This is a genomic window from Enterobacter chengduensis, assembly GCF_001984825.2.
In the GTDB taxonomy this organism is placed as follows: domain Bacteria; phylum Pseudomonadota; class Gammaproteobacteria; order Enterobacterales; family Enterobacteriaceae; genus Enterobacter; species Enterobacter chengduensis.
Genome location: NZ_CP043318.1, coordinates 2,679,397 through 2,736,446 on the forward strand (window position 1 = coordinate 2,679,397; position 57,050 = coordinate 2,736,446).

Here is a 57,050-nt window from a genome sequence, read left to right on the forward strand (position 1 = left end):
CATGGCCGTACTGGCCTTTGCCGCCGGACTGACGGACAAATTTGCCTTCGATATCCTTCACCGCCTTACGCAGGGTTTCTCGGTAGGTCACCTGCGGACGACCGATATTTGCCTCCACGCCAAACTCACGCTTCATGCGGTCGACGATAATCTCCAGATGCAGCTCACCCATCCCGGAAATAATGGTCTGACCGGACTCTTCGTCAGTATGCAGGCGGAACGACGGATCTTCCGCCGCCAGGCGCTGTAGCGCGATGCCCATTTTCTCCTGATCGCCTTTGGTTTTCGGCTCGATTGCCAGCGAGATCACCGGGTCCGGGAACTCCATTCGTTCAAGCGTAATCACCGCGTTCGGATCGGTGAGCGTGTCACCGGTGGTCACGTCTTTCAGCCCCACGCAGGCCGCGATATCGCCCGCACGCAGTTCATCCACCTCGTGACGATCGTTGGCATGCATCAGCACGATACGCCCGATACGCTCTTTTTTGCCTTTCACCGGGTTATACACCGCGTCGCCTTTGCGCAGCACGCCGGAGTAGACGCGGATAAAGGTCAGCTGCCCGACGTACGGGTCGCTCATCAGCTTGAACGCCAGGGCGGAGAACGGCTCATCGTCGCTCGGATGACGCTCCGCGTGCTGCCCTTTTTCATCCACACCGTCAATGGCCGGCACGTCCAGCGGCGACGGCATCAGCTCAATCACCGCATCCAGCATCCGCTGCACGCCCTTGTTTTTGAACGCGCTGCCGCACAGCATCGGCTGGATTTCGCCCGAGATGGTGCGGATACGCAGGCCTTTAATAATGTCCGCTTCCGTCAGGTCGCCCGTTTCGAGGTACTTATCCATCAGCTCGTCGCTGGCTTCCGCCGCGGCAGAGACCATTTTTTCCCGCCATTCCCGGGCGGTACTGACGAGATCATCCGGCACGGGCGCATAGGTAAACACCATGCCCTGAGTCGCATCGTCCCACAAAATGGTGCGCATCTTGATGAGATCCACCACGCCGGTGAAGTGCTCCTCTGCACCAACCGGGATAACAATCGGCACCGGATTGGCCTTCAGGCGCTCCTGCATCATCCGCACCACGCGGAAGAAATCGGCCCCCGGACGGTCCATTTTGTTGACGAAGGCCAGCCGCGGAACGTGGTATTTATTGGCCTGACGCCAGACGGTCTCCGACTGCGGCTGCACGCCGCCCACGGAGTCATATACCATCACGGCACCGTCGAGAACGCGCATGGAACGTTCAACCTCAATGGTGAAGTCAACGTGCCCCGGGGTGTCGATGATGTTGATCCGATGCGGTTCGAACCCTCTGTCCATACCTGGCCAGAAGCAGCTCACCGCCGCGGAGGTAATCGTGATCCCGCGCTCTTGCTCCTGCGCCATCCAGTCAGTGGTTGCCGCGCCATCGTGTACTTCACCCAGCTTGTGGCTCATCCCGGTATAAAACAGGATGCGCTCGGTGGTGGTGGTTTTACCGGCATCGATATGCGCGGAGATACCGATGTTGCGATAACGTTCGAGAGGGATGGGTCGGGGCATGATATTTCCTTAAGTCATATGACTTGTCTGTGACGACCAGGATGGTCGTGCATTCGTTCGTTTGCTATAATAGTCCTATTGTACGAGTATTATCGAACTATTTTTTAACGGTTGACCTATTGTTGATATAGCTCAATCTGACGCCAAACGCAGGAAAACGATGATCCCAAACCACCCTGAAACTGAACAAATACTGCTGGAAAATGTGCTGTTTGCCCTCGGCAACCCGCTCCGGCTGTCGATCGTTCGACGGCTGGCCGATGGCAGCGAACTCAGCTGCAACGCGCTGCGCCCGGAAGATGTGGTGAAGTCCACGATGACCCATCACTGGCGCGTACTGCGCGACAGCGGCGTGATCTGGCAGCGTCCACAGGGACGAGAAAACATGATTTCATTGCGAAGAGAGGATCTGGATGCCCGCTTTCCGGGGCTGATGGCAATCCTGCTTCAGGTTAAGTAATGTCCATTCCTTCCAGACGATAGACAGGGATTTGCCGGGTTGTTTTGGTCAGCGTATCGAACACCTCGGTGTTGGAGGTCACAATCCGCATCCCTGTTTTACGTAGCCTTTGCACATCCGCCGCGATGCGCTGAATGCCAAACCAGAAAAGCCCGTCGAGTGCCGTCACGGACAGCCCGCTTTCCAGAGCCAGCTTGAGGCGTTCCTTTGGCGCTTTTACCTGCTGGGCAATTTGCCTGTAAGGGAGTTCATTACATCCCGTTGCGTCACTGCGCTGGATACGCGTTTTCAGCTGGTAGGTAAACTCGTCAGGTATTCCGGCCAGATCCTGTTTAAGGCTATAGACGCAGCCAAAGCGCTTGCCGTTAAACAGAACGTTTTTCTGGCCGAGCGGCAGCTCTTTCCTGACAACGTCAATCAGCTGCGGCGCACGGGTGAGGAGCAGCCTGAAGGGCAGCTCGAAGCTGGTGACATAATCCACATTAAGCAACGCGAGACGCAGCCGCTCCTCTGCGCCGGATTGTTGCTCACGACACTCCTCCATCACCTCTGCCCACTGGCGCGTCAGGCGCGCCGGTTCGGCGGCTTCGGTAAGGAGGTATTTTTCAATCTGATAATCAACTCTCGCGGTCATCGTGTGGTATCCCGTCGCTGTGGATGCGGCAATTCTATACAGCGCGGTGAGTTTTATAAAGCACTGAACCACAGCGACATCCTGAAAATGTCGTTGCGATTCAGTATCCTTACGTTTCGGATCGGTGCGCCATCAGCCAGCCCACCAGCGGCGCGGCGAAACTGAGGTTTAGTGCTGTATGCCTGAGCGGTCAGAAAAATCGCTGGCGGAAAGAATGTCATCCCGTGTTGCCGTCTGTTTCGGACGGGCATATCGGTCAGGTACGCCTTCAGGACGCGTTTTGAAGCGCCGGTGCAGCCACATATACTGTTCTGGCGCCATCCGTATCGCTTGCTCAATCGCCCTGTTCATCTGCGTCGCAACGGTTTCTTTATCTCCTCCCTGCAGCGCCTCGCTGATATCCTCCAGAATAATCAGCTCGTAACCGGTGCCGTCCGCCCTGCGGCGCGGCACAAAGGGGATCACGGCAGGCTTAGCGCTTTTGACCAGCATATAGCTTCCCGCGGTCGTGGCCGCATTTGGCACCGCAAAAAACGGCACAAAGACGCTATTGGTTTTGCCGTAGTCATGGTCCGGGGCGTACCACAGAATCTCATTCTGCTTCAGCGCGCGGATCATGCCCTTTAAATCATGACGATCGAGCATGGTTTTATTGGAGCGCAGGCGCCCGCGCGTCTGCAGCCAGTCCAACAGCGCGTTATTGTTAGGGCGATACACCCCAATGCCGGGGTTCAGCATGCCAAAGATCCGCGCGCCCAGCTCAAGGGTGAGAAAGTGCATACCCACGAGCACCACGCCATTGCCTTTCGCCCGCGCCTTTTCCATGTGCTCATAACCCGTCACGGTAAAGCATTTCCGCACCCGCCATGCAGGCCAGAACCATGCCATTCCGGTTTCGATCACCCCCATTCCTACCGATTCAAAATTACGCTGCAGCAACGCCTCACGCTCGTTGGCATCCATCTCGGGAAAGCATAGCTCGAGGTTGCGGCGGGCAATCGCGACGCGGCGGGGAAGCAGGCGCATCGCCAGCCGTCCAAGCCCGTGGCCGATTCGGAACAGCAGCGGATATGGCAGGAGCATAATCAGCCACAGCGCGGCAATGCCGACCCAGCTGAGCCAGTAACGCGGGTGAAGAAAGGCGGGTGAAAAACGGGGTAATTTTGTCATCAGAAAATTATCCTTTAACGTATCTGTCCTTAACTGATTCTGTTGAACATCTTTCCTAAAGAGGTAGGAAATATAGCCATAAACGTAAAGTGTAGCGGATAAAATAAAATATTTTTTTATCGATTTTTGCGAAAAGCGGGAAAACAAGAAGGGAAAAACCGGGGAGAGGCGATCGCCCCGGCATACGCGCTTACATTGAATAGCCTGGTTTTTTAATTAACTCTTCCAGCTTCGGTCCTATTTCGGTGTCCCAGACCTGGGCTTTCCACTCCTCAGGATCCACCTGATTCAGCGCAACGGATATTGAGCTGTCTTTACTGTTGAGATGACGAATAATGACCCCGGCAATATCCGCCGCCAGGGCCGTTTTTTGTTCATCGTTCAAATCACGGGGAAAACATTTAATATCGACGTGTGGCATGTGCAGGCTTCCGTTTGTGAATAAGAGTTCCACGTTATCAGATAATAGCGTTGGCCTTTAACACCTTGTGCAGTTCCGGCAGCTGACAGACGGTGTCCGCAACAGCCGTAAACCTCGGCGTATTTGTCGCAAACCAGTCATGGCGCGGCCCCCAGGTGCGCGCCACCGCAATATACACATCCAGCAGCGTCAGCCGTTCTCCCAGCGCAAACGGGGCTGCCCTGAGCTGACTGTCGAACCATAGATAGAGCGATTTTCGGTATTCGATGCAGTTTTTCTGCAGCTGGTCCGGCGCATCCGGCACCCAGCGTTCGGGATAGTCCGCATAGGTAAACGTGGGATAGACGTTGGCTACAAACCAGATCAGCAAACGCTGAAACTGCTGGCGTTCAGCCTGCCCCACCGGCGGGGCGAGATCGGGACATCTGTCGAGCACCATCAGGGCAATGGCCGCCGTTTCGGTCATGATGGCGCCATTTTCCAGCTCCAGCGTGGGGACCTGACGCAGCGGGTTAAGCTTTTGCAGCAGCTCACGCTGCGGACCGGGCTGGTCAAACCCGTCCACGTTGATGAATTGATAAGGGATATCGGCCAGGACTAGCATCACTTCACCGATCGCCGAGCCCCAGCCGGGTACGCCATAGAGTTTAATCATGTTGCCCCCTCAGGAGTGAAAATCCTAAGTTTAGAGCACCCTCAGTAGGTTATTCCAGGCGGGTTGACCACCGACTGTTCCACCCCTTCCTCCTGTTCACCCCAGCGCGCCAGCACCTTCTGGTACTCTCCCCGCGCAATCGCACCGTTCAGCGCGGCCTGCAGCGCGTAGACCAGCTCATTGCCTTTTTTGGTGGTGGTTGCGACCCAGGCTTTTTTCGGCCCTAATCCGACCACGCGGGTCGTGCCGGTGAGCGCCGCCTTGTAGGCTGAAACCGACTGAGGGCCAAAGAACACGTCAGCCCTGCCGGACTGGATATAGAGATTGCCCGAGGCATCGTCGTGAAGATAGACGGGCAGCGCTGGCGCCCGCCCCGCCTTTTTATTCTCTTCGTTCCAGCCCAGCAGGATGCGCTCCTGATTGGTCCCCGAGCCGACGATCACCTTTTTCCCGGCCAGATCTTCCGCGCTTTTGATTGACTGGATCTCGCTGGTGGATTTCACCGAAAACGCCAGCGAATCGACGCGGTAGGCCGCAAAATCAAATTTCTCTTTCCGCTGTTCGGTCACCGCAATGTTCACCAGCGCTACGTCGTAGCGCCCGGAAGCGATCCCCAGCGGCCAGTCTTCCCACGCCGTCGGCACCAGCTTGAGCTTCAGCCCCAGGCTGCCCGCCAGCAGGCGGGCGATATCCGGGTCGCTGCCAATCCGCGTGCGGTTATCGCTGGCCAGCAGCGCCAGCGGCGGGGAGTTGAGCATCGAGATGGCGACCGTCAGCGTTCCCGGCTCAACAAATTTGTAACCGGCGGGGATCTTCGCCACGGCCTGGCGATCCACCGTCACCGGCAGCGGCTGCTCGTTGGCTTTCAGATCGATGCTGGCGTGGCCCGCGGTCGTAAAAAGCAGCCCCGCCAGAAGTCCGTATTTCATTTGCGCTCCTTACAGCACTTTTGACAGGAACTGGCGCGTTCGCGCATGAGACGGACGGTTCAGCACCGCGTCGCTGCTGCCCTGCTCCACGATTTTCCCGTCGACCATAAACACCACCTGATCCGCCACCTCCCGGGCAAAGCCGATCTCGTGAGTGACCACCACCAGCGTGGTGCCCGACCGGGCCAGTTTTTTGATGACGTCCAGCACTTCCCCCACCAGCTCCGGATCCAGCGCCGAGGTGGGTTCATCAAACAGCATCACCCGTGGGCGCAGCGCCAGCGCGCGGGCAATGGCAATGCGCTGCTGCTGCCCACCGGAGAGATGGCGAGACCAGGCATCGGCTTTATCCCGCAGCCCGACCACGTCCAGCAGGCTGTACGCCCTTTCGACCGCCTCTTTTTTGCTGAGCTTTTTATGCGCGACGGGCGCCTCAATCAGGTTTTCCAGCACCGTGAGGTGCGGAAAGAGATTGAAGTTCTGAAACACATAGCCCACGTTGACGCGCTGCTTGAGGATCTCTTTCTCCTTCAGCTCGTAGAGCCTGTCGCCCTGACGACGGTAGCCAATGTAGTCTCCGTCGATCTGAATAAAGCCTTCGTCCACGCGCTCCAGATGGTTGATGGTGCGCAGAAGCGTCGATTTGCCCGACCCGGACGGGCCGAGGATCACCGTCACGGATCCCGGCGGGATCTCAAGCGAAACGTTGTCGAGCGCCTTGTGTCGGCCAAAGTACTTGCTGACGCCGGTTATTGAGATGTGTCCTTCAGGAGAGGCTTGCATGGATAGGCTCCTGTGCTGGCGTGGTCGCGACAGAGCGGGTGCGACGGGCGACGCGGTTCTGATTAACGGCAGAGCGGCGTTCGCTGCGGGCAAGCGCGCGTTCAACGCCATATTGAATAGCGGATAAGACGGTGGTGATGACCAGGTACCAGGCAGCCCCCACCATCAGCAGCGGGATCACCTCCTGCGTGCGGTTGTAAATCATCTGGATGGTATAGAACAGCTCCGGCATCGCCAGGACGTACACCATCGCCGTGCCCTTGGCGAGGCTGATGATTTCGTTGAAACCGGAAGGCAGAATGGTGCGCAGCGCCTGCGGTAAAATGATGCGCACCGTGCGGCGCCAGGCCGGCAGGCCGAGCGCGGCGGCGGCCTCATACTGCCCGTGATCGACCCCGAGGAATCCACCGCGAACGATCTCGGCGGTATAGGCGCTCTGCACCAGGGTTAGCCCCACCACGGCGGTAGAGAACTGCCCGAGCACGTTGATGGTTTCAAAGCGGCCCCAGGTGATGCCGGTGAACGGCACGCCGAGCGAGAGGGTGTCGTAGAGATAGGAAAAGTTGTACAGGATAATCAGCACCACGATCAGCGGCAGCGACCGAAACAGCCAGATGTACGCCCACGCCAGGCTGCTCAGCAGCCAGGATGACGAGAGTCTCGCCAGGGCCAGCATGCCGCCAAACACCACGCTCAGCGCGGTGCCGATCAGCGTCAGCAGCAGGGTCTGCCCAACGCCTTCGAGGATCACCGGGTCAAAGAACCAGCGGGCGAACACCGCCCACTCCCAGCGCGGGTTAAAGGCCACGGACTGAATCACGACAGCCAGGACAAACAGCGCCACCGCGGCGCCGACGGCCCGCAGCGGATAACGCGCCGGGACCACCTTAACGGTTTCAACGTTGCTCATCGTCGTTCCTCATGCGGTTTTACTGAACGCTTCGCGTACCAGCGTTTTAGTGAAGCGCAGCCGACCGTCAAACGGCGGCTGGCTGTACTCTTCCGGATCCCGATTGAGATCGAACTGCGGCTGATAGCCCTGGCTAAGATAAAGCCTGACCGCCTCCGGCTGGCGAAAACCGGTTGTCAGGTAGATGTGGCTATACCCTGCCAGCACCGCCCTGCGCTCCAGCTCCTGCACCACGCGTCCGGCAAGCCCCTGCTGAAGCAGGGATTTGTCCGTCCAGATTCGTTTGATTTCCGCGGTGCGTTCGTCGAAAGGCTTGTACGCGCCGGTGGCGATAATCTTTCCGTCCCGCTCTAGGACGATAAACAGCCCCTGCGGCGCTAAATACCACTCGGTGAGTTCAACCTCCGCGTCTTTAGAGAAGTAGTCCCCGTAGCGGGCGGCATATTCCCCGAACAGCCCCTCGATGATGGGCTGAAGCTCGGCGTCTTCCGGGGAAACGTCACGAAATCGTTCGCTCATTACGCCTCCTTAATCGCCCAGGCCCGCCGGGTTCACCTCTGACTGAGGAATGCGCTCCACCCCTTCACCCCAGCGGTTCAGCACTTTGTCGTAATCGCCGTTTTTGATGACGCCGTTCAGCGCGGTTTGCACCGGCTCAACCAGGCCGCTGCCTTTTTTCAGCGTCACCGCGATGTGCGCCGCCTTCGGCCAGCCGCCGTCGACGCTGCCCACCAGCCTGGTTTTCCCGTTCAGCGCCGCTTTCCAGGCGCCAATTACGTTCGGGCCAAAGTAGGCATCCGCGCGCCCGGACTGCAGCGCCAGCGTTTGGGCCGCATCGTCTTTGGTGTAGATCGGGGTAAAGGGCTTCAGCCCCTTCTTCAGGTTCTCGGCGTTCCAGGCCAGCAGGATGGCCTCCTGGTTAGTGCCGGAGCCGACGATAATCCGCAGCCCGGCGATGTCCTCAGCCTTCTCAAGCGACTTGATCGGGCTGCTTGATTTCACGTAGAACCCGAGGGAATCTTTACGGTAAGTGGCAAAGTCAAACTTCTCTTTACGCTCTTTGGTGACGGTGATGTTGCTGATGGCGGCATCATATTTCCCGGACGCCACGCCCAGCGGCCAGTCTTCCCAGGAGGTCGGCACCACGTTCAGCTCCAGCCCCAGGCTGTCCGCCACCAGACGGGCGACGTCAACCTCGCTTCCCAGCAGCGTTTTGTTGTCATCGGAGAAGACCGTCAGCGGCGGCTGATTGAGTCCCGCCACCGCCACGGTAAATTTCCCCGGCACGGCAAAGCGATAGTCTTTCGGCAGCTGCGCCACCGCCTCGCCGTTTTTCGCGGTATTAACCGGCGTTTTATTGGCCTCGATGCTCACGCCGGTGCCGTTAATATTCACATTCTCTGCCCAGACGGCAGGGGTAAAGGCCAGCGCGAGCGCCAGAATAAGCGATGTTTTCTGCATAGCGGTGTTCTCTTTTATTGTTGTGTGAACTGGTTTTTAGGTTGGTCTAAGCCCAGACTTTCGCGCAGCGTGGTGCCCGGATAGTCGGTACGGAACAGTCCGCGGGCCTGTAAAACGGGCACCACCTGGTCAATAAAGCGCGGGAAGGTGTCCGGCGTGCCGCCCTGAATGATGAAGCCGTCTGCGGCATAGCCCTCAAACCACGCCTGCAGGCCGTCCGCAACCTTTTCCGGCGTGCCGGAAAAGCGCGGGCGCGGCGAAGCGGCCTCAAGCGCCACCTGGCGCAGGGTTAAGCCGCGCTCGCGGGCGTTACGCTTAATTTCATCGGTGGTGCTGCGGAAGCTGTTTTTGCCTAAGTCGCCGATATCAGGGAACGGCTCGTCGAGCGGATACTGGCTGAAATCGTGATGTTCGAAATAACGCCCGAGGTAGTTAAGTGCATCGTTAATCGACACCAGCGCCGCCGTGGTTTGATACTGGTTTTCCACGTCGTCGGCGTCTTTCCCCACAATCACGCTGACGCCCTGGAAAATATGGAGATGCGACGCGCGGCGGCCGTTTGTTTCCAGCAGCTGTTTTACGTCGCGGTAAAAGGCTTTTGCCTCGTCGAGGGTATCGTGATGGGTGAAAATGGCGTCGGCATGTTTCGCCGCCAGCTTTTTCCCGTCGTCCGACGCCCCGGCCTGAAAGACAATCGGACGGCCCTGGGGCGTGCGGCCAATATTCAGCGGCCCGGCGACCTGGAAGAAGTCACCGTGGTGATCGAGCGCATGCAGTTTGGCCGGGTCAAAAAACTGGCCGCTCTCCTTGTTGCGGATAAACGCATCGCCTTCCCAGGAATCCCACAGCCCTTTCACCACGTCGAGATACTCATCGGCAATGCGGTAGCGCAGCGCGTGCTCGGGGTGTTTTTCGCGGGAAAAGTTCTTCGCCGATCCTTCCAGCGGCGAGGTCACCACGTTCCAGCCCGCGCGTCCGTTGCTCAGGTGGTCAAGGCTCGCGAACTGGCGCGCCGTGGTAAAGGGCTCGCTGTAGGAGGTGGATAAGGTTCCCACCAGCCCCAGACGCGAGGTGATGGTGGCCAGCGCGGAGAGCACCGTTAGCGGTTCAAAGCGATTTAAAAAATGCGGGATCGATTTCTCGTTAATATAAAGACCGTCGGCCACAAACAGGAAATCGAGTTTGCCCTCTTCCGCCTTTAGCGCCGTCGCCTTGACGAAATCAAAATTGATGCTGGCGTCGGCGACGGCCTCAGGGTGACGCCAGGCGGACATATTCCCGGATGCACCCTGCAAAATGGTCCCCAGCCGCAGTTGACGATGTGCAGACATATTCACCTCTCCTGAATTAAACGTGTTGCAGGGCTTTTTCCGCCAGCTGTGCAAAATAGCGGGCAGCGGGCTCAATTAAGGCTTCATCCGGATTGAAGGCCGGATGATGTAAACCATACGGGCTGTTGCTGCCGATGCTGACAAACGCCCCCGGGATCTGCTGCAGGTAGACCGCGAAATCTTCCCCGCCCATGTGCAGCTCGGCGTGACGGGTTTCATACCCGGCTTCCCGGGCGACCGAGGTCGCGAAGTCGGCCCAGCGCTCGTCGTTCACCAGCGCGGTAGGCCCGGCATACCAGGTAATGTCAATCTGCGCGCTAAAGGCGCTGGCAAACCCCGCCGCGATTTCGCCCACGCGGGCCTTCACGTTCTGCTGCACCTCCGTGCGGTGGGTGCGCAGCGTGCCTTCCAGCTCGACGCTTTCCGGCAGCACGTTCCAGGTGTTACCGCCCGCAATACGCGTCACGCTCAGCACCACCGAATCCAGCGTATTGACGTTGCGGCTGGCGACGCTTTGCAGCGCCGTCACCAGCTGGCTCGCCAGCACGATGGCGTCGTTGCCTTCATGCGGACGTGCGGCGTGCGCCCCCTTGCCGGTAATGCGGATCACAAAGCGGTCGACGTTGGCATAAAACGGCCCGCCGCGCGTGGCGAACTCACCGACCGGCAGGCCGGGCTCGTTGTGCATGCCGAAAATCGCGCTGACGTCACGCAGGGCGCCGGCCCGCACCATGCTCTTCGCGCCGCCAAAGTTCTCTTCGGCAGGCTGAAACAGGATCCGCACCCGACCATTAAGCGAGGCCTCCCGCTCTTTCAGCTTTAGCGCAGCGCCGAGGATCACGCTGGTGTGGATATCGTGTCCGCAGGCGTGCATCACGCCTGCACGCTGCGAGCTAAACGGCACGCCGCTGCGCTCCTCTATCGGCAGAGCGTCGATATCTGCCCGCAGCGCAATCAGCCTGTCGCCCGTCCCGATTTCAGCCACCAGTCCGGTAGACAGATCGTAAGGCTGTGGTGTAATCCCGGCCTTCGTCAGCCACTGGCGCAGGCGCGCGGTGGTTTCGACTTCCTGCCCGGACAGCTCCGGGTTCTGGTGCAGTTCCCGGCGCCAGGCAATCAGCTGTTCGCCAAAACTCATACCGTAACCTCCCTGTTAAGACGCGCCTCGGCAAGCAGACGCAGCGACGCGACGCGCGTTGCCCCCTCCGCGACCGGCGTGTCGATAATAAATTCGTCAATGCCCCACTGCCGGTGCAGCGCGTTGAGCTGCCCCAGGACCGACTCGGCCGTGCCCGCCAGCAGCGACTGGGCGCGGCGCGCAATGCGCACCGGCTCGCTCCCCGCCTGACGCGCAAACGCGTAGGCCTGCTCTTCGCTGGCGACGGTCACGCGCTGGCCGTTTGCCAGCTCAACGCCCCACGCTTCGACCTTCTGCGCCAGGGCTTCCGCTTCGGCCTGCGTCGGCGCAACAATCGCCTGCACCGCCACAATCGCGTCCCGTTCGCTGCTCTTGCGCCAGGTTGATACCACCTCGCGCAGCAGGTCCGGATCGCCGTTCAGGTGCGCGGCAAACACAAAGTCCCAGTCGAGCCTGGCGGCCAGCAGCGCGCTGTCGGTGCTCGCGCCCAGCAGAAAACGTTGTGCTGGCGACGGCGGCAGCGGCGTGGCGCGGACGGCATCCTCGGTTGACGGATGTTCAGGACGGATCCAGCGATCGAGCTGGGCCAGCTGTTCGGCGAAGCTGCCCTTTTCCTCTTGATTTAGCCCCTGCTGCAGCGCGCGGGTTGAGAGCGGCAGGCCGCCGGGGGCTTTCCCGACGCCGAGATCGACGCGACCGGGCGCCAGCGCGGCCAGCACGTTGAAGTTCTCGGCGACTTTATAGGGGCTGTAGTGCTGGAGCATCACGCCGCCAGACCCAACGCGGATGCGCGTGGTCTGCCCGAGGATCCAGGCAATCAGCAGCTCCGGCGAAGGGCTGGCAAGGTGCGGGGTGTTGTGGTGCTCGGCAATCCAGAAGCGGTGATAGCCCAGATTTTCCGCCTGCTGCGCCAGAGCAAGGGTTCGCGCAAGTGCATCGGCAGCCGTTTCGTTTTCAGCGATGGGGCTTTTATCCAGAATGCTGATTCGCCATGACATGTTGCGTTCTCGTTTGACTTAACATGTCGACATTATTAAAGGCGCATTTCACCACTGAGAAACAATTAATTTACATTTGGTTTGCCGGAAATCAGATATATAAAACCATGCTAAGAATAAGACTTTAAGGAGGCAATCAGCGTTTGTGCCTGCTCCCGGCGGGTGATACGCGCAAAGCGAATATGGCCATATTGCGGGTTTTGCAGATCGGCTGCGTAACGCGAGCGGTTGTTTCGCCAGGTCTTAATCGTCCAGATGATAATAGATTCTCTGCTGAAGAACGCGCGACGGAAACTCTCTCTGTTCCCCGTTCCCGGCCAAAGCTCGTGCTTATGCCAGGCCCGCTTCATTGCCCGCGTGACGGCCTGCCAGAGGGTGCGGGTAAATCCGTAATCCACCCACACCACCACATCTACATCGCGCCATTTGACAGGCCGCGTGCGGTTGTAGTTACCGTCCAGCACCCAGTCTGGCGACGCCTGTAGCGCCTGCGCCAGCTTTGCCTGAAACTCGTCGTCCGGCGTCCCCTGCCAGTCAGGTTGCCAGTAGAGCCTGTCCATCTCGATATAGGGAATGACCAGTTCGGCTGCAATCTGCTTCGCCAGCGTGCTTTTTCCGCTCCCGCTGGTTCCGATGACGTTAATTTTCACCCTATTCCCACTGTGTTAACGAAAACTGACCAAATCATAGCGTTTTCATCCTGTTAACGAAACGCTATTTCGGCTCGGCAATTTTTATCGGGAGACGATCTCCCCCTTTCAATTTGGCTTATGTCATTTATTTGCAGCGCCGTTCATAAACGGCCATGCAAATATTTTCATTTTTATTACACCGCATAATCCTCATGTATTAAAAATAATTAACGCCGGGTATTTCAGGCAATCATCATTTCAGGGAGAATAAGAAACGGACAGTTATAAAAATAATCACATTAATCTTACCGGAGCATTTTCCGGAGTTTATTTTATTTTTGCACATCATCATGGAGTTACTCATGAGGCGTAACACACCTGTTACACAAAACGAATATTTGCTTAACGATGGTTCGACGTTAATGTCGACCACCGATACAAAAAGCCATATTACCTATGCTAATTCCGCTTTTATTGAAGCCAGCGGATATAAGGAAGAACATCTTCTTGGCGAGCCGCATAACCTCATTCGCCATCCCGATATGCCTGCCGCCGCGTTTGCCGACATGTGGTATACCCTTCAGCAGGGCGATACATGGACCGGGCTGGTGAAGAACCGTCGTCATAATGGCGATCACTACTGGGTTCGGGCTAACGTGACGCCGGTCTGGCAGGGTGGATCCCTGACGGGGTATATTTCCGTGCGAAATATACCCGCCCGGGACGAGATCGCGGCCAGTGAAAAACTGTATGAAAAGGTGCGTAATCACCAGTTAAAACATTACCGCTTTTATAAAGGATTACTGGTGCGGCGCGGACTATTTTCGTTTTTGTCGCTCTTTAAATGTCTCAGCACCGCTAAACGAATCCATCTTGGTATTGCTGCGACGGCGCTACTCTCCTGCCTGACGGTGTATTTATTCCCGGATAAACCTGTTCTGACGGGTACTCTCGCGCTGCTGTTTATTGCCCTGGCCTTTTATCTTCATGCGCAGATCGCCCGGCCGGTAAAATCGATTGTGCAACAGATGCAGCGCGTGGTTTCAGGGCGTAAAACGGCCTATTACCATTTTGACAGGATCGACGATATTGGGCTGATGATGCGCCTGGTGAATCAGTCTGGCTTAAACCTGAATTCGCTGGTCGACGATGTCGGGGCGCAAATCAGCGGTATTGGCGCCATCAGCCAGCAGGTCGCGAAAGAAGGTGCGGCGCTGCAAACGCGCTCTGAAGAGACCGCAGATTTTCTGCAGCAAACCGCGTCGGCGGTGGAAGAGATCGCCAGCGCGGTGAAGCAGACGGCAGAAACCGCGAACGAGGCGATCCAGATGGCGGACCGCACCCGCGACAGCGCCCATCGCGGTGAAGCGATGATGAATGAGACCATCGGTATGATGCAGTCCGTGTCGCAGGATAACGGCCAGATCGTCGATATTATCAGCGTTATCGATCGTATTGCCTTCCAGACCAATATCCTGGCGCTGAATGCGGCCGTGGAAGCGGCGCGCGCGGGTGAAGCCGGGCGCGGGTTCGCCGTGGTGGCGGCTGAGGTACGCAACCTGGCGCAGCACTCCGCGACGGCGGCGAAAGAGATCAAAGCGCTGATTGAGAAAAACGTCGCCAGCGTTAACGCTGGCGTGGAGAAAGTAGAGCAGACCGAAACGCAGCTGGCGGTCATGATCGCCAATGTGCTGCAGGTCTCCTCCCTGATTAAGGAGATCGGCCACGCCACGCAGGAGCAAACCCAGGCGCTGACGCTCATCAACGCATCCCTCTCCCGAATTGGTGCAATGACCCACAACAATACGGGGATGGTGGATAACGTCACTCACGCCGCCAATCACCTGACGCAGCGCACGACGCGACTGCAGCAGGCGATTGCCGTTTTTGGCGGTTAACCGTTCGGGTACTGCTCGTCGGTGACCTTTTCCAGCCATGTTACCGGGCTGCCGTTAACGGATTCGGCGATGGCAATATGCGTCATCGCCGTTTGCGCACAGGCGCCGTGCCAGTGTTTTACGCCGGGTGGGATCCAGGCGATATCGCCCTGATTCAATATTTCCGCCGCCTTGCCCCACTCCTGTAACCAGCCGCGACCCTGCGTCACAATCAGCGTTTGTCCCAGGGGATGCGTATGCCACGCCGTGCGCGCGCCGGGCTCGAAGGTGACGGTGGCGCCGCCGACGCTGGCAGGTTCACTCGCCTGGAATGGCGCATCAATACGGACGGTGCCGGTGAACCAGGCTTCCGGCCCCTTTGCTGAAGGTAATGAACCGCTGCGGATAATTTTCATCGTATGCTCCTCTTTTGCTGTTGCGTAAACAGTAGCGCAAAGCACTCCGGAGCATTAGAGTGCATAATCAGATTGAACCCATGACTGAAATTCATTAATAGAATCGCGATGCTTAAAGATAGCGTCAACGACCTGCTCTCATTATCCGAGCCGTCGCCAACACACTACCGCCTTCAGGTTACTGTTAGATGCACTTCAGCATTCCACATCTATACCACCTGGTAATTATTAAGCGAATCTGATGATTAAATCATCAACCGGCCGACCGTTTTGTCTAAAAACTCACCACGATTCAGCGTGTTGTGATCCCCGTCTGCTCTGACCACACGATTTCCTTCGACGTGCATCACTTTCGGCACGGTTATATTTTGCGTCGCTTATGAATTGCAGGTAGGATGCCTCGCCATGTTTCGCCTTATCCATACGCAGAATGACTGGGAAGGCGACATGTGTTTGCGCAGAAGCAATCGTTTGTATTGCGCTCTGCCAGGCAGGACTATCACGATAATGGTTCAGACAGGCAAACAGGTAACTCAATGAAAACAAGCAATAAAAGCGCAGCCGATCATCATGCTGCTAAACGTCGCTGGTTGAACTCCCACGAAGAGGGCTACCACAAGGCGATGGGCAACCGTCAGGTTCAAATGATCGCCATCGGCGGCGCTATCGGAACGGGTCTGTTTTTAGGTGCAGGTGCACGCCTGCAGATGGCGGGCCCGGCTCTCGCCCTGGTCTATCTGGTGTGCGGGATCTTCTCTTTCTTCATTCTTCGTGCGCTGGGCGAACTTGTACTGCATCGCCCTTCCAGCGGCAGCTTCGTCTCTTACGCCCGTGAATTCCTCGGTGAAAAGGCCGCTTACGTGGCGGGCTGGATGTACTTCGTTAACTGGGCGATGACCGGTATCGTCGATATCACCGCCGTGGCGCTGTACATGCACTACTGGGGCGCGTTCGGTGACGTGCCGCAGTGGGTCTTTGCGCTTGGCGCGCTGGCGATTGTCGGCACCATGAACATGATCGGCGTGAAGTGGTTCGCGGAGATGGAGTTCTGGTTTGCGCTGGTAAAAGTGCTGGCCATCGTGATCTTCCTGGTCGTGGGTACCGTCTTCCTCGGCAGCGGCAAGCCGCTGGACGGCAACGCCACCGGCTTCCATCTGATAACCGATAACGGCGGATTCTTCCCGCACGGCCTGCTGCCTGCGCTGGTGCTGGTTCAGGGCGTGGTGTTCGCCTTCGCCTCTATCGAGCTGGTGGGTACCGCCGCGGGTGAATGTAAAGATCCGCAGACCATGGTGCCAAAAGCCATCAACAGCGTGATCTGGCGTATCGGTCTGTTCTACGTCGGTTCCGTGGTGCTGCTGGTTCTGCTTCTGCCGTGGAACGCCTATCAGGCGGGCCAGAGCCCGTTTGTAACCTTCTTCTCTAAGCTGGGCGTGCCTTACGTGGGCAGCATCATGAACATCGTGGTGCTGACGGCGGCGCTTTCCAGCCTCAACTCCGGCCTTTACTCTACCGGTCGTATCCTGCGCTCCATGTCGATGGGCGGCTCTGCGCCGAAGTTCATGTCGAAGATGAGCAAGCAGCACGTACCGTATGCGGGTATTCTGGCGACCCTGGTGGTGTATGTCTTCGGCGTATTCCTGAACTACCTGGTACCGTCTCAGGTGTTCGAGATCGTACTGAACGTGGCTGCACTCGGGATTATCGCCTCCTGGGGCTTTATCGTGGTCTGCCAGATGCGTCTGCGCAAGGCGATTAAGGAAGGCAAAGCCGCTGACGTCAGCTTTAAGCTGCCCGGCGCGCCGGTAACCTCCTGGCTCACCCTGCTCTTCCTGTTCAGCGTGCTGGTGCTGATGGCGTTCGACTACCCGAACGGTACCTACACCATCGCGACCATTCCGCTGCTGGCCGTGCTGCTGATTGCGGGCTGGTTTGGCGTGCGTAAGCGCGTTCACGAAATTCACAGCACCGCGCCGGTTCATCCTGATGATGAAAAACACGACGCCCCGCTGGTTGAAGAAACCTCGCGTTAATCAAAAAGCCGGGCGGCGGCTTCGCCTTGCCCGGCCTACGTTTCAGGTTTTGTAGGCCCGGTAAGCGCAGCGCCACCGGGCAATCCCTTACTAGAGCGCGATACGAATCACGTCGTCAGGCTGGGTGGCTTCCTGCTGGCGGGTAGATTTCTGTTTCACCGTCACGTACAGCGTTTTGCCATCGGCAGACAGCGCCAGGCTGTTCGGGTGGACCGGCGTATCGAACGTTTTGGTCACCCTGTACGTTTTCCCGTCAATCACGCTCACCTTACCGGCTTCACGGTGCGTCACGTACGCTTCATTACGGGCCGGGTTAAACAGGACGGCCAGTGACTCCGGCGCGGCGATTTTCTCGATCACGCTGCCGTCCTTCAGGCTCACTACCAGCACTTCCGGCTGCTTTGAATCGGTCAGGAACGCGCGCTGACCGGCGGCGTCGAGGCTCAGGTTCAGGTAGAAGTGCTCTTTCCCGTCGTCCTGCACTTTTTTACGGCTCAGGATCCTGTTGGTGGCCGTGTCAATCGTTATCAGCTCGCCGTCCGCATTCGTGGTGTATAGACGTTTCGCCTGCGCATCCAGCGCCAGGCCGGTGCTGTAGGTACCGGTATTGGCAATGGTCTCTTTCAGCTTCAGCGTGGCGCCATCGACCACCCAAATCACGCTCTCTTTGCCGACGCCGGTGATGTAAATCGTGTTGCTTGCGTCATCCGCCACCAGCTGGCGCGGCTGCAGCGGTTTGACGGTTTCGCTGCGCTGACGGCCGTCCAGCACCAGGCGCCCTTTCACGTCGCCCGTTTTTGCATCAATAGCCGTTACCGCGCCGCTGATCGTATTGCCGAACCACAGCGTTTGGGTCGCGTTGTCAACGGTGGCACCAAAGGGTTTGAGATCGCTATGGATTGCCTGCGTCACGTCCAGCGTGACCGGATCAAGACGGTAGACAACCCCGCCCTTGTCGGTTTTACGACTTTGTGACGTCGCCACCCACAGCGCATTTTCCTGCTGGCTGACCGCCATTTCATACGCCCCTTTGCCCACCGCTTTGCGCAGCACCTCTTCGGCGGCATGCGCCTGGAACGTCCCGGCAAGCAGTAAGGTGGCAGACAGCAGCGACAGGCTCAGACGCGGCGAGCGCAGATGACGTAAAGACATAACAATTCCTTTTCTGAAAAGTGGGGTTTGGGCTGACATCACTTCCGGCAGACAACGTCATGGCATTGCCTTTTGATAATGAGAATAGTAATCATTAATCAGTTGAATGTGGAGTTTTTCTTTACCCTCTCGCCTTTCATTAACGCAATGTGCGGTTATAGTTTTCAAAACATTTACAAAACCTTTAACATGTATGGACATGTTCCATTTGGTTCGTTTATACACCACAACCGGTTTTATTCATGAAAATCATTTCTGCCCGTAAGGCTTCTCTCCCGCTGCTGCTGGTTCCCGTTGTTTTCGCGCCGCTGACCGCAATGAGCGCGGAGGAACAGACCATGATCGTCAGCGCCACGCCGCAAACCGTATCGGAACTGGATACCCCTGCCGCCATCAGCGTCGTGAATGGCGATGATATGCGCCAGGCCGCGCCCCGCATCAACCTGTCAGAATCGCTTGGCAGCGTACCCGGGCTGCAAATTCAGAACCGTCAGAACTATGCCCAGGATCTCCAGCTTTCGATGCGTGGATTTGGTGCCCGCTCAACCTTTGGCGTGCGCGGGATCCGTATGTACGTCGACGGGATCCCTGCCACCATGCCGGACGGACAGGGCCAGACCTCCAATATCGATCTCTCCAGCGTGGAGAGCGTTGAAGTGCTGCGCGGCCCCTTCTCCGCCCTGTACGGCAACGCCTCCGGCGGCGTGATTAACATCAATACCCAGACCGGACAGCAGCCGCCGACCATTGAAGCCAGCAGCTATTACGGCAGCTACGGGACCTGGCGCTACGGCATGAAGGCCACCGGCGCGATGGGAGATGGCACCCACGCGGGAGACGTGGATTACACCGTTTCCACTACCCGCTTCACCACCACGGGATACCGCGACCACAGCGGCGCGCGGAAGAATCTGGCCAATGCCAAACTTGGCGTGCGTATTGATGACGTCAGCAAGCTGACGCTGATTTTCAACAGCGTGGACATGAAGGCCAACGATCCGGGCGGCCTGAGCTATCAGGAGTGGCAGAGTAACCCGCGCCAGTCTCCGCGCGGCGATCAGTACAACACCCGCAAGACCATCAAGCAGACCCAGGCCGGTCTGCGCTACGATCGCCAGCTCAGCACCCGGGACGACCTCAGCGTAATGATGTACGCCGGCGAGCGTGAAATGACGCAGTACCAGTCGATTCCCTGGCAGCCGCAGCTGAAACCCTCCCACTCCGGCGGGGTGATTGATATGCAGCGTCATTATCAGGGCATTGATACCCGCTGGACGCACCGTGGCGAACTGCTCGTGCCGGTGACCTTTACCACCGGTCTGAACTACGAAAACCTGAGCGAAGATCGTCGCGGCTACGAAAACTTCGTGATGAACAACGGCGTGCCGGACTACGGCGTGAAGGGTGACAAGCGTCGGGACGAACGCAACCTGATGTGGAACGTCGATCCTTATCTGCAAACGAGCTGGCAGCTGACGCAGAAGCTGTCCGTCGATGCGGGGGTGCGCTACAGCTCGGTCTGGTTTGATTCCAACGATCACTACGTTACGCCGGGCAACGGCGATGACAGCGGTGACGCGAGCTACCACAAGTGGCTCCCGGCGGGCTCCGTGAAGTATGCGGTGACGGACGCGTGGAACCTCTATGCGGCCGCAGGACGTGGATTCGAAACGCCGACCATCAACGAACTTTCTTATCGCGCCGATAGCCAGGGCGGCCTGAACATCGGCCTGAAGCCGTCCACGAACAACACGTACGAAGTGGGCAGCAAAACCCGCATCGGCAATGGCCTGCTGACGGCAGCGCTGTTCCGCACCGATACGGATGATGAGATCGTGGTGGATGCCAGCGCGGGCGGACGTACCAGCTATAAAAACGCCGGTAAAACCCGCCGTCAGGGGGCAGAGCTCTCCCTCGACCAGCAGTTTGCCGAGAACTGGAAGCTGAAGCTGGCCTGGACATACCTGGACGCTACCTACCGCACCAACGTCTGCGGCGACGCAGACTGCAACGGTAACCGTATGCCGGGTATCGCCCGCAACATGGGCTACGCCTCGTTTGGCTGGCAGCCGGAGGAAGGCTGGTACGCGGGCTCTGACGTGCGCTACATGAGCGATATCATGGCCGACGACGAGAACACGGCGAAAGCGCCGTCGTATACGGTGGTCGGACTGAACACCGGGTATAAATTCAACTATGGCAACTGGGGCATGGACGTGTTTGGCCGCGTCGATAACCTGTTTGACAAAGAATATGTTGGCTCGGTTATTGTCAACGAGTCCAACGGGCGTTATTACGAGCCTGCGCCAGGCCGTAACTACGGGGTCGGGCTGTCGGTCTCTTATCGCTTCGAGTAAGCAAAAAGAAACGTTTATTATATTTATGAAATAACCCTCCCGAGGGCTTATTGCCCTCGAGAGATATTCACCAGATAAATAATTAGCTGCAGTATATAGTCGCTCTGTTAAATAATCGCTCAGTTAAAATATTGTCGCTGTAAAAGCACATTTGCTTCATCAATCACTTTATCAATCGCCTTCTGACAGGCTATAACATCGCGTCGCTCAAGGGCGGAAAGGAGCTCGTCATAGTGATATGTCGACGCTTTGATGTCGTTAAGCTCCTGATGCAGATAGTTCATACAGGGTCCGATGCGCACCCAGAGCTGCTCAATGAGTGCATTGAGCGTCGGCATTTCCGCATACTGATAAAGCGTAAAGCGGAAGACGCGATTCGCATGAAGCGCCTGCTGAACGTTGCCGTTGCGCATGGCCTCATGGAATGCCTCTGACATGTTGCGCAATATCTCCAGCTTGCCTTCCGACATGTTCTGACAGGCGGCGGCGACCGCCATCGGCTCAAGCTGTTTTCTAATCGCGTTAATCTCGTTATAACGCTCCAGCGTCACCTCCGGAACCAGAAAGGCCTGCGCGGGCGTGGCGTGTAACGCCCCCGATGACACCAGGCGCAAAAGCGCCTCCCGAACCGGGGTAATACTGGTTCCTAATTTATCGGCGATCTCTTTGGTAATCAGTCGCGCCCCAGGTTTGAGCGAGCCTGTAATTAACGCGCCTTTCAAACTGAGTTCAACTTGCATGGTAAGGCTAACCCTTTGGGCTTTTTCTAAGTGATCCAAATCAAGCATGTTCAATTCCTGTAGCTAAAACTTAATGCTATTTTAAGCGTCAGTTAAATAAATGACGCTGTTCCGATATATCCTGTATCGTCATGCCTGGTGGTGGGAAGTACGTAAAAACAGCAAAAAAAAGCAAATTTTGTTTTTTTGGTTTCGGCCCATTCGGTATGCAGGCGCGAAAAACCATGTTCGTTAATTAAAGACAATATATCGTATCTTCACAAATAAATATGGCGGGAAATCCCGCCATAGTGCTTTTTATTTATTGTCAGCCGCGACGCGAATCACGACTTTGCCGAAGTTACGCCCTTCAAGCAGGCCAATCAGCGCCTCGGGAGCGTTCTCAAGCCCGTCCGTCACCTGTTCACGATAGTGAATTTTGCCCTCCTGCACCCAGCGCCCCATCTCTTCCTGGAACTCCTTAATGCGGTGCCCGTAGTCCTGGCCGATGATAAAGCCCTGCATACGAATGCGCTTTTTCAGGATGGTCGCCATCAGGAGCGGCAGGCGGTCCGGCCCCTCGGGCAAACCCGTTGCATTGTAGCCGCTGACCAGGCCACACACGGGCACCCGCGCGGAGGTATTCAGCAAGGGCAGCACGGCGTCAAACACCTTCCCGCCAACGTTTTCATAGTAGACATCAATGCCTTTCGGACAGGCATGCTTTAGCTGCTCGGCAAAATCGGCCGCGTGGTGATCCAGACACTGGTCAAACCCGAGAACCTCAACGGCATGGCGGCATTTTTCAGCCCCACCGGCCACACCGACCACCCGGCAACCTTTGATTTTGCCGATCTGCCCGACGGTTGCGCCCACCGGGCCGGTCGCCGCGGCAACTACCAGCGTTTCACCCGCTTTGGGTTGCCCGATATCCAGTAATCCCATATAGGCGGTAAAGCCCGGCATGCCCAGAATCCCCAGCGCCCAGGAAGGATGCGAGGGATTGTCGCCCAGCTTGACCAGACCGCTGCCGTCGGAAAGTTCATACTCCTGCCAGCCGCTGTAGCCCAGTACCCACTCACCCGGTTTGAAATCGGGATGGTTTGACTGCTCAACGCGGCTAACCGTACCGCCCACCATCACCGCACCAATCTCAACCGGCGGTGAATAGGACGGCGCATCGCTCATGCGCCCGCGCATATAAGGGTCCAGCGACAGCCAGACGGTACGCAGCAAAAGCTGCCCCTCACCCGGTACCGGAACCGACTGCGTTTCCAGACGAAAATTTTCCGCGACCGGCGCCCCCTGAGGACGGGAGGCCAGTACCCAGCGGCGGTTTTGCGAAACAGGTTGATTCATCGGGATCTCCTTCTGGTCAAATGTCATTACAGCCTGGCGCACGTTTGACGTTATCGCATTAGCATTACGAGCCGGACTGGTTGAGCCGTACAACCAGGTAGATACAGGTTTCATTCGTTTCGTTGATGAACCGGCAGTCATTTGGCGGCCCCAGCTCAAGACAGTCTCCGGCGCGCATTTCGTGGCGCGTATCGCCCTCCTGAAACACCAGCTCGCCGGACTGGAGCCAGATAAGCTGACGCGCCAGCGCGTAAGAAGAGGCAGGCATAGGCACATCGCTGCCCGCAGGCAGTTCAACCTGAACAAGGTCGATGGGCAGATCGGTTCGGGGAGAAACATGGCGGCGGAGGTAGTGCGTCTGCGGGTCGCGCCAGACGGGCTGGTTGACGAGGCGCAACAGCTTGCCTTCCTGCATTTCGGCCCGGGCAATCAGCGTGGACATGCTGATGCCAAACGCGCCGGAGAGGCGGGCAAGCAAGGTGGCCGTTGGGCTACTGTCTCCGCGCTCTATCTTGTGGATCATGGCGCGGGAGACGCCTGCCCGGTCAGCAAGCTCGCTCAGGGACCATCCGCGAGACTCGCGCTCCAGGCGAATTCTTGCGCTAATCCGTTGATTCATCGTGTCTGTTATGGTGTTCATGACGTCATACTATAGTGTATGAACGGCATTTCAATCGGCTTTTGATAACAAAAAAATATAGTTTATGCCGTAGCGATCGGGCGATACGGTTGTGTAATATCGTAGCAATAACGTAACACTATAGTGAACAACACACAGAGGGTTAAACATGATCGTTCGTCATGCCTGCAAAGAAGACTGCGCTGCGATAGGCGAAATCTACAACCACGCGGTGCTGCATACCGCCGCGATCTGGAACGATACAACCGTCGATACCGATAATCGCATCGCCTGGTTTGAGGCGCGCACGCTTGCGGGCTATCCGGTTCTGGTGAGTGAAGAAGACGGTGCGGTGACCGGTTACGCCTCGTTCGGCGACTGGCGCGCCTTCGACGGTTTTCGTCATACGGTGGAGCATTCGGTCTACGTGCACCCGGGTCATCAGGGAAAAGGCATTGGCCGCACGCTGATGGTCGCGCTGATTAACGAGGCCCGCGCCATCGGTAAGCACGTGATGGTGGCCGGCATTGAGGCGCAAAACCATGCCTCAATTCACCTCCACGAAACGCTCGGTTTTATCACAACAGGACAAATGCCGCAGGTGGGGACCAAGTTTGGCCGCTGGCTGGACCTAACCTTTATGCAGCTGCAGCTGGACGAGCGCAGCGATCCGGACGCTATCCCATGAATCAGTCACTGACGCTGGCGTTCCTGGTGGCGGCGGGGATCGGCCTGGTGGTGCAAAACACCTTAATGGTGCGTATCACCCAGAGCTCCTCCACCATTATTATCGCGATGCTGCTGAACTCTCTGGTCGGCATTGTGCTGTTTGTCAGCATTCTGCTGCTGAAGCAGGGCGTCGCCGGGTTTAGCGAGCTGGCCGCAACGGTGCGCTGGTGGACGCTTATTCCTGGGCTGCTGGGGTCGTTCTTCGTGTTTGCCAGCATTAGCGGGTATCAGAACGTCGGCGCGGCGACGACCATCGCCGTGCTGGTGGCAAGCCAGCTGATTGGCGGGCTGGTGCTGGACGTGCTGAGAAGCCATGGCGTTCCGCTGCGCGCCCTGATTGGCCCGGCGTGCGGCGCGGTGATGCTGGTGGTGGGAGCCTGGCTGGTGGCGAGACGCCAGTTTTGATCGTTACAGTATGGTGCCGCCTTTGGTCAGCTGTTCCTGACGCGCGTCCATCTCCTCTTTATGCTGCTTGCCGTGGTGCGAAATCGCGGTACGCAGGCGCTGCTGCTGGGCGTAGCGGTCTTCACGGCTAAGCTCTGCATCATCGCTTAATTCAATCAGCAGTTCGTTCATGTGGGCAATGACGCTCTCGTCGATGGCGGCATCGACGCGGGCGGTAACGTCGTTTAAATGTGACATTGTCACTCCTCGTGAATTGCCGGGTGGCGGCTACGCCTTACCCGGCCTACAGGGGGAACCGTAGGCCCGGTAAGCGCAGCGCCACCGGGCACACGATCAGTTCAGCTTCGCTTTAGAGAAATCGCTGCCCATCAGGCTCACGCTGTATCCGGTCACGTTGCTGCGGGTCGCGTAGAACGTTTTGCCGTTAGCCAGCGCGATCCACGGCGCCTGCTGGTAGAAAATCTCCTGCGCCTGACCGTAGAGCTTCGCGCGCTCGGCCTGGCTGCTGGTCAGCTTCGCTTTTTGTACAAGGGCATCATACCCCTTATCACACCAGCGCGCGGCGTTTGATCCGGTTTTAATGCTGCTGCAGCCGAGCAGCACGTCGGCAAAGTTGTCCGGGTCGCCGTTATCGGACATCCAGCCAAACAGCGCGGCGTCATGTTCGCCTTTACGCATTCCGGAGAGATATTCGCCCCACTCGTAGGAGACAATTTTGGCCTTCACGCCGACTTTCGCCCAGTCGCTCTGAATCATCTCCGCGATACGACGCGAGTTCGGGTTATACGGACGCTGAACCGGCATTGACCACAGCGTAACTTCCGCCCCCTTCTCCAGGCCCGCCTGCTTCAGCAGGGCTTTCGCTTTTTCAGGATCGTAGCCGTAGTCCTTCAGGTCTTTATTAAAGCCCAGCATATTTGGCGGGATCGGCGATTTTGCCACCGTACCCGATCCCATAAAGACCGCATTCACGATAGCCTTCTTGTCGGTCGCGTAGTTCAGCGCCTGACGCACCAGCACGTTATCAAACGGTTTTTTCTCGGTGTTAAACGCCAGATAGCCGACGTTCAGGGCATCGACCGAGTGCAGCGTCAGGTCTTTATTGTTCTTGATGACGTCAAACTGAACCGGAGACGGTGCAGGAATAATCTGGCACTCGTTGGTCTGCAGCTTCGCCAGTCGGGTTTCCACGTTCGGCGTAATCGAGAAGATGAGATGCTTCGTCGGCACGTCGCCTTCCCAGTAGTTCGGGTTCGCGACGTAGCGGATCAGCGAATCCACCTTGTACTGCTGCAGCACGTATGGCCCGGTACCGATCGGCCAGGTGTCGACGTTTTCAGGCGTGCCTTTTTTCAGCATCGCGTCGGCGTATTCGGCGGAAAGAATGGAGGCGAAATCCATCCCCCAGTCGGCCAGAAACGCGGCGTTGGGTTCACTGAGGGTGAACTGCACGTGGTAATCATCAACCTTTTTAACGTCCTGGATCAGCTTGTCGAGCCCCACGTCGTTAAAGTATTCGTAGTTGCCCTGCGACACGTTGTGATACGGGTGCTTAGGGTCTTTCTGACGCATAACCGAGAAAATAACGTCATCGGCGTTAAAGTCGCGCGTCGGTTTGAAGTACTTGTTGCTGTTGAACTTCACCCCTTTGCGCAGGGCAAAGGTATAGGTCTTACCGTCCGGTGAGATCGTCCAGGACTCCGCCAGCGACGGAACCGGGGTGTTTTTCACCGGGTCGAAATTGATCAGGCGGTTGTACAGCACCTGAGAGCTGGCCACAAAAGAGGGGCCAGAGCTGGCGATTTGCGGGTTGAAGGATTCGGGGGACGCTTCTGAACAGTAAATAAGCGTATCGTTGTTTGCCGCCCATGCGGCACCGGCTGGTAGCAGCGCGCTCAGCGCAAGGGCGAGCAGTGTTTTCCCTGTAGACATGGTTATAACCCTGACAGTTTTATTATATAAGAGAGTAATAACAGCACAGCCGTTATGACCTGGCAAATAACGAAACACTATCAGGTTATTCTAAAGCCGCGTTTTTTGCTGATTTTACAGCCAGCGCCCAACGCGGTGATTTGCCTTAAGGCCCATTATTCGTCAAGCACAACCGTCACTTTCTATGCCGCAAGAAATCGGCCCTTTTAGCGTCTCTTCTGCCGTTTGGTTGCTTCTTCATTTCGTTAAAGTAACGGTGTGAAGAAGTATATGGGATCAAATCGTGGCAAAAACTCTTTTACGCAGCGGTAACCTGGATGACTTTCAGGCCGTTGGCGGCGGCGGACAAGCCGTTTTTGAATCAGCGTTACAAATCCGGGAAGCGCTCCGGTTACGCAAACAGCAGGCCATCGTCGAATGTCTGGCGATCCCTCAGGTCAACGACAGCGGCGACCGCGTGGACTGGTATTCCCCGGTTGAAGGGAGCGTAACCAGCTGGAAAGCGGCCGATGAAGACGATCGTTACCGCGCCCTGCGTTATCTGGAAAACACGCTGGCCAGCGTCGAGTCGCTCAGCAAAAAATGCCTCCAGTCGCCCAAAACCGCCCAGCAGCTTTTTGGCTCCCTGCTGTCGAAGGCGTTTCAATTCCCGGGGGAAAACTTCCTCTTCCTGGTAGACGGAAAGCCGGTCATCTGCTTCTGGGGGTTTGTAAACCTGAACGAGAACGCGCGCGACGATGTTCTCGACTGCCTGCGTGAGTCCCTGATCCCTGAACCTGCCCCCGTTGTGATTGCCGATCCGGAGCCCGAGCCTGAACCCGAACCGATCGTCACCTTTGAACACGCAGACGAGCCGCTGATCGCCCCTTCCACGGTGGTGCGCATTACCCCGGACGAACTGTATGCGCCCGGGCCCGCCCCGGCTGTTGCGCAACCCGCTCAGGAACCGGCCCCGCCGATCGTCGCGAAAAAGCGCCGCGTTCCCCTGTGGACGCTACCGGCTGCCGTCGCGATCGTCGCCGCCATCACCGCCCCGCTGCTGTGGCCAAAACAGGCCCCTTCCGCTGCGCCCGCACACGCCGCCGCGCCGGAACCGGTGGAGATTGCGCCGAAGCCGATCAAGGCGGTTGAGCCGCTGGCGATGACGTTACCGCTGCATCAGGCAGAGGTGCTGGCAAGCAAGGAAAAAGAACCTGCTCCAGCGCCTGCGCCGCAGCCCGCTCCGGTAGTGATTGTCGCCATCCCGAAAGACGCCATGGTGATGGAGGCGAATCAGGTAAAAGCGGGATCGACGCGCTTCCTGAACGGCACCTGGCGTGCGGTTCTCGACGTGAAAGATCCGGTCACCGGCAAGCCGCCGTCAATGCGCTATCAGATCCAGAACAATAAAGGCTTCGCCCGGGTTGTCCATGGCGATAACGTTGTCTGCCGCGCGGAGGTGTTCTCCGGCCTGCACAGCAACGGCGAGCTGATGATTAAAAGTCGCAGCACCGCCCGCTGCACCGACGGCTCCCGCTACCCGATGCCGGAAATTGCCTGTAAAGCAGGCACCAGCGATATCGCAGAATGTCGCGCCCGTTATGATGCCAACACCGTCGTCCCACTGACGTTTAAGAAAGCAGGTGCCTGATCCTATGCTGGTAAATCTTTGCGACTATAAACAAAGCGTCACGCTTATTGCCAACAGCGGCGTGCAGTTCCTTGATTTCGGCCTGACGCCGCAGGACCTGGCCAGCAACGGACGCTTCGTACGTAAAACCGCGAACGGCCCGCTTTTGCGCCTCGATTTCGACCTGGTCAACGGTCGCTATACCCTGCCGGCCATGAACGGCGGGCAGCCTGAAGTGGTCAAGCCGGAAACCACTATCCCGCTGCATCAGTCTCTGGCGGTGCTGGACGGCGTCTGGCTTCCGGTTCCGTTCCTGCGCTTCAACCCGCCGCGCACCTTTGTTGAGGGGCCGGATAACTGGGCCCGCGTTCAGGTGCGCAGGCTTGACACCCCGGATACGGCAGGCAACACGCACCGCGTCACGCTCGCCCTCGACAGCCAGATTGCCGAACATGCCACGTCCGCACTCTCGCCGGTAGAAAACGATATTCTGAACGGGACCCGCTTCGCGCTGGCCTGGCGAGACAGCGAAGTAGAAAGTTTCCTCGATCAGACCTGGATTGACGGCTGGCTGCGCGAGGCGTTTACCCAGTATGCCGACGGCGTTGAAAGCCGCTCGGAACGCGATCTCCAGCAGGCGATGCGCGGCTTTGAATATCAGGCCCACTGGCTGAACCTGATGACCATGCTCGGTGAACAGCTCACCGTGCCGGAAGTGAAATTTGTCACCCACACGCTCAGCACGCCGGCCATTCCGGTCGACCTGATCCTCGACGTGGGCAATACCCACACATGCGGCGTCATTATTGAAGACCATGGCGATGCCAACGATGGGCTGCGCCAGACCGCCGAGCTGCAGGTCCGCTCGCTCAGCGAGCCGCAGTTCCTGAACGAGCCGCTGTTCACCAGCCGTCTCGAGTTTTCGGAAGCGCGTTTTGGCAAACAGCACTTCTCGGTTGAAAGCGGTCGCGAAGATGCCTTTGTCTGGCCGTCGATTGTTCGCGTTGGCGATGAAGCCCGCAAGCTGGCGATGCAGCGTCTGGGAACCGAGGGCAACAGCGGCATCTCCAGCCCGCGTCGCTACCTGTGGGATGAAACGCCGGTCGTGCAGGACTGGCGCTTTAGCCAGATGAACAGTAAGACCCAGCGTGAACCGCTTGCCACCGCGTTTCCGCTGATGAACCTGATGAACGATGACGGCGAGCCGCTCTTCACGCTGCCGCAGGACGAGCGCCTGCCGGTCTTCTCGCCGCAGTACAGCCGCAGCACCCTGATGACGCACATGCTGTGCGAGCTGCTGGCACAGGCGCTGGGCCAGATCAACAGCGTCGCCACGCGCCTGCGCCTGGGCTTCCCGGCCTCGCCGCGCCAGCTGCGCACCCTGATCCTGACCCTGCCTTCGGCCATGCCAAAGCAGGAGCGCGAGATCTTCCGTCGTCGCATGTTTGAAGCCATCGCCATCGTCTGGAAAGCAATGGGCTGGCATCCGCAGGATGAGGATTTTGTCACCCGTAAACAGCAGGATAAATGCGTGGTGCCGGTACCTGAAATCCAGATGGAGTGGGATGAAGCCAGCTGCGGCCAGCTGGTCTGGCTGTACAACGAAGCCATCTCCCGCTTTGGCGGCCAGACGGAAGCCTTCTTTGCCTCCCTGGCCCGCCCGGACCGTGAGCCTGAACCGGGTAGCCAGCCGGGCCGCGCCCTGCGCGTCGCGTCTATCGACATCGGCGGTGGCACAACGGATATGGCGATCACCCATTACCAGCTGGATGACGGCTCCGGCAATAACGTCAAAATCACGCCGCAACTGCTGTTCCGCGAAGGGTTTAAAGTGGCGGGCGACGATACGCTGCTGGACGTGATTCAGCGCTACGTGCTGCCTGCCCTGCAAACGCAGCTGCAGAAATCCGGTATCGCTGACGCCTCGCTGCTGATGGCCTCGCTGTTCGGCGACTCCGGACGCATCGATACCCAGGCCGTACTGCGCCAGCAGACGGCGCTTCAGCTCTTTATGCCGATTGGCCATGCCATTCTTGCCGCGTGGGAATCCAGCGACGTTGACGATCCGCTGGCCGGTCTGCATGCCACCTTTGGCGATCTCCTGGCGCAAAAGCCGACCCGCAACGTGATGAATTACCTGCAGCAGGCGATCGATCATGCCCTGCCCGCGGGTTCCGACGCGTTTGATCTGTTCGCCGTGCCGCTGCACGTCAATTTCCGCGAAATGCAGGATGCGATGCTGGCCGGGCAGTTTACGCTGGCCTCCCCGCTCCACGCGGTGTGCGAGGCGATATCCCACTACGGCTGCGACATTCTGCTGATCACCGGTCGTCCAGGCTGCCTGCCTGGGGTTCAGGCGCTGATTCGTCATCTGCAGCCGGTGCCGGTCAACCGCATCGTCTGGCTGGATAAATACCAGGTGCACGAATGGTATCCGTTCAGCCAGCAGGGACGCATTGGCAACCCGAAATCAACGGCCGCCGTGGGGGCCATGCTCTGCAGCCTGGCGCTCGACCTGCGTCTGCCGCGCTTCAACTTTAAGGCCGCGGACATTGGCGCGTACTCCACCGTGCGCTATCTCGGCGTGCTGGATAACACCGTTAATACCCTGCGCGAGGAAAACGTCTGGTATCAGGATATCGATCTCGATAAACCCGGCGCGAAGCTCGACGCGCGTCTGCACTTCCCGCTGCGCGGTAACGTGACCCTCGGCTTCCGCCAGCTGGCGAACGCGCGCTGGCCCGCCACGCCGCTCTACACGCTCAGCATTAACTCGGCTGAACTGGCGAAAGCGATTGCCGGTGACGGCGTGCTGAACGTGCGGCTCAAGCTCTGCGGCGGCAGCAAGCAGGAAGGTCCGGAGGCCTTCGAGCTGAGCGACGCCTGGCTGCAGGACGGCACCCCGGTGGCGCCTGACGCATTAACCTTCAAACTGAATACCCTGGCCGACCGCCGACACAGCGGCAGCCACTACTGGATCGACAGCGGGAGCGTATACCTGAAATGACAGCGACGACGACCACCACTCAGGCCTTAATCGGGTGGATTAATGAGACGCGCCTGAACGCCCCTGTGCTGGATAACGATGCCGACGCCCTGCTTGCCCGCATCAACGCGGCGCAGGCGCGGGAGCAGGCCATTGAACGCGCCATGGCCCGCCAGAGCAGCATTGGGCTTTACGGTCATTCGCAGAGCGCGAAAGCGCACCTGCTGTTATCGCTGTGCGGCAGCGGTAATGGACGCCTGAACGTGACGCCCGGCCAGCGCACCTTTGACTATTTTTCGCATATCAATCCGGGGCACGCCCTGACCAACATGGCCGTCCGCTTCACCCGGGAAAACCCGGAGGTGGCTGATGACGCGTTTCCGCTGCGACTGCGTCTGGTCTCCGAGGCCGAGCTGGTACAGCTGTTTATTGCCCGCACGACGCTGCATCCGCAGATGCGCGCGGTGGATAAGGCGGTCATTGAGGCACGTCTGGAGAAATGGCGCGGGCTGCGCCAGCCGCAGGGCGTGCCCGGCATCACGGCGCAGGAGGTGGGTGCCATTGCCCGCTTCTGGCAGAGCACCGTCCCCGCCGCTAAGCAGCAAATTGATGATGCCCTTTGGCACGCGTTTGCCCAGCTGGTGCCATCACTCGATCTCAGCACGCGGGCCAGCGTATGGTCGCTGCTGTGGGGGGAGCAGCAGGAGCTGACCCAGCAGTGGTTAAAACTGGCCCACGTGCTGCATCAGACCAGCCATGCCAGCGAGCTTGCTGCCCCGCTTAGCCTGCTGGTGGACAGCTTTGGGCTGCCGGGTGAAGGGTTCCTGACGCACGACGGCACGTTAGATCTTCAGGACGCGCAGGAGACGCTGCTTCATCCGCTGAACGGCGGTGAGATGCTTAACGCCATCAGCCTCCCGGTCGACGTGCTGGCCTTACTGACCCGCGAGCTGGTACTGCCGGTTGAGAACGGCGCGCTGGACCGCGTCGACATTATTGATATTCCGGTGTTTGAAGATAACCGAGCCGACCCGCTGCGCCAGGCAAAATCCCAGTGGCTGCTTGAGCATTACCGTCAGCAGCTTCAGCCGGATGTGCTGGTGATTTGCAACGCGACGGCGCAGCACGAACAGACGGCCAAAAAAGCAAAAGTGCTGATGAACTGGGTGAAGGAGACGCAGCCTGCTGAGGAATCGGCCCTGCCGGGGCTGGTGTGGGCGATTACCCCACACGACGCCCGCTTTACCACCCGGCAAAATCTTGATGAGGCCGTACAGCACCTGCTCGGAAAGCCGGGGCTACGCTGGGGCACGCTGCAGGCGCTGGACAGCCACAGCATGCAGCGCGTCGTCGAGTGGCTGTCTCAGGCCACGCTACCCGCCCAGCGACAGAAGCGTCTCGGCACGCTGAACGCCTTGCTGCGCCAGGAGCTTACGTCGCTGATGCATAGCTATCTGGCGCCGCTGGTTGAGGAGCCGGGGACAAGACGCGCTCAGGCCGAAAACATGGTGCGCATGCTGCAGAGCAGCGCCGCCCGCCACGGCGAACTGCTTGAAGGTCTTTTGCCGCCGCTGAAAGCTTTTGAAACGCTGCTCGCCGTTCAGCAGCCTCGCGAGGAGCAGGTGAACGGGCTGTTTACGGACACCATTGACCTGTTTGCCGAGAGTGCGCAGGAAAGCACCGGCCTGTTCCAGACAAAAGACAAAGCGCGTCTCGCGCACCGGGTCTGGATCAACCATCTGCGCCAGTGGAGCCGCAATGAGGCCACGGCCGCCCGTCTCGGGCTGGAACCTGCGGTGTTACAGCAAATCGCGGACGTGCTGGTGGTCACCAGCTACCGGCTTGATCTGCCTCAGCAGCTGCAGCGTATTGTCGAAGCGGACAAAAGCAGCGCTGCACAACTGCATGCCGTGATGGGCAATTTCATTGGCTGGCTGGGTTACGACCAGACGCCCGTGACGGCACGTCCGGCAAGCCGCGTTCGCAAGGGCCAGGCCATCTTCGTCACGCCGGTGGTCAGCAGCGGCGAGCCGCGTTTGACACGCCTGGGGGAACAGCCTGTGCATGCGGCCACCGCGTACGTTTACGACTGGCTGGTTGCGCTCTATAGCCGCGCGATCGAGAACATCGATTACCAGCATCCGCAGGATGTTCAGCATGACGCGCGTCGGGCACTGCGGGCTTTAATAATGTAGCCTTTCTTGCCGGGTGGCGCTGCGCTTACCCGGCCTACATTCCGCCATAATATCAATACATTGCACAATTCATCGTAGGCCCGTGCAAGCGTAGCGCCGCCGGGCGGAACTCACAGAATGCACGTTGCCATACACCCGGCTAACGTCTGTGCCAGTGCTGACGGATTCTCCCACGACATAGAATGCCCCGCCGCAGGGATAATTTTTACCTCAACGCCTTTCTGCTACAGATTATCAACATCGTCGTCAGGCAGAGAATGTTCGCCGAAGATTAGCGTCACCGGGCACGTGAGCGACAGGAATTGCGTTTCCCACACTGGCATTACACCCTCAACCAGGCTCTTTGCTCCGCGCCAGACGGCATGCGGCGCATTGCTCTGCAGGCACCCCGCCCACGCCGTTTTTTCTGCACCGAGCATGGCGTCATAGCCCTGCGTCACAAACTGTTGCTCGGTTTGCGCTGCAATAGACCGGCTGAACATTCCCCCACCCGCATGAAAATTCGGTTCCGACACCATCAGCCCCTTCACGCGCCCTGTCAGCAGCCCCGCCGTTTCGATAGCAATACTGCCGCCCATGCTGTGGCCGTATAGCCAGAAGGCATCCAGCTTAAGGTGGTTAATCAGTTCCGCGACAACGCGCGCCTGGTCGGTGGTTTTATAGCCGTAGTGCTCAGGCCTGTCGCTGTAGCCGCTGCCGGGCAAGTCGATGAGAATCGCTCTGCGCGCGCCAAACAGCGGGTCATGAACGACGCGGGGATATTCATAGGAAGAGGCGCAGCCCAGCCCGTGAATGAACACCACGGGATCGCCGGTGCCGGGCAGATCATGCCAGCGCACGTTGCAACTGGCCTGCTGCGAGTAAAAACTGTTCATAAGCACTCCTTTTACGATGCACTGTTTATTTATACAGTTACCGTAGCTGGAATGCCATATTCATCTTTTAAAAATGGAAGCGTGCTTCAGAAAAGCGAGACCAGCAGCGCAACCGGAAAGCTCATTGGCCAGGTTGACCCCACCAGAAAAGCGCTGAGCAGGCGGATACGTTTGCGGTCTTTGGAGAGGAACCAGGTAATTAATGCGCAGATGGCAGCCATGATTGCGTAAAAAACCAACATCTTTTGATACAACGTCATTCTGTACACCAGAGCCGAAAAAATAACCGCACGCAATATGCGTCATATGTTGATACAGATCAAGTTTTTTCGTTACAGAATAACCACTTAAAGTGCATGGCTAATAACAACTGAGTAGTTTGCTTAACACGTATGGCGGGCTGGCGAACGCCTGGCCGCGCGTGCGGCCAGGCAGGGCGGGCTTAGTGTTTGATCATGACGTGCCGCACGACCGTATAGTCCTCAAGCCCGTAGACCGACATATCTTTGCCGTAGCCGGATAATTTCATGCCGCCGTGCGGCATCTCGCTCACCAGCATAAAATGGGTATTCACCCAGGTGCAGCCGTACTGCAGGCGCGCGCTCAGGCGGTGGGCGCGCCCCACGTCCTGGGTCCAGACCGATGACGCCAGGCCATACTGCGAATCGTTCGCCCAGGCCAGCACCTGCGCCTCGTCGTCAAACTCGGTGACGCTCACCACCGGGCCAAACACCTCGCGCTGAACGATGGCGTCGTCCTGTTTTGCCCCCGCCAGCAGGGTTGGCTGGAAGTAGTAGCCCGCCCCCTCGCCTTTGCTTCCGCCCGTGACCACGCGGATATGATCGAGCGCTTTCGCCTCATCGACGGCCTGGCAGACGCGCGAAAGATGGGCCGCCGAGCTGAGCGGCCCCAGTTCCGTCGCGGCATCTTCCGGCGCGCCCATGTTGAGGCTGGCGACCGCTGCGCCCAGCTTTTCCACCAGCGCGGCATAAATGCCCTTCTGGGCATAAATGCGGCAGGCCGCCGTACAGTCCTGTCCGGCATTGTAGAAACCAAACGTCCGCACCCCTTCGACCACCGCATCAAGGTCGGCATCATCAAAGACGATCACCGGCGCTTTACCGCCCAGCTCCATGTGGGTGCGTTTAATGGAGGACGCCGTATGGCCGATGATGTGCTCCCCGGTCGCAATTGAACCGGTCAGCGAGACCATACGCACTTTTTCATGTCCGGTAAGCGGGTCGCCGACCGTTTTCCCGCGACCAAACAGGACGTTCAGGACGCCCGCCGGGAAGATATCTTTTGCCAGCTCGCCCAGCTTCAGCGCGGTCAGCGGCGTGATCTCTGAGGGTTTAATCACCACGCAGTTCCCTGCCGCCAGCGCGGGCGCCAGTTTCCACGCGGCCATCATCAGCGGGTAGTTCCAGGGGGCAATAGAGGCCACCACCCCCACCGGATCGCGGCGGATCATCGACGTGTGGCCATCAAGGTACTCCCCGGCGGCCAGGCCGTTCAGGCAGCGGGCGGCCCCGGCAAAGAAACGGAAAACGTCGACCACCGCCGGAATTTCATCGCCCAGCGCGCAGTGCAGCGGCTTGCCGCAGTTGAGGGATTCGAGCCGGGCAAACTCCTCGCCGTGCGCTTCAATCGCATCCGCCAGCTTCAGCAGGCACTCGGCGCGCGTCTTCGGCGTGGTTTGCCCCCACTCCACAAAAGCACGGTCGGCCGCCAGAACCGCCGCGTCGACCTGCGCCGCCGACGCCTCAGCAATCTCCAGCAGGCGCTCTCCGGTGGCCGGGTTATAGACCGGCTGTTTTTCTCCCTCTCCGGTTACCAGTTTTCCCTCTATCAGCAGTTGTGTTTGCATAGCATTTTCCTGTTGAATTCACCGTTATTTCCCGCTGCCGGCGATGTTCTCGCCGTCGCGGGTTAGCCACCAGGCTCCCAGAATGGGGAACGTTGTCACCAGCATCACCAGCAGTGCAACCACGTTGGTGACCGGCACGTCGCGCGGACGGCCGAGCTGGTTGAGCAACCACAGCGGTAACGTGCGCTCGTGTCCCGCCGTAAACGTTGTGACGATTATCTCGTCAAACGACAGGGCAAACGCCAGCATTCCCCCGGCCAGCAGCGCCGAGCCCAGATTGGGCAGCACCACGTAGCGGAAGGTTTGCCACCCGTCGGCCCCGAGATCCATCGACGCTTCCACCAGGCTCCAGGAGGTGCGTCTGAACCGGGCAATCACGTTGTTAAATACCACCACCACGCAGAAGGTGGCGTGACCAACGACGATGGTGAAAAAACCCGGCTCAAGATCGATCGTTTTGAACGCCGTCAGCAGCGCCAGGCCGGTGATGATCCCCGGTAGCGCAATCGGCAACAGCAGCAGCAGCGAGATCGCATTCTTGCCAAAAAACTCGCTTCGCCACAGCGCCGCTGCAGCAAGCGTGCCAAGCACGAGGGCAATCGTGGTGGAGAGCGCCGCAATCTGAAGTGACAACGTCACCGATTCAATGATATCGCCGCGCCCCGCCGCCACGCTAAACCACTTCAGCGTCAGCCCCTGCGGCGGGAAGCTGAAGGCAGCGTCCTCGGTATTAAAGGCATAGATCGCGATAATCAGCAGCGGGAAGTGCAGGAAGATCACGCCCCCCCATGCTGCCACTTTCAGGAACAGCGGTGCGCGTTCAGAGTGCATCGAAGGCTCCCAGACGTTTCACGAACGCCAGATAAAGCGAAATCAGCACGATGGGCACCAGCGTGAAGGCGGCGGCCATGGGCATGTTGCCAATCGCACCCTGCTGGGAATAGACCATGTTCCCGATGAAGTAGCCCGGCGGCCCCACCAGCTGCGGAACGATGAAATCCCCCAGCGTCAGGGAAAAGGTGAAGATTGAACCCGCCGCAATGCCCGGGATGGCCAGCGGCAGAACCACATAGCGAAAGGTCTGACGAGGACGAGCCCCGAGGTCAGCGGAGGCCTGCAGCAGCGAGGCCGGCAGGCGTTCCAGCGCCGCCTGGACGGGCAGGATCATAAACGGCAGCCAAATATAGACGAAGACCAGAAACCGTCCCAGCCCGGAGGTGGACAAGGTGTTTCCGCCAATCGCCGGGAGCGTCAGGAGTGAGGTCAGGATCGGCTCCAGCCCCATATGATTGAGAAACCACTGCGCCACGCCGTCCTTCGCCAGCAGCAGCGTCCAGGCGTAGGCTTTAACGATGTAGCTCGCCCACATGGGCAGCATCACGGCGATATAGAAAAACGCTTTCCACTTGCCGCGGGTGTATCGCGCCATGTACCAGGCCATCGGGAAGGCGAGGATGGCGCTGGCAATGGTCACCGCAATCGCCATCGTTAGCGTGCGCAGGATGATGTCGTAGTTTGCCGGGTTGAAAAGCGCCTGAATGTTCGCCAGGGTCAGGTCCGGCGTGACCGCCATGGTGAAATCGTCAAAGGTGTAAAACCCCTGCCACAGCAGGGTCAGAAGCGATCCTAAATAGACGATGCCAAACCACATCAGCGGCGCAAGCAGAAGCAGGAACAGGCCGAGCGACGGCTTACGCCAGAACAGCGCGGTCAGGCGGCTCAGGCGGCCGCGCGAGGCGGGAGAATGCGCAACGCTTGTCGCCATTTCACCTCTCCTCGTGCAGGCGGATCATGGCCTCGCGCGACCACGAGGCCATGACGGACTGCCCCGGCGCTACGCCGCTCGGCGACAAGGCGTCACTGAAATTAGCCTGGCTCACCAGCAGCTTAGCGCCATCGGCCAGCTTCAGCTCGAGGCGCGTAGCCGCCCCCTGATACTGAACGGCCTGCACGACGCCGTGAACCTGAACGTCTCCACCCTCATTCAGGCGAATATGTTCCGGGCGAAGGGAATAGCAGCCCTCCATGCCGCACAGTTTCTGTGCGAGACCGGCATCAAAGACGTTGGACGTGCCGACAAAACCGGCGACAAACGGCGTGCGCGGACGCATGTAGAGATCGCGTGGGGTATCCACCTGCTCGATGCGCCCGTTATTAAATACCGCCACCCGGTCCGACATGGAAAGCGCTTCGCCCTGATCGTGGGTGACAAAAATAAAGGTGATGCCGAGCTCCTGCTGAAGCTTCTTCAGCTCGAACTGCATCTGTTCGCGCAGCTTAAGATCGAGCGCGCCCAAGGGTTCGTCCAGCAGCAGGACGCGCGGTTCATTGACCAGCGCGCGAGCGATGGCGACGCGCTGGCGCTGGCCGCCGGAAAGTTGTGAAGGCTTGCGGGCAACGGCGAAGCTCAGGCCCACTTTTTCCAGGGCATCGCGGGCCTGCGCGTGGCGTTTTTTCTTGTCGACGCCTTTGACCATCAGCCCGTAGGCTACGTTGTCGAGGATAGACATATGCGGGAACAGCGCGTAGTCCTGAAAAACGGTGTTCACATCCCGCTCCCAGGGGGGCAGTTCGCTCGCCTCTTTGCCGAAGATAGAAATCGTGCCGCCTGACAGCTGTTCAAAACCCGCTATCAGACGCAGGCAGGTGGTTTTGCCGGAGCCCGAAGGCCCCAGCATGGAGAAAAATTCTCCGTCACGAATCGCAATGGTGACCCCATCCACCGCCCGGACGTCGCCGTACAGGCGGGAAACATTGTTAAACTCTACCGCGTACGTCATGTTCTGCTCCCGGGAAATTAACGACCGCCCATGATGGCGATGTAATCCTGCGTCCAGCGGCTGTAAGGCACAAATTTGCCGCCTTCGGCGATGGGGGTTTTCCAGAACATGATTTTGTCGAACTCGTTATACCCGTTTGTTTCACAGCCTTTCTCGCCCAAAAGCGTGCTGGCCTTACACCCTTCCGGCACCACGGGCAGAGAGCCAAACCATGCGGCCAGATCGCCCTGCACTTTCGGCGTCAGCGACCAGTTCATCCATTTGTAGGCGCACATCGGGTGTTTTGCCTGCGCGTGCAGCATGGTGGTGTCCGCCCAGCCGGTCACCCCCTCTTTTGGGAAGACGGTGGCGATGGGCTGGTTTTCCCCTTTCAGCGCATTTGCCTGATACGGCCAGGCGCTGGAGGCCACGACGCCTTCATTTTTAAAATCGCTCATCTGGACGGTGGTGTCATGCCAGTAGCGGTGGATCAGCGCGTGCTGGTCGCGAAGCACCTTGAGCACCGCGGCATACTGTGCTTCGGTGAGCTGGTATGGGTATTTGATGCCCAGCTGCGGCTGCGTGGCTTTGACGAACAGCGCGGCGTCGGCGATATAAATCGGGCCGTCATAGGCCTGCACGCGTCCCTGGTTGGTTTTCCCGTCCGGCAGATCCTGTTTGGTAAAGACCACGCTCCAGCTGTCCGGTGGGGTCGGGAAGGTTTTGGTGTTGTACATCAGCAGGTTTGGCCCCCACTGGTACGGCGTGCCGTAGACTTTCCCGCCGACGTTAAACCATTCCCCTTTCACGATGCGTGCGTCGAGGGTTTTCCAGTTCGGGATAAGGTCGGGGTTAATGGGCTGAACGCGTTTGCCCATAATCAGGCGCAGGGAGGCGTCACCTGAGGCGGTGACCAGGTCATATCCCCCTTTCGCCATCAGGCTGACCATTTCATCCGACGTGGCCGCCGTTTTGACGTTGACCGCACACCCGGTCTCTTTTTCAAACTGGGTGACCCAGTCATAGTTTTTATCCGTCTGTCCGCGTTCGATGTATCCTGGCCAGGCGATAATATCCAGCCGACCTTCCCCGTCGCCAATGGCTTTGGGGGGTTCTGCGGCGTGCGCTGTCATGATAGTCATGCCGAGCGCGCACAGGCTGCTGCGGGCAAATTTTTTGCTCATAAGAGTACTCCTGTCGCAATGAAATTTAGCGGCAGCCGTGCCGTAAAAATATCTCCCTTATTAAACGTAGACCGCGCAAATGCGCCGCACCGTACGGCTTCAGGAAATTTCATCAAGGTGTGACCGAGGGCGCATTCCCCGTTAACTGGATTATAGACAAGGAGTTAGCCGCGAGAGACGGTATGCAGATTTCCTATGACAGGGCGCCGCGAAATAATCGCAGCGCCGTGATCAGGATAAGAATTGATTATTTAAATAACGCAGAAAACATTATTCCAGCATCGTGCTAATTAATTTCCCTAACTGAATAACCGCCTGCTCTTCTCGCTCTCCCCAGGCCCATGAGGTATTAAAACGAAAGAACGGCGTCCACGCGTCAGATGTGGAAAACATCTTCCCGGGGGCGATGCTGATGTGGTGCGTTAAGGCTTTTTCGCTCAGCAGCCCCGCGTCGAGCTGCGCCGGAAGCTCCAGCCATAAAAAGTAGCCGCTGTCGTTATGGTGGATTTTGACCCCGGCAGGCATATGGCGCAGAAGTGACTGCCAGGCCTGCTGCTTTCGCTCGGCCAGCGTACGCCGCAGACGGCGCAGATGGGCGTCGTAGCGCTTCGTCGCCAGGTAATCCACCAGCGCCAGCTGCACGGGAGAGCTGGTGGAGAGCGTGCTCATCAGCTGCAGCTGCTGGATCCGTCGCGCGTGTTTTCCTGCCGCCACCCAGCCGATGCGAAAACCGGCCACCAGACATTTTGAAAAGGACGAGCAGTGCAGCGTCATGTCCTGACGATCCCAGGCTTTCGCCGGGAGCGGCTTTTCGCGGCCAAAATAGAGCTCGCTGTAAACGTCATCTTCAATCAGGGGGACATTGTGCTGCGTTAATAGCGCGACGAGCCGCGCTTTTTTCTCCGCGCTTAGCGTGAAGCCGAGCGGGTTCTGGCTGTTGGTCATGATCCAGCAGGCTTTAACCGGATAGTCATTCAGCGCCTGTTCGAGGGCATTCAGGTCAATCCCCTCGCGAACATCCGTCGCAATCGATAAGGCTTTGAGCTTGAGGCGCTCCAGCGCCTGCAGCGCGCCGTAGAAACAGGGGTTTTCGACGATCACCCAGTCGCCCGGCTCGGTGACCGCCTGCAGGCTGAGATTGAGCGCTTCGAGCGCGCCCGCGGTGATCACGATCTCTTCCGGAGAGATGTTCATCCCCTGCTGCGCGTAGCGACGGGCAATGGCGTGGCGAAGATCGACGTTACCCGGCGGCAGGTTCTCAATTACGCTCATCGCCGTCGCGGTTTTGCTGACGTTCGCCAGAGAGCGGTTGAGCTGCTGCAGCGGGAAAAGCCGCGGATCGGGAAACGCGGAGGCAAAAGGAACAACGGACGGGTCGCGGCTGGCCTGTAAGACGTCGAAGATGTAGGTGTTAATATCCACCGCTTCGTCACGCATCACCTGAGCGGGTGGCGCAGGCTGTTGTGCGGTCGGGCGCGAGGCAACGTAATAGCCCGACTGCGGTCTGGCGACAATGCGCCCCTGGCTTTCCAGCATCTGATACGCGTGGCCAACGGTCATAAAACTCATGCCGCTGCTCGCCACCTGCTCTCGCAGCGAAGGCAGCTTATCGCCCGGCAGCCATACGCCAAGCTCAATCTGCGAGATAATTTGTTGCGCCAGACGCTGGTATTTTTTCATCAGATTCTCCTTATTGCCGACAGTGTATATCAGCAGGAGAAAAAGAGAAGATTTAGCTAACTGTTATAGTCTGGAAGATGGATTACTTACGGTACTCGGTGACGTGGCTTTGCGCCTGGCGCGCGGCGTCAAGGTGATCGAGCGTAATCATCGACGATTTGCAAAAGATGCATTTCGCGCCGAGTGGGTTTTTCTCAGACACATCAAAGACTGAGGTACGGTACTGCGAGCCATGACAGCATGGGCAGCGAAAATGGATATAAGAAGTCATAGGATTCTCCTGACACGTAAAACGTAAATTACTAATGGGCCGATTGGGCAATAATGGTTTTAAACAAAACGAATCGGAAAGTAGATAAAGACCCAAGAGAGGCTGCGGAGAGGCACAACGTGATGAGAACTGCTTTATAAAACTACGTCAGATATTTATTTGGACTCAAAACCAGAAGACCATTAACGCACGGCGTTGACGACAAAGCAAGCGGTTTTATGCGGGAGATTCATAAAAAGAATGTTTTTATTCTCTGAAGCTCATTCAAGATTTAAACATTGATATTAACAATCCCAGCCATGCTTACATAACCCAATGAAATATCAATACAATCAATAACATTTTTTGCCTACTCATCTGTCGAACCACAGAGTATTAACAACAGGCTAATGAACACTCTTCTACTTGTGTTGCTTACGCAAGCATTTCGATCTTACTTTACATAAAGGAACTATGAATGAGTTGGAATAAAGACGCGGCTGTTTCTTACCTCCGCTCGCATGCGCTCGGACATTCCCATAACGAATGCGCGAAGTTTACACGTCGTGCCATAATCGCTGGATCTCAGATTTTACCCAGCTCAGCATGTACCCCGGGCCGGGTTACCGCCACGCGCAACCAGCCTATAAGATTTACAGGATGAGTCGATGATGAGGAGGATTATAATTAGTTTGCCGTTATTATTATCAGCTTGTACGTGTGTACCTCAGCAGAATGCTGCCGAACGGGCGGAAGAATTTTATTCAACATATCTGACGTTTTTTGCAGAAAGTGATGGTGAATATCCTCAGCTTAGTGAGTTTGTTGCAGCTGATACACTGTCCCGACTTAACGAGATAGAGTCTATTCCTGAACAGGAAATCGTGGGATCAGATTATTTCGCTTACGTTCAGGACTATGATCCATCCTGGGTGAAGGGGCTAGGGTTGGTGTATCGCATCAATTCATGAATGGCGAAGTTCTTCCTGTCCGGATTGGCATTGAGGACGGCGGGTTTCTTAATCTTGAAGTCTATATGCGTCGTGAAGATGGAAAATGGAAAATTTACCGCGTGAGTGACGTAACCGATCGCTACGAGCACCCCATATTTAATGCCGGAGCAATTACTCGAGCAAAGTCATCAGCGGAAAGTGGACTTTAAGCACATCTATAAGTATTACCCTGGCAAACTGTTATAGGTAAATAGGCCGGGTCTGTTTCTGCAACCCAGTTCTGGCGCGGCTTAGAATGGCATCGACATAATTACATCGCGGAGTTTTGCATGTTTGGTTTGGATGCTTTTCACCTTGCACGGATGGAGATAAAAAGATTTCAAAATTATCCATTTAAATCAGCAAGATAAACAACACTCACATTATCTGGTTGCAAAACGGCTAAAGATAAAGTTCTTTAAATCAAGCAGATAAAAATCGTTTTGGGAGAGGATATTCCCCGGTAATCATCCGGGGTGTTTGGTTGTTACGATATTTGAAATGATCATTATTAGCAGGAATTGTCTTTTTTAAATCCCCTCACCACGTTGACGAATATGATAAGAATGGCAAACGGGAGAGCAGAAATGCAAAAACCTCAGGCCAAGGCCCAATACCACGTTTTCTGGTAGAGGGTCTAAATTGACGGCTCATGATAGCAATACACAGAAACGAGCATTGCAAACATAGGGCCGATGAACAATTCTATTTTAAGTTGCTTGTGTTTATTTTTTACTGCCAGAGAACGAATGGCATGTAAAAAACACTAAGATATAATTAGCGCTGCATATACATTCACAAAGTCACCACTCGTAAATAGCTTCACTGATTGCTGCCATGACTTCACTGGCGCCGATTATACTCATGGGCTGGGCGGAAGTCATGAGGTCATCATTGTTGTTAACACGTATAATCTTATGCAGATGAGGATCTTGAAGAGGGCCGGTGTACGCAGGGTTCGCTGTCACAAACAAACTTATTGTTTTAACCTTTAGCGCTACGGCAAGATGCAATGGCCCCGTATCACCTGTCACTAGCAAGTCAAAACCGGAAATGGTTTCAACAAGCTCCTTCAAAGAAACCTTTCCGACACAATCATTAATAGACTGCCTTTCAGCTTCCGTCATACCCTCCATAAATTTTTTGGAAATCTCCACTTCATTTGGAGAACCAATCAATACAATTTCAACATTATGTCCAGAGTTGATTAATAACTTTGCAAGTTCATTGAATCTAAGAACGGGCCACTGTCTTTGGATATCAGATGCTCCAAGCTGGAACCCAATAATGGTGGCGTTCTTTTTGCTTTTTGCTTCGAATGAAAAAGGTATTTTCATTTCTATATTTTCCACATCACAGCCCATTGGTTTGATTAAGGACATTTTTCTTTCAATTAAATGCCCGTTAAACTCAACCCCGGACAATGAAGTTACAAAACGCCTCATTGCAAGATCACTTTCGTTATATGCATCTTTAAATATGTATTTCGCACCTGACAGAGTTGCAATAAGTACATCGTAGGGGCTTTTCGAATGAAGAATAACGGCAATATCTGGAGTATCCGTTTTTAACAATCGCACAATCTTTGAGGCTGTTTTAACTTTTTGGTCCCAAAAAATTACTCGTTCAAACCAAGGAGAACACTCAACCAAGTTTCTGTTCTTGTGGCTTGAAACTAATGTTATTCGAGCAGAGGGAAACCTTGATTTCAGAGATAAAATCGCTGGTGTATTGAACATGAAGTCCCCAAGGGCAGTTGTAGAAAAAATGACTATACTCTCTACTTTTTCATCAAGACCGATTCTGTCAAAAGAATGACCACTTCGCTTAAAAAATCGGTATGAAGATAATAAAAATGAAACTAAAGCTACCCTTGCTTTCTTTGATGACATGTTCAAACCTACCCTATGATATTCAATGGGTATGATTATAACATACTGAATCGTAATATATCCAATAACATCAAGGTGACTGAGGCCAGTTAATATCAGGAGCCTTACCGGCATCAACACGACTCAACAAGACACGGTGTTTTTTCCACTCAAGCAGTAATGCTTGCCTCCTCTCCAGTTGCCATATCCAGATCAACAGCATCCTGAAGTGTTGTAATCATGTTATTCGCCTGAGACAAGTAACTCTTGTTTTTGCGCTGAGCTTCATCCACGTAATCCGCAGGGGCGGCGATACCCTCCATCAAAAAGAAATGCACCACCTAATGCTTTTTCGCCAGCGACGGTAAACTCATCAAGTACATTCTCGGTTTCGATTTCAACGACAATCTGATTAATCGGGAAAATTGCGCTAGCATCATAAAAAAATGAACAATTTCTTTCCAGCCCGGGTAAAAGGAAATTTTTAGCGTTTCAGGAGAAAGTGCTTTTAGCCACAGATACCAATCATTCCCATTATCATGTTTCAGAAAAACAATATTCATCCCTGGTGGTTTTGCAATGTAATATAACTCGAACTCCTCCACCGAGAATTTAGCCACCTTCACCGGGTTATATTTACCCCACATATCTAATGGGCCATATTTTTTAAACATACCAGATTACTTCGTCATTACGCCACCCATGCCGTGTACCAGTGTCCGCCGATGTTATATTGCTCATAACGATACTGAACTGCTGTATAGTTTGTTTTTTGCTGTACGGCAGTGACTACAGCACCAAAGAACGCCGCGATGCCGTTGGTATTTTCGAGCATGCCAAAAAGCATGAGTCACCTTGAGCAATTAATGCGCTATTGCTGGCCATAGTCACCGCGCAGCGCTTATCGGATATCCTGAAGTTAAATTTAAGGATAGAACGCGAGGATAAATGGACGTTTATTTCCGCTCAATAAATAATCAGTTTTGGGGAAGGGTTTTGGGGGGATTATGGTGAAGAGGCTGTACGGTGGGCAAACTGTTATAGGTAAATAGGCCGGGTCTGTTTCTGCAACCCAGAGCTGGCGCGGCTTAGAATGGCATCGACATAATTACATCGCGGAGTTTTGCATGTTTGGTTTGGATGCTTTTCACCTTGCACGGATACAGTTTGCCTTTACCGTATCCTTTCACATTATTTTCCCGGCCATCACCATCGGCCTGGCAAGCTATCTTGCCGTGCTCGAAGGGCTGTGGCTGAAAACAAAAAATCCGGTCTGGCGTTCGCTGTACCATTTCTGGTCGAAGATTTTCGCCGTCAACTTTGGCATGGGCGTGGTCTCCGGGCTGGTGATGGCCTACCAGTTTGGCACCAACTGGAGCGGCTTTTCGCAGTTTGCGGGCAGCATTACCGGCCCGCTGCTGACCTATGAAGTGCTTACCGCCTTCTTCCTCGAAGCCGGGTTCCTCGGCGTGATGCTGTTCGGCTGGAACAAGGTCGGGCCGGGTCTGCACTTTTTCTCAACCTGCATGGTGGCGCTGGGCACCATTATCTCCACCTTCTGGATCCTCTCTTCGAACAGCTGGATGCAGACCCCGCAGGGCTATGAGATCGTCAACGGTCAGGTCGTCCCGGTGGACTGGTTTGCCGTGGTATTTAACCCCTCCTTCCCTTACCGCCTGCTGCATATGTCGATTGCCGCCTTCCTGAGCAGCGCCCTGTTTGTGGGCGCATCCGCGGCATGGCATCTGCTGCGCGGGAATAATACCCCCGCCATCCGGGCGATGTTTTCGATGGCGCTGTGGATGACGCTGATTGTCGCCCCCATTCAGGCCCTGGTTGGCGATATGCACGGGTTGAACACCTTAAAGCACCAGCCCGCCAAGATTGCCGCCATTGAAGGCCACTGGGAAAATCCGCCGGGTGAACCTACCCCGCTGCTGCTGTTTGGCTGGCCGGATATGGAGCAGGAGCGCACCCGCTTTGGGCTGGCGATCCCCGCCCTCGGCAGCCTTATTCTGACGCACAGCCTGGATAAACAGGTTCCGGCGCTGAAAGAGTTTCCGAAGGAAGACCGTCCGAATTCCACCATCGTCTTCTGGTCGTTTCGTATTATGGCGGGCCTGGGCATGCTGATGCTGCTGCTTGGGGTGGCGGCACTCTGGCTGCGCTACAAAAAGCGCGTGTATTCGTCGCGCCCTTTCCTGTGGTTTGCGCTGTTGATGGGGCCATCCGGGCTGATTGCCATTCTGGCCGGGTGGATCACCACCGAAGTGGGCCGCCAGCCGTGGGTAGTGTATGGGCTCCAGCGAACGAAAGATGCGGTTTCCGCCCACGGTGACCTGCACATGAGCGTAAGCCTGCTGGCCTTCTTCGTCGTCTACACCTCGGTATTCGGCGTGGGTTACAGCTATATGGTGCGCCTCATCCGAAAAGGCCCACAGCCGCATGAGTCTTTCGCCACCGAGTCCGACGGACGTCCTGCCCGCCCACTTTCTGCCGTTACAGCTGAACATAAGGAGCAGCCATAATGGGTATCGATCTTTCCATTATCTGGTTCGTCATTATCGTCTTTGCCACGCTGATGTATATCGTCATGGACGGTTTTGATCTCGGGATCGGCATTCTGTTCCCGGCCACGCAGAACGCCGACGATCGCGACGTGATGGTCAACAGCGTCGCGCCGGTATGGGACGGAAATGAAACCTGGCTGGTGCTGGGCGGTGCCGCCCTGTTCGGCGCATTCCCGCTGGCCTATGCGGTGATCGTTGATGCCCTGACCATTCCGCTCACATTAATGCTGATCGGACTTATTTTCCGCGGCGTGGCGTTTGAGTTTCGCTTTAAGGCCACGCCTGCGCACCGCCCGTTCTGGGATAAGGCCTTTATTGGCGGTTCGATTCTGGCGACGTTTACCCAGGGCGTGACGGTAGGTGCCGTCATTAACGGCTTTTCCGTCACCGGCCGGGCCTACACCGGCGGCCCCTTTGACTGGTTTACCGCGTTTAACCTGTTTTGCGGCGCGGGGCTGGTGGTGGCCTATGCGCTGTTAGGCGCTACCTGGCTGGTGATGAAAAGCGAAAACGCGCTGCAGCAGCGGATGCGTGAGGTATCTAAAACGCTATTAATCATGCTGCTGGCGTTTATTGCGGCGATCAGCCTCTGGACGCCGCTGGCGCAACCGGCCATCGCTGCGCGCTGGTTTACGCTGCCAAACCTGTTTTATCTGCTGCCGGTCCCGGCGCTGGTGGTGATGTTTAGCCTGTACCAGTGGCGCTGCCTGAATAATCCCGACAGCCATAGCCGACCGTTTATCCTGACGCTGGGGCTGATCTTCCTCGGCTTTAGCGGGCTTGGGATCAGCATCTGGCCGCATATTATTCCGCCGTCGATCACCCTGTGGCAGGCCGCCGCACCGACGCAAAGCCAGGGCTTTATGCTTGTGGGCGCGCTGTTGATCGTTCCCGTCATTCTGGTCTACACCTTCTGGAGCTACTATGTATTTCGCGGCAAAGTTCAGCATGGGGAGGGTTATCACTGATGCAACAACCGGTCTGGAAAAGATTACTGTGGCTGGCCATTATCTGGGGCGGCAGCGTGCTGGCGCTGGCTGCGGTCAGCATGCTCTTCCGTATGCTGATGACGGCTGCAGGGTTTAAATCGCATTGACGTTATTCCGGGCAACCGCTGCGTTGCCCGGTACATCCTCGCACTTTCAGATAAACCCCATTAACGCCCGGCAGAGTATCGTTACACTGGAAAAAGATTCACAGTATTTATAGTTTGAGAAGAAAAATGAAAAAGCTCATCGCGTTAAGTGTTATTAGTCTTGTCCTTACCGGCTGCGTTAATCCGGGTAAAGCCTCCGTACAGCCGGAGCAACTTAAGAGCCACCGCTTTGTGCTGGAAAATGTGAACGGTAAGGCCGTGAAGAGCGCGACAACGCAACCAGAAATCAGTTTTAACGCGCTGCCTGATATCAGCCTGGTGGACAACATCAGCGTTTCTGGCCAGATGTGTAACCGCTTTAACGGCCAGGGGAAATTGTCCGAAGGCGAGCTTAAGGTGAAAACGCTGGCCATGACGCGCAAGCTCTGCACAGAACCGCAGCTGAATGAGCTGGATCAGGCCATCGGCGACATGCTGCGCAAAGGGGCGCAGGTCGACCTGACTGAAGACCAGTTGACGCTGGCGACAGCCGATAAAACGCTGATGTTTAAGCGTGCAGAATAATCAGTAGTTACCGCAGCTTCCCACGGCAAGCGACTGCTCACTGCAGCGTTTGCCGTTTGGCAAGGCGCACATACCAATAGCAGAACCGTCAAGCTGTCGGGCGACGGACAGCGAACCGCCAATCATTGCGCAATTGGCCTGACCTGAACTGGACATCGCCGCCTTCATTCCCGGCGCGACGTGAGCGGCCGTAGCCTGCTGGACTGGTTCACTGCTACATGCCGACAATAATAGTGCGGCACACCCTACCCAAAATGCTGAGCGCATGCTCTCTCCCCCATAAATAATGCGAAACCTATGCATAATAGGCATCACGTCCCGTGCCGTCGAGAGTGGAAGTGCGTATTTATGCGCTCCAGAAACAATTTCTCGCAATTTTTTCGCCAAAAGTTTGATCTACACATTGATGGTGGGAATACCCAGGACACAAAAGCGAAAATCGTAAAATCCCCCGTTTGCTAGAATACACAGATAATATTCAGGGTTTGTCGCCGTAATACAGACCCCTATTTTTTGCGCAATGTAAGGGTGTTGTCCTATGCAAACTATTGACGGTAATGGTGCAGTTGCCTCAGTCGCCTTCCGCACCAGTGAAGTTATCGCCATCTACCCGATTACGCCAAGTTCGACCATGGCTGAGCAGGCGGACGCCTGGGCGGGTAACGGGTTAAAAAACGTCTGGGGCGATGTCCCGAGAGTGGTTGAAATGCAGTCCGAGGCCGGCGCGATCGCCACGGTCCACGGCGCGCTACAGACCGGTGCGCTTTCCACGTCGTTCACCTCCTCACAGGGATTGTTGTTAATGATCCCGACGCTGTACAAGCTCGCCGGGCAACTGACCCCCTTCGTTCTGCACGTCGCGGCGCGCACCGTTGCTACCCACGCGCTCTCCATCTTTGGCGATCACTCTGACGTGATGGCCGTGCGCCAGACCGGCTGCGCGATGCTGTGCGCCAGCAGCGTTCAGGAAGCCCAGGACTTTGCCTTAATTTCGCATATCGCCACGCTCAAAAGCCGCGTGCCGTTTATTCACTTCTTTGATGGTTTCCGCACCTCTCACGAGATCAACAAAATCGTCCCGCTGGCCGACGAGACTATCCTGAACCTGCTCCCGCAGGCGGACATCGACGCGCATCGCGCCCGGGCCCTGAACCCGGAACATCCGGTGATTCGCGGAACGTCGGCCAATCCGGATACCTATTTCCAGTCCCGCGAGGCCACGAACCCGTGGTACAACGCCGTTTACGATCATGTTGAACAGGCGATGAATGACTTTGCCGCCGCAACCGGTCGTGAATACAAACCGTTTGAATACTACGGCCATCCGCAGGCGGAGCGTGTGATTGTGCTGATGGGGTCAGCCATCGGGACCTGCGAAGAGGTGGTTGACGAGCTGCTGACGCGCGGCGAAAAGGTGGGCGTGCTTAAGGTGCGCCTCTATCGTCCGTTCTCGGCTAAACATCTGCTTTCCGTTCTGCCTGAAAGCGCGCGCGCTGTGGCGGTACTCGATCGTACCAAAGAGCCGGGCGCGCAGGCGGAACCGCTTTATCTGGACGTGATGACCGCCCTGGCCGAAGCCTTTAACAATGGCGAGCGCGAAACGCTGCCGCGCGCGATCGGGGGGCGCTACGGTTTGTCCTCCAAAGAGTTCGGGCCGGACTGCGTGCTGGCGGTATTTAACGAGCTCAGCGAAGCGAAGCCGAAGCCGCGCTTTACCGTCGGCATCTATGACGATGTAACCAACCTGTCCCTGCCGTTGCCGGAAAACACCCTGCCATCGACCGCCAGGCTTGAGGCGCTGTTCTATGGTCTGGGCAGCGACGGCAGCGTCTCCGCGACCAAAAACAACATCAAAATCATCGGTAACTCCACGCCGTGGTACGCCCAGGGGTACTTCGTTTATGACTCCAAGAAAGCCGGCGGCCTGACCGTTTCGCACCTGCGCGTGAGCGAACAGCCCATCCGCTCGGCGTATCTTATTTCTCAGGCTGATTTTGTTGGCTGTCACCAGCTGCAGTTCATCGATAAATACCAGATGGCCGAGCGCCTGAAGCCCGGCGGTATTTTCCTTCTGAACACGCCGTACGGCGCGGATGAGGTCTGGTCGCGCCTGCCGCAGGAAGTGCAGGCGGTGCTGAACCAGAAAAAAGCCCGGTTCTATGTGGTCAACGCCGCCAAAATTGCCCGCGAATGCGGCCTTGCTGCGCGTATTAATACCGTGATGCAGATGGCCTTCTTCCATCTGACGAATATCCTGCCGGGCGACAGCGCGCTCGCGGAACTGCAGGGCGCAATTGCCAAAAGCTACAGCAGCAAGGGCCAGGAGCTGGTCGAGCGAAACTGGCAGGCGCTGGCGCTGGCCCGCGAATCCCTGTTTGAGGTGCCGCTGCAGCCGGTCAATGCCGCCAGCCCGAACCGCCCTCCGGTGGTGTCCGACGCGGCGCCTGACTTCGTGAAAACCGTTACGGCGGCGATGCTGGCCGGTCTGGGCGACGCCCTGCCCGTCTCGGCGCTGCCGCCGGATGGAACGTGGCCGATGGGCACCACCCGTTGGGAAAAACGCAACATCGCCGAAGAAATTCCCATCTGGAAAGAGGAGCTGTGCACCCAGTGTAACCACTGCGTCGCGGCCTGCCCGCACTCGGCCATTCGCGCCAAAGTGGTATCACCGGAAGAGATGGAAACCGCGCCGGCCAGCCTGCACTCCCTGGACGTGAAATCCCGCGATATGCGCGGACAGAAATACGTTCTCCAGGTCGCGCCGGAAGATTGCACCGGCTGTAACCTGTGCGTTGAGGTTTGCCCGGCGAAGGACAGGCAGAATCCTGAAATTAAAGCCATCAATATGATGTCGCGCCTGGAGCACGTCGAAGAGGAAAAGGTCAATTACGACTTCTTCCTGAATCTGCCGGAAATCGACCGTAGCAAGCTGGAACGTATTGATATCCGCACATCACAGCTGATCACGCCGCTGTTTGAGTACTCAGGCGCCTGCTCCGGCTGCGGTGAAACGCCGTATATCAAGCTGCTTACCCAGCTGTACGGTGACCGGATGTTGATTGCCAACGCAACCGGCTGTTCGTCCATCTATGGCGGCAATTTGCCTTCCACGCCGTACACCACTGATGAGCATGGTCGCGGACCGGCCTGGGCAAACTCGCTGTTTGAGGACAACGCCGAGTTTGGTCTGGGCTTCCGCCTGACCGTTGACCAGCACCGCGCGCGCGTGATGCGCCTGCTGGAACAGTTCGCCGGACAGATCCCCGCCGAGCTCAATGACGCGCTTCACGCGGACGCGACGCCGGAAGCGCGTCGTGAGCAGGTTGCTGAGCTGCGCCGTGCGCTACAGGGCGTGGCGGGGACCGAACAGCTGCTGACCGACGCTGACGCCCTGGTCGAAAAATCGATCTGGCTAATTGGCGGCGACGGCTGGGCTTACGATATCGGCTTCGGCGGGCTGGATCACGTGTTGAGCCTGACCGAAAACGTCAACATTCTGGTTCTGGATACGCAGTGTTATTCCAATACCGGCGGTCAGGCGTCGAAAGCCACACCGCTAGGCGCCGTAACAAAATTCGGTGAACACGGGAAACGCAAGGCGCGCAAAGATCTCGGCGTGAGCATGATGATGTACGGCCACGTTTACGTGGCGCAAATCTCGCTGGGTGCCCAGCTTAACCAGACGGTAAAAGCGATTCAGGAAGCGGAAGCGTACCCGGGTCCGTCGCTGATTATTGCCTACAGCCCTTGCGAGGAGCATGGCTACGACCTGGCGCTCAGCCACGATCAGATGCGACAGCTGACCGCGACCGGCTTCTGGCCGCTGTACCGGTTCGACCCGCGCCGTGCGGACGAAGGTAAGTTACCGCTGGCGCTGGACTCTCGTCCACCGTCAGATGCCCTGTCCGAGACGTTAATGCAGGAACAACGGTTCCGTCGTCTTAACGCGCAGCAGCCGGAAGTGGCTGAACAGCTGTGGAAAGATGCCGCTGTGGACCTGCAAAAGCGCTATGACTTCCTGGCGCAAATGGCGGGTAAAGCCGAAAAACCGACCAGCGACTAGTGCCTCTGCCCGGCTTGTCCGGGCATTTTTTTGCCATAAAAAAAGCCCGGCGTATTCACACCGGGCAAATCCAAATAATCAATGAAAATCTATTTAGTTTCCTTAATAGCATTCACGTTAATTATGGATGAATCATCTTAAAGGCATATAACGCCGTCAAGACTACCTTAATTAACGGCTGATTAATAATTTCAATTTAATATACTTCACCTTAAATCATTCATAAAACCAATGATCATTTCCACTGATTTATTCGGTTTAGATTTTACTTAGTTCGTAACAATTCTATTTTATTACTCTTACACGGGAGTGATTTAGCATGGGACAACTTTCTCATTCTGAAAGTTCAACAGGTAATTAAATAAAAACAACTGCAAAGGAATATCACAATGCAAAGAAAAGTACTGGCCCTGATGATTCCGGCTCTGTTAATGGCTGGCGCAACGCATGCAGCAGAGATTTATAATAAAGACGGCAACAAATTGGATCTGTACGGGAAAGTAGATGGTCTGCACTATTTCTCCGACGACAAAGGCGCTGACGGGGATCAAACCTACATGCGTCTGGGCTTCAAAGGCGAAACCCAGATCAACGACATGATGACCGGCTATGCGCAGTGGGAATACAACATTCAGGCCAATAATACCGAAGGATCGGATAACCAGTCCTGGACGCGTCTGGCCTTCGCCGGTGTGAAAGTGGGCGATTACGGCTCTTTCGATTACGGTCGTAACTACGGCGTACTGTACGACGTGGAAGGCTGGACCGATATGCTGCCTGAGTTCGGCGGCGACTCCTACACCAAAGCCGACAACTTCATGACCAGTCGCGCAAACGGCGTGGCAACCTACCGTAACACCGACTTCTATGGTCTGGTGCAGGGTCTGAACTTTGCGCTGCAGTATCAGGGCAAGAATGAAGACGCCAGCAACAATCAGGAAGGCACCAACAACGGTCGCGACACGCGTCACGAGAACGGCGATGGTTTCGGTATTTCTACCACCTATGACTTCGGCATGGGGATCAGTGCGGGTGCCGCCTATGCTTCTTCTGACCGTACCAATGACCAGATGATGAATACCACTGCGGGCGGTGACAAAGCGGATGCCTGGACTGCGGGCCTGAAATATGACGCCAACAATATCTATCTGGCGGCAATGTATTCTGAAACCCGCAACATGACCCCGTACGGCAATCACACCGACGCCGTGGCGAACAAAACTTAAAACTTTGAGGTGACCGCGCAGTATCAGTTCGACTTCGGCCTGCGTCCGACCCTCTCCTACCTGCAGTCTAAAGGTAAGGACCTCGGCAACGGTCAGGGCGACCAGGATCTGGTTAAATACGCTGACGTTGGCGCGACCTACTACTTCAACAAAAACATGTCCACCTACGTTGATTACAAAATCAACCTGCTGGATGAAGATGACAGCTTCTACAAAAACAACGGCATCGGTACGGATGATGTCGTGGCACTGGGCCTGGTTTACCAGTTCTGATTGTCAGGGCCCGCATCCTGATGCGGGCTCGTTTTTTTGAAACTCGTCACAAAAGACAGCTTCAGAAAGCGGTTGGTTGAGGGTAAGTTGAAAGAAAGCTGGTTAAACTTCGGTGATAGCCCTTTCGTCACTAAGGATAACAGCGTTGTTTAGTCGTGTATCCCTTGCAGTACTTACCCTTTTAGCTATTCTGTGGATGGCGTTAATTTTTGATTTTGGTGATATTGTCGGGCATCTCGGCGCGCTATTAAACCATCTGGATGGCAGTTAACTATACTGATTAAAAAGCGGCCAGACGGCAATCATCCCTGCTCTTCCCCTTTCTCGCGAAATGAGAGATAGCCAAATACCCCACTTTCCCCATCTGAGGGATGATTTACGCCGTCCATCACCTTCATCTCATGAAAATCAAAAGGTGAAACGTTTTCAAGACAGGCGACATTCACGCCGTATTCGTTTGGGTTAGAACGTCGCTGATGGAACGTATAAATCCCACACACCGAGCAGAAGAAATGCCGTGCCGTTCCCGTATTGAAGCGGTACTCGGTGAGTTTATCCTGACCTTTGGTGACGGTAATTCCTGATAACGGCGCAGAAACGACGACCGCGCCCCGCATGCGACAAAAGGAACAGCTGCAGCGCCGCACGGTGTTCAGGTCATCCGTAAGCTCAACGGTAAACGTCACCGCGCCGCAATGGCATTTCGCTTTACGAGCCTCAGCCATGGCCTATACCCCTTTTCTTACCAGCTCGGCGGCTTTCACGAAAACCTCGTCTTCTACACCGTCGCCCTTTTGCCTGCCGAGCCTGACCAGCTCATCGACAATACTGTTGCGATGGATCGGTTTCTGCGCAGACACCAGTCCAATAACGGCGGCCCCAATCGCCAGCCCCACTAATCCAGTTTGTTCATCTTTGTTTTTCATAATCATGCTCCTGGTACAACAAACAAGCGTAGCAGGAATACGGTAAAACGGAATGCCGGACACACGCTCTGTGAATATTATTTAAACAGTTCAGGCAGGTACGACTTCCAGAATCGACAGATACGAACGGGTGTCTATTATTTTGTTCAATTTCAGGTTGGTCTGTTCAAACAAGGCCTGATACTCAGACTCTGTTCGTGCCCGTCCTCCATCAAAGCTTGTTAACAGAAGAAGGTCAATTTCAAATCGACCCTGTTCATTGTTTTCTTTTTTAATAAGCGGCTCAAAAATTAATAGCCGGGAATTTTCTTTCATTACATTTCTGCAGCATTGAAGTATCTGAATGGACTTCTCATCAGGCCAGTCCATCAAAATATACTTAAGCAGGTAAATGTCTGCTACAGGACAGGCTTCAAAAAAGCTGCCCTCAACGGTCTCCCATCGACAATTATCATTTAACAGGTGCAGTCGATTCCGCTCAAGCACGTCTTTTTGATCGAAAAGGATCCCTGTTAAGGTCGGATTTCGACGTAAAACGGCCAGCAATAAATTACCCAGCCCACCGGCGATATCGGCAACGACAGCGTTTTGAGGGAACGAATAGCTATCTGCAATGACTTCATTCTCTACGGATGACATAGAGGCCATACCGGCATGAAAAATGTTGCTGTCAGCCCCCCTATCGTCATGCTGCCAGTAGTCGTAAAAAGGCTTGCCAAATAATTCATTAAACACAGGTTTGCCTTGCAGTATCTCATCCATTTTAGCCGCTGGCTGCCAGAATGTTTGGTCTGTCAGCATGAGCACCGCCGCACGCAAGGAAAATTCATGCTCAGAGCACAGGAATTGTGCGGAAGGGCTAAGACTGTATTCAGCTTGAGATAATTCGTTGAAAACTCCACGAGAGGACAATAAGCGCATGATTCGATGAAGATAGTCAACGTCGACATTCAACTCCTTCGCCAGTTTCTTGACGGATTTTTTTCCTTCAACCAGATGATCTGCGACGCCTAATACCGCGACCGCCCGAAGTGCAGCCTGCCAGACAAAACCCATGCTTTGCTCTAACAAACACATTCCTTCTTTACGGCTCAGTAAATCCAGACTATTGCGTTGTGACATTTTCTGCTCCTTACCAATAAAGATGCGCTGAACAACTGAAACGCCGCTAGCAAGCGTAAGTCTGGTAATGAGCTTTATCCACAACATCAGAAAGGATTATTTATGCAGTTTCGTACCGTTTAGCATACACTCCATTTAAATACGTAAAAAAACAGGGCCACTTACTCGTCATCTTGATTAGTAACACCATGATATTATTATTTTATAAATGATTTCTATTAAACAAAAAATGCCTGTCGTGAGACGGGCATTGCATAGTTAGAATCTCGGCGCGAG

Annotated in this window: 53 protein-coding genes and 3 pseudogenes (2 of these 56 only partly in view); 17 read left to right on the top strand and 39 right to left on the bottom strand. The window is 56.4% G+C overall.

The genetic code is table 11. The features are described from left to right. Window positions 1-1,546 carry the 5' portion of an elongation factor G gene (gene fusA / locus FY206_RS13045; protein ID WP_077064026.1) on the bottom strand. Its footprint begins 557 nt before the window's first position, so the window shows 1,546 of its 2,103 coding nt (coding positions 1-1,546); its start codon is at window positions 1,544-1,546; the stop codon falls past the left edge of the window. A gap of 160 nt (window positions 1,547-1,706) precedes the next feature. Between fusA and FY206_RS13050 the strand changes: the two genes are divergently transcribed. Next, entirely contained in the window at window positions 1,707-2,006 is a 300-nt protein-coding gene (locus tag FY206_RS13050; RefSeq protein WP_032640777.1) for an ArsR/SmtB family transcription factor, read from the top strand. Here the strand turns inward: FY206_RS13050 and FY206_RS13055 are convergent. The 12 genes and pseudogenes from FY206_RS13055 to FY206_RS13115 all read right to left on the bottom strand — a co-directional run bounded on the left by FY206_RS13055 (window position 1,999) and on the right by FY206_RS13115 (window position 13,086). After that, the gene (locus FY206_RS13055) at window positions 1,999-2,640 is read right to left on the bottom strand and encodes an ECs1377 family protein (RefSeq protein WP_032640779.1); all 642 of its coding nucleotides are present in this window, start codon (window positions 2,638-2,640) and stop codon (window positions 1,999-2,001) included. The genes FY206_RS13050 and FY206_RS13055 overlap by 8 nt on opposite strands. 168 nt (window positions 2,641-2,808) lie before the next feature. Then, complete coding sequence (locus FY206_RS13060; protein WP_032640781.1) at window positions 2,809-3,810, bottom strand: Kdo(2)-lipid IV(A) acyltransferase; 1,002 nt, start codon at window positions 3,808-3,810, stop codon at window positions 2,809-2,811. A gap of 190 nt (window positions 3,811-4,000) precedes the next feature. Further along, window positions 4,001-4,231 (bottom strand): tautomerase PptA, encoded by a 231-nt coding sequence (gene pptA / locus FY206_RS13065; protein WP_032640783.1) that lies wholly within the window; start codon window positions 4,229-4,231, stop codon window positions 4,001-4,003. A 37-nt stretch (window positions 4,232-4,268) separates the two neighbouring features. Then, on the bottom strand, window positions 4,269-4,886 hold the full coding sequence (locus FY206_RS13070; protein WP_032640785.1) for a glutathione S-transferase family protein: 618 nt from the start codon (window positions 4,884-4,886) through the stop codon (window positions 4,269-4,271). Window positions 4,887-4,927: 41 nt separating this feature from the next. Continuing rightward, window positions 4,928-5,815: a transporter substrate-binding domain-containing protein gene (locus tag FY206_RS13075; protein ID WP_032640787.1), complete on the bottom strand. Its 888-nt coding sequence runs from the start codon at window positions 5,813-5,815 to the stop codon at window positions 4,928-4,930. A 9-nt stretch (window positions 5,816-5,824) separates the two neighbouring features. Further along, window positions 5,825-6,598, bottom strand: coding sequence for an amino acid ABC transporter ATP-binding protein (locus FY206_RS13080; RefSeq protein ID WP_032640789.1), 774 nt, complete (start codon window positions 6,596-6,598; stop codon window positions 5,825-5,827). Continuing rightward, complete coding sequence (locus tag FY206_RS13085) at window positions 6,582-7,508, bottom strand: amino acid ABC transporter permease (RefSeq protein WP_032640791.1); 927 nt, start codon at window positions 7,506-7,508, stop codon at window positions 6,582-6,584. Before FY206_RS13085 ends, FY206_RS13080 begins: the two co-directional genes overlap by 17 nt. Before the next feature lie 9 nt (window positions 7,509-7,517). After that, a complete protein-coding gene (locus tag FY206_RS13090; RefSeq protein WP_032640793.1) occupies window positions 7,518-8,027 on the bottom strand; it encodes a GNAT family N-acetyltransferase in 510 nt (169 codons plus the stop codon). A 9-nt stretch (window positions 8,028-8,036) separates the two neighbouring features. Next, window positions 8,037-10,300, bottom strand: a pseudogene (locus FY206_RS25560) (NtaA/DmoA family FMN-dependent monooxygenase). A 16-nt stretch (window positions 10,301-10,316) separates the two neighbouring features. Further along, window positions 10,317-11,438, bottom strand: coding sequence for an amidohydrolase (locus tag FY206_RS13105; protein ID WP_032640799.1), 1,122 nt, complete (start codon window positions 11,436-11,438; stop codon window positions 10,317-10,319). Next, a complete protein-coding gene (locus tag FY206_RS13110) occupies window positions 11,435-12,436 on the bottom strand; it encodes an LLM class flavin-dependent oxidoreductase (RefSeq protein ID WP_032640801.1) in 1,002 nt (333 codons plus the stop codon). The genes FY206_RS13105 and FY206_RS13110 overlap by 4 nt, the downstream gene beginning before the upstream one ends. A gap of 110 nt (window positions 12,437-12,546) precedes the next feature. Next, window positions 12,547-13,086: an AAA family ATPase gene (locus FY206_RS13115; protein WP_032640803.1), complete on the bottom strand. Its 540-nt coding sequence runs from the start codon at window positions 13,084-13,086 to the stop codon at window positions 12,547-12,549. 344 nt (window positions 13,087-13,430) lie between these two features. Between FY206_RS13115 and FY206_RS13120 the strand changes: the two genes are divergently transcribed. Continuing rightward, the gene (locus FY206_RS13120) at window positions 13,431-14,966 is read left to right on the top strand and encodes a methyl-accepting chemotaxis protein (RefSeq protein WP_032640805.1); all 1,536 of its coding nucleotides are present in this window, start codon (window positions 13,431-13,433) and stop codon (window positions 14,964-14,966) included. On the opposite strand, the gene FY206_RS13125 is transcribed toward FY206_RS13120, so the two are convergent. Then, on the bottom strand, window positions 14,963-15,361 hold the full coding sequence (locus FY206_RS13125; RefSeq protein WP_032640807.1) for a (R)-mandelonitrile lyase: 399 nt from the start codon (window positions 15,359-15,361) through the stop codon (window positions 14,963-14,965). The genes FY206_RS13120 and FY206_RS13125 overlap by 4 nt on opposite strands. Before the next feature lie 536 nt (window positions 15,362-15,897). Here FY206_RS13125 and ansP point away from each other — a divergent pair. Continuing rightward, window positions 15,898-17,394, top strand: coding sequence for an L-asparagine permease (ansP, locus tag FY206_RS13130; protein WP_032640809.1), 1,497 nt, complete (start codon window positions 15,898-15,900; stop codon window positions 17,392-17,394). A 90-nt stretch (window positions 17,395-17,484) separates the two neighbouring features. Here the strand turns inward: ansP and yncE are convergent, their stop codons facing one another. Continuing rightward, window positions 17,485-18,546, bottom strand: coding sequence for a 7-bladed beta-propeller protein YncE (gene yncE / locus FY206_RS13140; protein ID WP_032640810.1), 1,062 nt, complete (start codon window positions 18,544-18,546; stop codon window positions 17,485-17,487). Window positions 18,547-18,788: 242 nt separating this feature from the next. Here yncE and pqqU point away from each other — a divergent pair, with 242 nt between their 5' ends. After that, complete coding sequence (gene pqqU, locus FY206_RS13145; protein ID WP_032640813.1) at window positions 18,789-20,903, top strand: TonB-dependent receptor PqqU; 2,115 nt, start codon at window positions 18,789-18,791, stop codon at window positions 20,901-20,903. 119 nt (window positions 20,904-21,022) lie between these two features. On the opposite strand, the gene FY206_RS13150 is transcribed toward pqqU, so the two are convergent. The 3 genes from FY206_RS13150 to FY206_RS13160 form a co-directional block, all read right to left on the bottom strand. Then, complete coding sequence (locus FY206_RS13150; RefSeq protein ID WP_032640816.1) at window positions 21,023-21,691, bottom strand: GntR family transcriptional regulator; 669 nt, start codon at window positions 21,689-21,691, stop codon at window positions 21,023-21,025. Between the two features lie 249 nt (window positions 21,692-21,940). Next, window positions 21,941-22,981 (bottom strand): NADP-dependent oxidoreductase, encoded by a 1,041-nt coding sequence (locus FY206_RS13155; protein ID WP_045890086.1) that lies wholly within the window; start codon window positions 22,979-22,981, stop codon window positions 21,941-21,943. Between the two features lie 64 nt (window positions 22,982-23,045). After that, entirely contained in the window at window positions 23,046-23,621 is a 576-nt protein-coding gene (locus tag FY206_RS13160) for a helix-turn-helix domain-containing protein (RefSeq protein ID WP_077064027.1), read from the bottom strand. Window positions 23,622-23,769: 148 nt separating this feature from the next. On the opposite strand from FY206_RS13160, the gene FY206_RS13165 reads away from it, so the two are divergent. Continuing rightward, complete coding sequence (locus tag FY206_RS13165; protein WP_032640822.1) at window positions 23,770-24,288, top strand: GNAT family N-acetyltransferase; 519 nt, start codon at window positions 23,770-23,772, stop codon at window positions 24,286-24,288. Next, window positions 24,285-24,734 (top strand): DMT family transporter, encoded by a 450-nt coding sequence (locus FY206_RS13170; protein ID WP_032640824.1) that lies wholly within the window; start codon window positions 24,285-24,287, stop codon window positions 24,732-24,734. Before FY206_RS13165 ends, FY206_RS13170 begins: the two co-directional genes overlap by 4 nt. A gap of 3 nt (window positions 24,735-24,737) precedes the next feature. On the opposite strand, the gene FY206_RS13175 is transcribed toward FY206_RS13170, so the two are convergent. Continuing rightward, on the bottom strand, window positions 24,738-24,971 hold the full coding sequence (locus tag FY206_RS13175; RefSeq protein ID WP_032640825.1) for a YdcY family protein: 234 nt from the start codon (window positions 24,969-24,971) through the stop codon (window positions 24,738-24,740). Between the two features lie 96 nt (window positions 24,972-25,067). Beyond that, entirely contained in the window at window positions 25,068-26,666 is a 1,599-nt protein-coding gene (locus tag FY206_RS13180) for an ABC transporter substrate-binding protein (protein WP_032640828.1), read from the bottom strand. Between the two features lie 283 nt (window positions 26,667-26,949). On the opposite strand from FY206_RS13180, the gene FY206_RS13185 reads away from it, so the two are divergent. From FY206_RS13185 to FY206_RS13195, 3 genes are read left to right on the top strand one after another with little or no spacing between them, the layout of a single operon-like run. Then, window positions 26,950-28,296, top strand: coding sequence for an SrfA family protein (locus FY206_RS13185; protein WP_032640830.1), 1,347 nt, complete (start codon window positions 26,950-26,952; stop codon window positions 28,294-28,296). Window positions 28,297-28,300: 4 nt separating this feature from the next. Continuing rightward, window positions 28,301-31,282, top strand: a complete 2,982-nt coding sequence (locus tag FY206_RS13190; RefSeq protein ID WP_077064028.1) for a virulence factor SrfB — start codon at window positions 28,301-28,303, stop codon at window positions 31,280-31,282. Then, window positions 31,279-33,456, top strand: coding sequence for a virulence factor SrfC family protein (locus tag FY206_RS13195; protein ID WP_032640834.1), 2,178 nt, complete (start codon window positions 31,279-31,281; stop codon window positions 33,454-33,456). The genes FY206_RS13190 and FY206_RS13195 overlap by 4 nt, the downstream gene beginning before the upstream one ends. Before the next feature lie 110 nt (window positions 33,457-33,566). Here the strand turns inward: FY206_RS13195 and FY206_RS13200 are convergent. The 9 genes and pseudogenes from FY206_RS13200 to ymcF form a co-directional block, all read right to left on the bottom strand. Next, window positions 33,567-34,331 (bottom strand): annotated as a pseudogene (locus FY206_RS13200) (alpha/beta fold hydrolase). Window positions 34,332-34,417: 86 nt separating this feature from the next. Continuing rightward, window positions 34,418-34,591, bottom strand: coding sequence for a GhoT/OrtT family toxin (locus FY206_RS13205; RefSeq protein ID WP_032640836.1), 174 nt, complete (start codon window positions 34,589-34,591; stop codon window positions 34,418-34,420). Window positions 34,592-34,773: 182 nt separating this feature from the next. Then, complete coding sequence (gene patD / locus FY206_RS13210; protein ID WP_032640838.1) at window positions 34,774-36,198, bottom strand: aminobutyraldehyde dehydrogenase; 1,425 nt, start codon at window positions 36,196-36,198, stop codon at window positions 34,774-34,776. A 24-nt stretch (window positions 36,199-36,222) separates the two neighbouring features. Then, complete coding sequence (locus tag FY206_RS13215) at window positions 36,223-37,029, bottom strand: ABC transporter permease (protein ID WP_032640841.1); 807 nt, start codon at window positions 37,027-37,029, stop codon at window positions 36,223-36,225. After that, window positions 37,019-37,963, bottom strand: coding sequence for an ABC transporter permease (locus tag FY206_RS13220; protein ID WP_032640843.1), 945 nt, complete (start codon window positions 37,961-37,963; stop codon window positions 37,019-37,021). The genes FY206_RS13215 and FY206_RS13220 overlap by 11 nt, the downstream gene beginning before the upstream one ends. A gap of 1 nt (window position 37,964) precedes the next feature. Continuing rightward, on the bottom strand, window positions 37,965-38,978 hold the full coding sequence (locus FY206_RS13225) for an ABC transporter ATP-binding protein (protein ID WP_032640845.1): 1,014 nt from the start codon (window positions 38,976-38,978) through the stop codon (window positions 37,965-37,967). A gap of 17 nt (window positions 38,979-38,995) precedes the next feature. Continuing rightward, the gene (gene ydcS, locus FY206_RS13230; RefSeq protein WP_032640847.1) at window positions 38,996-40,141 is read right to left on the bottom strand and encodes a putative ABC transporter substrate-binding protein YdcS; all 1,146 of its coding nucleotides are present in this window, start codon (window positions 40,139-40,141) and stop codon (window positions 38,996-38,998) included. Window positions 40,142-40,411: 270 nt separating this feature from the next. Beyond that, window positions 40,412-41,821: an aminotransferase-like domain-containing protein gene (locus FY206_RS13235; RefSeq protein ID WP_032640849.1), complete on the bottom strand. Its 1,410-nt coding sequence runs from the start codon at window positions 41,819-41,821 to the stop codon at window positions 40,412-40,414. Window positions 41,822-41,903: 82 nt separating this feature from the next. Beyond that, complete coding sequence (gene ymcF / locus FY206_RS13240) at window positions 41,904-42,092, bottom strand: cold shock small protein YmcF (protein WP_032640851.1); 189 nt, start codon at window positions 42,090-42,092, stop codon at window positions 41,904-41,906. 647 nt (window positions 42,093-42,739) lie between these two features. Here ymcF and FY206_RS25715 point away from each other — a divergent pair. Both FY206_RS25715 and FY206_RS25720 read left to right on the top strand, forming a co-directional pair. Next, the gene (locus FY206_RS25715; protein ID WP_077064029.1) at window positions 42,740-43,042 is read left to right on the top strand and encodes a DUF3828 domain-containing protein; all 303 of its coding nucleotides are present in this window, start codon (window positions 42,740-42,742) and stop codon (window positions 43,040-43,042) included. Next, entirely contained in the window at window positions 43,039-43,233 is a 195-nt protein-coding gene (locus tag FY206_RS25720; protein ID WP_077064030.1) for a DUF3828 domain-containing protein, read from the top strand. Before FY206_RS25715 ends, FY206_RS25720 begins: the two co-directional genes overlap by 4 nt. A gap of 633 nt (window positions 43,234-43,866) precedes the next feature. Here the strand turns inward: FY206_RS25720 and FY206_RS13255 are convergent. The 5 genes from FY206_RS13255 to FY206_RS25300 all read right to left on the bottom strand — a co-directional run bounded on the left by FY206_RS13255 (window position 43,867) and on the right by FY206_RS25300 (window position 45,781). Beyond that, window positions 43,867-44,955, bottom strand: coding sequence for a glycosyltransferase family 9 protein (locus FY206_RS13255; protein ID WP_032642605.1), 1,089 nt, complete (start codon window positions 44,953-44,955; stop codon window positions 43,867-43,869). A 70-nt stretch (window positions 44,956-45,025) separates the two neighbouring features. After that, complete coding sequence (locus FY206_RS25825) at window positions 45,026-45,157, bottom strand: tail fiber assembly protein (protein ID WP_250898153.1); 132 nt, start codon at window positions 45,155-45,157, stop codon at window positions 45,026-45,028. After that, window positions 45,105-45,257 (bottom strand): tail fiber assembly protein, encoded by a 153-nt coding sequence (locus FY206_RS13260; RefSeq protein WP_235007393.1) that lies wholly within the window; start codon window positions 45,255-45,257, stop codon window positions 45,105-45,107. Before FY206_RS13260 ends, FY206_RS25825 begins: the two co-directional genes overlap by 53 nt. A gap of 18 nt (window positions 45,258-45,275) precedes the next feature. Further along, window positions 45,276-45,608 carry a hypothetical protein gene (locus tag FY206_RS13265; protein WP_032640852.1) on the bottom strand — a complete coding sequence of 111 codons (333 nt, stop codon included), beginning with the start codon at window positions 45,606-45,608 and terminating at the stop codon, window positions 45,276-45,278. A gap of 17 nt (window positions 45,609-45,625) precedes the next feature. After that, window positions 45,626-45,781: a hypothetical protein gene (locus tag FY206_RS25300; protein WP_154231965.1), complete on the bottom strand. Its 156-nt coding sequence runs from the start codon at window positions 45,779-45,781 to the stop codon at window positions 45,626-45,628. Window positions 45,782-46,061: 280 nt separating this feature from the next. Here FY206_RS25300 and FY206_RS13270 point away from each other — a divergent pair, with 280 nt between their 5' ends. The 4 genes from FY206_RS13270 to hslJ all read left to right on the top strand — a co-directional run bounded on the left by FY206_RS13270 (window position 46,062) and on the right by hslJ (window position 49,164). After that, window positions 46,062-47,462, top strand: coding sequence for a cytochrome ubiquinol oxidase subunit I (locus FY206_RS13270; RefSeq protein ID WP_032640854.1), 1,401 nt, complete (start codon window positions 46,062-46,064; stop codon window positions 47,460-47,462). Continuing rightward, window positions 47,462-48,472, top strand: a complete 1,011-nt coding sequence (gene cydB, locus FY206_RS13275) for a cytochrome d ubiquinol oxidase subunit II (RefSeq protein ID WP_032640856.1) — start codon at window positions 47,462-47,464, stop codon at window positions 48,470-48,472. The genes FY206_RS13270 and cydB overlap by 1 nt, the downstream gene beginning before the upstream one ends. After that, window positions 48,472-48,600, top strand: coding sequence for a DUF2474 domain-containing protein (locus FY206_RS13280; protein ID WP_008501283.1), 129 nt, complete (start codon window positions 48,472-48,474; stop codon window positions 48,598-48,600). Before cydB ends, FY206_RS13280 begins: the two co-directional genes overlap by 1 nt. Window positions 48,601-48,726: 126 nt before the next feature. Continuing rightward, a complete protein-coding gene (gene hslJ, locus FY206_RS13285) occupies window positions 48,727-49,164 on the top strand; it encodes a heat shock protein HslJ (RefSeq protein ID WP_032640858.1) in 438 nt (145 codons plus the stop codon). On the opposite strand, the gene FY206_RS13290 is transcribed toward hslJ, so the two are convergent. Then, window positions 49,165-49,431, bottom strand: coding sequence for a putative hemolysin (locus FY206_RS13290; protein ID WP_023312003.1), 267 nt, complete (start codon window positions 49,429-49,431; stop codon window positions 49,165-49,167). It lies immediately after the preceding gene. Window positions 49,432-49,702: 271 nt separating this feature from the next. On the opposite strand from FY206_RS13290, the gene nifJ reads away from it, so the two are divergent. Both nifJ and ompC read left to right on the top strand, forming a co-directional pair. Next, window positions 49,703-53,227: a pyruvate:ferredoxin (flavodoxin) oxidoreductase gene (gene nifJ / locus FY206_RS13295; protein ID WP_032640860.1), complete on the top strand. Its 3,525-nt coding sequence runs from the start codon at window positions 49,703-49,705 to the stop codon at window positions 53,225-53,227. 389 nt (window positions 53,228-53,616) lie between these two features. Beyond that, window positions 53,617-54,726, top strand: a pseudogene (ompC, locus tag FY206_RS13300) (porin OmpC). 302 nt (window positions 54,727-55,028) lie between these two features. Here the strand turns inward: ompC and FY206_RS13305 are convergent. The 4 genes from FY206_RS13305 to FY206_RS13320 form a co-directional block, all read right to left on the bottom strand. Next, window positions 55,029-55,451, bottom strand: a complete 423-nt coding sequence (locus tag FY206_RS13305) for a GFA family protein (protein ID WP_032640862.1) — start codon at window positions 55,449-55,451, stop codon at window positions 55,029-55,031. A gap of 3 nt (window positions 55,452-55,454) precedes the next feature. Next, window positions 55,455-55,652: a hypothetical protein gene (locus FY206_RS13310; protein WP_023312007.1), complete on the bottom strand. Its 198-nt coding sequence runs from the start codon at window positions 55,650-55,652 to the stop codon at window positions 55,455-55,457. Window positions 55,653-55,742: 90 nt separating this feature from the next. Beyond that, the gene (locus tag FY206_RS13315; protein ID WP_045890104.1) at window positions 55,743-56,774 is read right to left on the bottom strand and encodes a methyltransferase; all 1,032 of its coding nucleotides are present in this window, start codon (window positions 56,772-56,774) and stop codon (window positions 55,743-55,745) included. 258 nt (window positions 56,775-57,032) lie between these two features. Then, window positions 57,033-57,050, bottom strand: partial view of a hypothetical protein gene (locus FY206_RS13320; protein ID WP_032640864.1) — the 3' end only. Its footprint extends 432 nt past the window's final position; 18 of the gene's 450 nt are visible here — the last part of the coding sequence; its start codon lies off the right edge, out of view; it ends in the stop codon at window positions 57,033-57,035.

Excerpts from the sequence above, each read along its gene's own strand:
- FY206_RS13050 (WP_032640777.1), top strand. The coding sequence starts at position 1,707 with ATGATCCCAAACCACCCTGAAACTGAACAAATACTGCTGGAAAATGTG.
- FY206_RS13055 (WP_032640779.1), bottom strand. The coding sequence starts at position 2,640 with ATGACCGCGAGAGTTGATTATCAGATTGAAAAATACCTCCTTACCGAA.
- FY206_RS13060 (WP_032640781.1), bottom strand. The coding sequence starts at position 3,810 with ATGACAAAATTACCCCGTTTTTCACCCGCCTTTCTTCACCCGCGTTAC.
- pptA (WP_032640783.1), bottom strand. The coding sequence starts at position 4,231 with ATGCCACACGTCGATATTAAATGTTTTCCCCGTGATTTGAACGATGAA.
- FY206_RS13070 (WP_032640785.1), bottom strand. The coding sequence starts at position 4,886 with ATGATTAAACTCTATGGCGTACCCGGCTGGGGCTCGGCGATCGGTGAA.
- FY206_RS13075 (WP_032640787.1), bottom strand. The coding sequence starts at position 5,815 with ATGAAATACGGACTTCTGGCGGGGCTGCTTTTTACGACCGCGGGCCAC.
- FY206_RS13080 (WP_032640789.1), bottom strand. The coding sequence starts at position 6,598 with ATGCAAGCCTCTCCTGAAGGACACATCTCAATAACCGGCGTCAGCAAG.
- FY206_RS13085 (WP_032640791.1), bottom strand. The coding sequence starts at position 7,508 with ATGAGCAACGTTGAAACCGTTAAGGTGGTCCCGGCGCGTTATCCGCTG.
- FY206_RS13090 (WP_032640793.1), bottom strand. The coding sequence starts at position 8,027 with ATGAGCGAACGATTTCGTGACGTTTCCCCGGAAGACGCCGAGCTTCAG.
- FY206_RS13105 (WP_032640799.1), bottom strand. The coding sequence starts at position 11,438 with ATGAGTTTTGGCGAACAGCTGATTGCCTGGCGCCGGGAACTGCACCAG.
- FY206_RS13110 (WP_032640801.1), bottom strand. The coding sequence starts at position 12,436 with ATGTCATGGCGAATCAGCATTCTGGATAAAAGCCCCATCGCTGAAAAC.
- FY206_RS13120 (WP_032640805.1), top strand. The coding sequence starts at position 13,431 with ATGAGGCGTAACACACCTGTTACACAAAACGAATATTTGCTTAACGAT.
- FY206_RS13125 (WP_032640807.1), bottom strand. The coding sequence starts at position 15,361 with ATGAAAATTATCCGCAGCGGTTCATTACCTTCAGCAAAGGGGCCGGAA.
- ansP (WP_032640809.1), top strand. The coding sequence starts at position 15,898 with ATGAAAACAAGCAATAAAAGCGCAGCCGATCATCATGCTGCTAAACGT.
- yncE (WP_032640810.1), bottom strand. The coding sequence starts at position 18,546 with ATGTCTTTACGTCATCTGCGCTCGCCGCGTCTGAGCCTGTCGCTGCTG.
- pqqU (WP_032640813.1), top strand. The coding sequence starts at position 18,789 with ATGAAAATCATTTCTGCCCGTAAGGCTTCTCTCCCGCTGCTGCTGGTT.
- FY206_RS13150 (WP_032640816.1), bottom strand. The coding sequence starts at position 21,691 with ATGCTTGATTTGGATCACTTAGAAAAAGCCCAAAGGGTTAGCCTTACC.
- FY206_RS13155 (WP_045890086.1), bottom strand. The coding sequence starts at position 22,981 with ATGAATCAACCTGTTTCGCAAAACCGCCGCTGGGTACTGGCCTCCCGT.
- FY206_RS13160 (WP_077064027.1), bottom strand. The coding sequence starts at position 23,621 with ATGAACACCATAACAGACACGATGAATCAACGGATTAGCGCAAGAATT.
- FY206_RS13165 (WP_032640822.1), top strand. The coding sequence starts at position 23,770 with ATGATCGTTCGTCATGCCTGCAAAGAAGACTGCGCTGCGATAGGCGAA.
- FY206_RS13170 (WP_032640824.1), top strand. The coding sequence starts at position 24,285 with ATGAATCAGTCACTGACGCTGGCGTTCCTGGTGGCGGCGGGGATCGGC.
- FY206_RS13175 (WP_032640825.1), bottom strand. The coding sequence starts at position 24,971 with ATGTCACATTTAAACGACGTTACCGCCCGCGTCGATGCCGCCATCGAC.
- FY206_RS13180 (WP_032640828.1), bottom strand. The coding sequence starts at position 26,666 with ATGTCTACAGGGAAAACACTGCTCGCCCTTGCGCTGAGCGCGCTGCTA.
- FY206_RS13190 (WP_077064028.1), top strand. The coding sequence starts at position 28,301 with ATGCTGGTAAATCTTTGCGACTATAAACAAAGCGTCACGCTTATTGCC.
- FY206_RS13195 (WP_032640834.1), top strand. The coding sequence starts at position 31,279 with ATGACAGCGACGACGACCACCACTCAGGCCTTAATCGGGTGGATTAAT.
- FY206_RS13205 (WP_032640836.1), bottom strand. The coding sequence starts at position 34,591 with ATGACGTTGTATCAAAAGATGTTGGTTTTTTACGCAATCATGGCTGCC.
- patD (WP_032640838.1), bottom strand. The coding sequence starts at position 36,198 with ATGCAAACACAACTGCTGATAGAGGGAAAACTGGTAACCGGAGAGGGA.
- FY206_RS13215 (WP_032640841.1), bottom strand. The coding sequence starts at position 37,029 with ATGCACTCTGAACGCGCACCGCTGTTCCTGAAAGTGGCAGCATGGGGG.
- FY206_RS13220 (WP_032640843.1), bottom strand. The coding sequence starts at position 37,963 with ATGGCGACAAGCGTTGCGCATTCTCCCGCCTCGCGCGGCCGCCTGAGC.
- FY206_RS13225 (WP_032640845.1), bottom strand. The coding sequence starts at position 38,978 with ATGACGTACGCGGTAGAGTTTAACAATGTTTCCCGCCTGTACGGCGAC.
- ydcS (WP_032640847.1), bottom strand. The coding sequence starts at position 40,141 with ATGAGCAAAAAATTTGCCCGCAGCAGCCTGTGCGCGCTCGGCATGACT.
- FY206_RS13235 (WP_032640849.1), bottom strand. The coding sequence starts at position 41,821 with ATGAAAAAATACCAGCGTCTGGCGCAACAAATTATCTCGCAGATTGAG.
- ymcF (WP_032640851.1), bottom strand. The coding sequence starts at position 42,092 with ATGACTTCTTATATCCATTTTCGCTGCCCATGCTGTCATGGCTCGCAG.
- FY206_RS25715 (WP_077064029.1), top strand. The coding sequence starts at position 42,740 with ATGATGAGGAGGATTATAATTAGTTTGCCGTTATTATTATCAGCTTGT.
- FY206_RS25720 (WP_077064030.1), top strand. The coding sequence starts at position 43,039 with ATGAATGGCGAAGTTCTTCCTGTCCGGATTGGCATTGAGGACGGCGGG.
- FY206_RS13255 (WP_032642605.1), bottom strand. The coding sequence starts at position 44,955 with ATGTCATCAAAGAAAGCAAGGGTAGCTTTAGTTTCATTTTTATTATCT.
- FY206_RS25825 (WP_250898153.1), bottom strand. The coding sequence starts at position 45,157 with ATGCTGTTGATCTGGATATGGCAACTGGAGAGGAGGCAAGCATTACTG.
- FY206_RS13260 (WP_235007393.1), bottom strand. The coding sequence starts at position 45,257 with ATGGAGGGTATCGCCGCCCCTGCGGATTACGTGGATGAAGCTCAGCGC.
- FY206_RS13265 (WP_032640852.1), bottom strand. The coding sequence starts at position 45,608 with ATGTTTAAAAAATATGGCCCATTAGATATGTGGGGTAAATATAACCCG.
- FY206_RS25300 (WP_154231965.1), bottom strand. The coding sequence starts at position 45,781 with ATGCTTTTTGGCATGCTCGAAAATACCAACGGCATCGCGGCGTTCTTT.
- FY206_RS13270 (WP_032640854.1), top strand. The coding sequence starts at position 46,062 with ATGTTTGGTTTGGATGCTTTTCACCTTGCACGGATACAGTTTGCCTTT.
- cydB (WP_032640856.1), top strand. The coding sequence starts at position 47,462 with ATGGGTATCGATCTTTCCATTATCTGGTTCGTCATTATCGTCTTTGCC.
- FY206_RS13280 (WP_008501283.1), top strand. The coding sequence starts at position 48,472 with ATGCAACAACCGGTCTGGAAAAGATTACTGTGGCTGGCCATTATCTGG.
- hslJ (WP_032640858.1), top strand. The coding sequence starts at position 48,727 with ATGAAAAAGCTCATCGCGTTAAGTGTTATTAGTCTTGTCCTTACCGGC.
- FY206_RS13290 (WP_023312003.1), bottom strand. The coding sequence starts at position 49,431 with ATGCGCTCAGCATTTTGGGTAGGGTGTGCCGCACTATTATTGTCGGCA.
- nifJ (WP_032640860.1), top strand. The coding sequence starts at position 49,703 with ATGCAAACTATTGACGGTAATGGTGCAGTTGCCTCAGTCGCCTTCCGC.
- FY206_RS13305 (WP_032640862.1), bottom strand. The coding sequence starts at position 55,451 with ATGGCTGAGGCTCGTAAAGCGAAATGCCATTGCGGCGCGGTGACGTTT.
- FY206_RS13310 (WP_023312007.1), bottom strand. The coding sequence starts at position 55,652 with ATGAAAAACAAAGATGAACAAACTGGATTAGTGGGGCTGGCGATTGGG.
- FY206_RS13315 (WP_045890104.1), bottom strand. The coding sequence starts at position 56,774 with ATGTCACAACGCAATAGTCTGGATTTACTGAGCCGTAAAGAAGGAATG.